The 43169-nt window shown below is 72.0% G+C and carries 41 protein-coding genes and 4 pseudogenes (1 of these 45 only partly in view); 27 read left to right on the forward strand and 18 right to left on the reverse strand.

What is annotated here, in order from left to right; genetic code table 11:
• Positions 1 to 121, reverse strand: the 5' end (the start) of a protein-coding gene (locus ACZ6C1_RS32715) for an MFS transporter (protein ID WP_469245995.1). The gene continues 1358 nt to the left of window position 1, outside the view; only the first 121 of its 1479 coding nucleotides appear in the window; its start codon is at positions 119 to 121; the stop codon falls past the left edge of the window.
• A 27-nt stretch (positions 122 to 148) separates the two neighbouring features.
• On the opposite strand from ACZ6C1_RS32715, the gene ACZ6C1_RS32720 reads away from it, so the two are divergent.
• The 3 genes from ACZ6C1_RS32720 (at position 149) to ACZ6C1_RS32730 (ending at position 2027) form a co-directional block, all read left to right on the forward strand.
• Positions 149 to 742: a helix-turn-helix domain-containing protein gene (locus ACZ6C1_RS32720; RefSeq protein ID WP_469245997.1), complete on the forward strand. Its 594-nt coding sequence runs from the start codon at positions 149 to 151 to the stop codon at positions 740 to 742.
• Between the two features lie 71 nt (positions 743 to 813).
• Positions 814 to 1287, forward strand: coding sequence for a hypothetical protein (locus ACZ6C1_RS32725; protein ID WP_469245999.1), 474 nt, complete (start codon positions 814 to 816; stop codon positions 1285 to 1287).
• A gap of 338 nt (positions 1288 to 1625) precedes the next feature.
• Positions 1626 to 2027 (forward strand): DUF4234 domain-containing protein, encoded by a 402-nt coding sequence (locus ACZ6C1_RS32730; RefSeq protein ID WP_469246001.1) that lies wholly within the window; start codon positions 1626 to 1628, stop codon positions 2025 to 2027.
• A gap of 171 nt (positions 2028 to 2198) precedes the next feature.
• Here the strand turns inward: ACZ6C1_RS32730 and ACZ6C1_RS32735 are convergent.
• Positions 2199 to 2284, reverse strand: a pseudogene (locus ACZ6C1_RS32735) (glutamine synthetase); the annotation flags it as partial.
• Between the two features lie 1329 nt (positions 2285 to 3613).
• On the opposite strand from ACZ6C1_RS32735, the gene ACZ6C1_RS32740 reads away from it, so the two are divergent.
• The 3 genes and pseudogenes from ACZ6C1_RS32740 to ACZ6C1_RS32750 all read left to right on the forward strand — a co-directional run bounded on the left by ACZ6C1_RS32740 (position 3614) and on the right by ACZ6C1_RS32750 (position 6316).
• Positions 3614 to 4438 (forward strand): hypothetical protein, encoded by an 825-nt coding sequence (locus tag ACZ6C1_RS32740; RefSeq protein ID WP_469246003.1) that lies wholly within the window; start codon positions 3614 to 3616, stop codon positions 4436 to 4438.
• Positions 4439 to 5327: 889 nt separating this feature from the next.
• Positions 5328 to 5886: pseudogene (locus ACZ6C1_RS32745) on the forward strand (transposase).
• Between the two features lie 34 nt (positions 5887 to 5920).
• Positions 5921 to 6316 (forward strand): hypothetical protein, encoded by a 396-nt coding sequence (locus tag ACZ6C1_RS32750; RefSeq protein ID WP_469246005.1) that lies wholly within the window; start codon positions 5921 to 5923, stop codon positions 6314 to 6316.
• Positions 6317 to 6951: 635 nt separating this feature from the next.
• Here the strand turns inward: ACZ6C1_RS32750 and ACZ6C1_RS32755 are convergent.
• Entirely contained in the window at positions 6952 to 8313 is a 1362-nt protein-coding gene (locus ACZ6C1_RS32755) for a glutamine synthetase family protein (RefSeq protein WP_469246007.1), read from the reverse strand.
• A gap of 119 nt (positions 8314 to 8432) precedes the next feature.
• On the opposite strand from ACZ6C1_RS32755, the gene ACZ6C1_RS32760 reads away from it, so the two are divergent.
• From ACZ6C1_RS32760 to ACZ6C1_RS32780, 5 genes are all read left to right on the forward strand, one after another.
• Positions 8433 to 9554, forward strand: coding sequence for a PP2C family protein-serine/threonine phosphatase (locus tag ACZ6C1_RS32760; RefSeq protein WP_469246009.1), 1122 nt, complete (start codon positions 8433 to 8435; stop codon positions 9552 to 9554).
• An 81-nt stretch (positions 9555 to 9635) separates the two neighbouring features.
• Positions 9636 to 9998, forward strand: coding sequence for a hypothetical protein (locus tag ACZ6C1_RS32765; protein WP_469246010.1), 363 nt, complete (start codon positions 9636 to 9638; stop codon positions 9996 to 9998).
• 63 nt (positions 9999 to 10061) lie between these two features.
• Positions 10062 to 10712, forward strand: a complete 651-nt coding sequence (locus ACZ6C1_RS32770; RefSeq protein WP_469246012.1) for a DUF3105 domain-containing protein — start codon at positions 10062 to 10064, stop codon at positions 10710 to 10712.
• An 11-nt stretch (positions 10713 to 10723) separates the two neighbouring features.
• Positions 10724 to 11353, forward strand: coding sequence for a DUF305 domain-containing protein (locus ACZ6C1_RS32775; protein ID WP_469246014.1), 630 nt, complete (start codon positions 10724 to 10726; stop codon positions 11351 to 11353).
• A 154-nt stretch (positions 11354 to 11507) separates the two neighbouring features.
• The gene (locus ACZ6C1_RS32780; protein ID WP_469246016.1) at positions 11508 to 11927 is read left to right on the forward strand and encodes a CBS domain-containing protein; all 420 of its coding nucleotides are present in this window, start codon (positions 11508 to 11510) and stop codon (positions 11925 to 11927) included.
• A gap of 62 nt (positions 11928 to 11989) precedes the next feature.
• Here ACZ6C1_RS32780 and ACZ6C1_RS32785 read toward each other — a convergent pair whose 3' ends face one another.
• Positions 11990 to 12883 carry an alpha/beta fold hydrolase gene (locus ACZ6C1_RS32785; RefSeq protein WP_469246018.1) on the reverse strand — a complete coding sequence of 298 codons (894 nt, stop codon included), beginning with the start codon at positions 12881 to 12883 and terminating at the stop codon, positions 11990 to 11992.
• 322 nt (positions 12884 to 13205) lie between these two features.
• Between ACZ6C1_RS32785 and ACZ6C1_RS32790 the strand changes: the two genes are divergently transcribed.
• On the forward strand, positions 13206 to 14966 hold the full coding sequence (locus tag ACZ6C1_RS32790) for an NAD+ synthase (protein WP_469246020.1): 1761 nt from the start codon (positions 13206 to 13208) through the stop codon (positions 14964 to 14966).
• 59 nt (positions 14967 to 15025) lie between these two features.
• Here the strand turns inward: ACZ6C1_RS32790 and ACZ6C1_RS32795 are convergent, their stop codons facing one another.
• Positions 15026 to 16051: an endonuclease/exonuclease/phosphatase family protein gene (locus ACZ6C1_RS32795; RefSeq protein ID WP_469246022.1), complete on the reverse strand. Its 1026-nt coding sequence runs from the start codon at positions 16049 to 16051 to the stop codon at positions 15026 to 15028.
• A 294-nt stretch (positions 16052 to 16345) separates the two neighbouring features.
• Between ACZ6C1_RS32795 and panB the strand changes: the two genes are divergently transcribed.
• The 4 genes from panB (at position 16346) to ACZ6C1_RS32815 (ending at position 19604) form a co-directional block, all read left to right on the forward strand.
• Positions 16346 to 17209 (forward strand): 3-methyl-2-oxobutanoate hydroxymethyltransferase, encoded by an 864-nt coding sequence (panB, locus tag ACZ6C1_RS32800; protein ID WP_469246024.1) that lies wholly within the window; start codon positions 16346 to 16348, stop codon positions 17207 to 17209.
• A gap of 143 nt (positions 17210 to 17352) precedes the next feature.
• On the forward strand, positions 17353 to 17730 hold the full coding sequence (locus tag ACZ6C1_RS32805) for a cupin domain-containing protein (protein WP_469246026.1): 378 nt from the start codon (positions 17353 to 17355) through the stop codon (positions 17728 to 17730).
• Between the two features lie 72 nt (positions 17731 to 17802).
• Complete coding sequence (locus ACZ6C1_RS32810; RefSeq protein ID WP_469246028.1) at positions 17803 to 18801, forward strand: ATP-binding cassette domain-containing protein; 999 nt, start codon at positions 17803 to 17805, stop codon at positions 18799 to 18801.
• Positions 18798 to 19604, forward strand: a complete 807-nt coding sequence (locus ACZ6C1_RS32815) for an ABC transporter permease (protein WP_469246030.1) — start codon at positions 18798 to 18800, stop codon at positions 19602 to 19604. Before ACZ6C1_RS32810 ends, ACZ6C1_RS32815 begins: the two co-directional genes overlap by 4 nt.
• 3 nt (positions 19605 to 19607) lie before the next feature.
• Here ACZ6C1_RS32815 and ACZ6C1_RS32820 read toward each other — a convergent pair whose 3' ends face one another.
• Positions 19608 to 23096, reverse strand: a complete 3489-nt coding sequence (locus tag ACZ6C1_RS32820) for an AfsR/SARP family transcriptional regulator (protein ID WP_469246032.1) — start codon at positions 23094 to 23096, stop codon at positions 19608 to 19610.
• An 88-nt stretch (positions 23097 to 23184) separates the two neighbouring features.
• On the opposite strand from ACZ6C1_RS32820, the gene ACZ6C1_RS32825 reads away from it, so the two are divergent.
• On the forward strand, positions 23185 to 23991 hold the full coding sequence (locus ACZ6C1_RS32825; RefSeq protein WP_469246034.1) for a site-2 protease family protein: 807 nt from the start codon (positions 23185 to 23187) through the stop codon (positions 23989 to 23991).
• On the opposite strand, the gene ACZ6C1_RS32830 is transcribed toward ACZ6C1_RS32825, so the two are convergent.
• The gene (locus tag ACZ6C1_RS32830) at positions 23981 to 24151 is read right to left on the reverse strand and encodes a hypothetical protein (RefSeq protein WP_469246036.1); all 171 of its coding nucleotides are present in this window, start codon (positions 24149 to 24151) and stop codon (positions 23981 to 23983) included. The genes ACZ6C1_RS32825 and ACZ6C1_RS32830 overlap by 11 nt on opposite strands.
• Before the next feature lie 80 nt (positions 24152 to 24231).
• Complete coding sequence (gene npdG / locus ACZ6C1_RS32835) at positions 24232 to 24906, reverse strand: NADPH-dependent F420 reductase (protein WP_469246038.1); 675 nt, start codon at positions 24904 to 24906, stop codon at positions 24232 to 24234.
• 90 nt (positions 24907 to 24996) lie between these two features.
• Here npdG and ACZ6C1_RS32840 point away from each other — a divergent pair, with 90 nt between their 5' ends.
• A complete protein-coding gene (locus ACZ6C1_RS32840; protein ID WP_469246039.1) occupies positions 24997 to 25602 on the forward strand; it encodes a hypothetical protein in 606 nt (201 codons plus the stop codon).
• A 252-nt stretch (positions 25603 to 25854) separates the two neighbouring features.
• Here the strand turns inward: ACZ6C1_RS32840 and ACZ6C1_RS32845 are convergent, their stop codons facing one another.
• On the reverse strand, positions 25855 to 26079 hold the full coding sequence (locus ACZ6C1_RS32845) for a hypothetical protein (RefSeq protein ID WP_469246041.1): 225 nt from the start codon (positions 26077 to 26079) through the stop codon (positions 25855 to 25857).
• Positions 26080 to 26136: 57 nt separating this feature from the next.
• On the opposite strand from ACZ6C1_RS32845, the gene map reads away from it, so the two are divergent.
• Together map and ACZ6C1_RS32855 are read left to right on the forward strand one after the other, a co-directional pair.
• Positions 26137 to 26994 carry a type I methionyl aminopeptidase gene (gene map / locus ACZ6C1_RS32850; protein ID WP_469246042.1) on the forward strand — a complete coding sequence of 286 codons (858 nt, stop codon included), beginning with the start codon at positions 26137 to 26139 and terminating at the stop codon, positions 26992 to 26994.
• 135 nt (positions 26995 to 27129) lie between these two features.
• On the forward strand, positions 27130 to 27795 hold the full coding sequence (locus tag ACZ6C1_RS32855) for a biliverdin-producing heme oxygenase (RefSeq protein ID WP_469246043.1): 666 nt from the start codon (positions 27130 to 27132) through the stop codon (positions 27793 to 27795).
• Here ACZ6C1_RS32855 and ACZ6C1_RS32860 read toward each other — a convergent pair.
• Genes ACZ6C1_RS32860 through ACZ6C1_RS32870 form a run of 3 tightly spaced genes read right to left on the reverse strand, consistent with a single transcriptional unit; the run spans position 27785 to position 31409 of the window.
• Positions 27785 to 28435 (reverse strand): PhzF family phenazine biosynthesis protein, encoded by a 651-nt coding sequence (locus tag ACZ6C1_RS32860; protein WP_469246044.1) that lies wholly within the window; start codon positions 28433 to 28435, stop codon positions 27785 to 27787. The genes ACZ6C1_RS32855 and ACZ6C1_RS32860 overlap by 11 nt on opposite strands.
• A 20-nt stretch (positions 28436 to 28455) precedes the next feature.
• Positions 28456 to 29997, reverse strand: coding sequence for an HtaA domain-containing protein (locus tag ACZ6C1_RS32865; protein ID WP_469246046.1), 1542 nt, complete (start codon positions 29995 to 29997; stop codon positions 28456 to 28458).
• Between the two features lie 35 nt (positions 29998 to 30032).
• On the reverse strand, positions 30033 to 31409 hold the full coding sequence (locus ACZ6C1_RS32870; protein ID WP_469246048.1) for an HtaA domain-containing protein: 1377 nt from the start codon (positions 31407 to 31409) through the stop codon (positions 30033 to 30035).
• Between the two features lie 95 nt (positions 31410 to 31504).
• Here ACZ6C1_RS32870 and ACZ6C1_RS32875 point away from each other — a divergent pair, with 95 nt between their 5' ends.
• The 4 genes from ACZ6C1_RS32875 to ACZ6C1_RS32890 all read left to right on the forward strand — a co-directional run bounded on the left by ACZ6C1_RS32875 (position 31505) and on the right by ACZ6C1_RS32890 (position 35456).
• The gene (locus tag ACZ6C1_RS32875) at positions 31505 to 32524 is read left to right on the forward strand and encodes a heme/hemin ABC transporter substrate-binding protein (RefSeq protein ID WP_469246050.1); all 1020 of its coding nucleotides are present in this window, start codon (positions 31505 to 31507) and stop codon (positions 32522 to 32524) included.
• Complete coding sequence (locus ACZ6C1_RS32880) at positions 32521 to 33552, forward strand: FecCD family ABC transporter permease (protein WP_469246052.1); 1032 nt, start codon at positions 32521 to 32523, stop codon at positions 33550 to 33552. The genes ACZ6C1_RS32875 and ACZ6C1_RS32880 overlap by 4 nt, the downstream gene beginning before the upstream one ends.
• Entirely contained in the window at positions 33549 to 34385 is an 837-nt protein-coding gene (locus ACZ6C1_RS32885) for a heme ABC transporter ATP-binding protein (RefSeq protein WP_469246054.1), read from the forward strand. Before ACZ6C1_RS32880 ends, ACZ6C1_RS32885 begins: the two co-directional genes overlap by 4 nt.
• 75 nt (positions 34386 to 34460) lie before the next feature.
• Complete coding sequence (locus tag ACZ6C1_RS32890; RefSeq protein ID WP_469246056.1) at positions 34461 to 35456, forward strand: SCO2278 family lipoprotein; 996 nt, start codon at positions 34461 to 34463, stop codon at positions 35454 to 35456.
• A 6-nt stretch (positions 35457 to 35462) separates the two neighbouring features.
• Here ACZ6C1_RS32890 and ACZ6C1_RS32895 read toward each other — a convergent pair whose 3' ends face one another.
• Together ACZ6C1_RS32895 and ACZ6C1_RS32900 are read right to left on the reverse strand one after the other, a co-directional pair.
• Positions 35463 to 36200, reverse strand: a complete 738-nt coding sequence (locus ACZ6C1_RS32895) for a bifunctional DNA primase/polymerase (protein ID WP_469246058.1) — start codon at positions 36198 to 36200, stop codon at positions 35463 to 35465.
• A gap of 219 nt (positions 36201 to 36419) precedes the next feature.
• Positions 36420 to 37037: a TetR/AcrR family transcriptional regulator gene (locus tag ACZ6C1_RS32900; RefSeq protein WP_469246060.1), complete on the reverse strand. Its 618-nt coding sequence runs from the start codon at positions 37035 to 37037 to the stop codon at positions 36420 to 36422.
• Positions 37038 to 37159: 122 nt separating this feature from the next.
• Between ACZ6C1_RS32900 and ACZ6C1_RS32905 the strand changes: the two genes are divergently transcribed.
• The gene (locus ACZ6C1_RS32905; RefSeq protein ID WP_469246062.1) at positions 37160 to 37339 is read left to right on the forward strand and encodes a DUF6243 family protein; all 180 of its coding nucleotides are present in this window, start codon (positions 37160 to 37162) and stop codon (positions 37337 to 37339) included.
• Positions 37340 to 37421: 82 nt separating this feature from the next.
• Positions 37422 to 38261, forward strand: a pseudogene (gene ddaH / locus ACZ6C1_RS32910) (dimethylargininase); the annotation flags it as partial.
• A 61-nt stretch (positions 38262 to 38322) separates the two neighbouring features.
• On the opposite strand, the gene ACZ6C1_RS32915 reads toward ddaH, so the two are convergent.
• Positions 38323 to 38844 carry a hypothetical protein gene (locus tag ACZ6C1_RS32915; protein WP_469246064.1) on the reverse strand — a complete coding sequence of 174 codons (522 nt, stop codon included), beginning with the start codon at positions 38842 to 38844 and terminating at the stop codon, positions 38323 to 38325.
• 112 nt (positions 38845 to 38956) lie between these two features.
• Complete coding sequence (locus ACZ6C1_RS32920) at positions 38957 to 39946, reverse strand: small ribosomal subunit Rsm22 family protein (protein WP_469246066.1); 990 nt, start codon at positions 39944 to 39946, stop codon at positions 38957 to 38959.
• A 130-nt stretch (positions 39947 to 40076) separates the two neighbouring features.
• Between ACZ6C1_RS32920 and ACZ6C1_RS32925 the strand changes: the two genes are divergently transcribed.
• Positions 40077 to 41396 (forward strand): hypothetical protein, encoded by a 1320-nt coding sequence (locus ACZ6C1_RS32925; protein ID WP_469246068.1) that lies wholly within the window; start codon positions 40077 to 40079, stop codon positions 41394 to 41396.
• Here ACZ6C1_RS32925 and ACZ6C1_RS32930 read toward each other — a convergent pair.
• Both ACZ6C1_RS32930 and ACZ6C1_RS32935 read right to left on the reverse strand, forming a co-directional pair.
• Positions 41378 to 42952 carry a multidrug effflux MFS transporter gene (locus ACZ6C1_RS32930; protein ID WP_469246070.1) on the reverse strand — a complete coding sequence of 525 codons (1575 nt, stop codon included), beginning with the start codon at positions 42950 to 42952 and terminating at the stop codon, positions 41378 to 41380. The two genes, ACZ6C1_RS32925 and ACZ6C1_RS32930, sit on opposite strands and share 19 nt — an antisense overlap.
• A 97-nt stretch (positions 42953 to 43049) precedes the next feature.
• A pseudogene (locus ACZ6C1_RS32935) lies at positions 43050 to 43169 on the reverse strand (alkaline phosphatase D family protein); the annotation flags it as partial.

Raw genomic sequence — 43169 nt, forward strand, 5'->3', positions numbered from 1 at the left:
GCGCACTGAACCCTGGCAGCGGCTGAAGGGGATGAGTCGTCGCGGTCACGGCCTGCCTCTCACGTCCACAAAGCGTCCGGCCCGGCCATGCTCGGGCCGGAGTCCACCCGGCACCCAGCACCTTTGCGAAGACTGCAAAACTGGGTGCATGGACGAGGAACTACGACGGACGCTCGACGGCATCGGCCCCCGGCTGCGCACCCTGCGCCGGGACCGCGCCCTCACCCTGGAAGCGCTGGCGGCGGCGACCGGGATCTCGGTGAGCACCTTGTCCCGCCTGGAGTCCGGCAAACGACGCCCGACCCTGGACCTGCTGATCCCCCTCGCAACGGCCCACCGCGTCCCCCTCGACCAGCTGGTGGCCGCCCCCGTCACCGGCGACCCCCGCGTCCACCTGAAGCCCCTGCCCAAAGGCCCCGGCAGCGTCCTCGTACCGCTGACCCAGTACCCGGGCCGGGTGCAGGTGTTCAAGCAGGTGCTGGCCCCCCGCGAGCCCAAGCTGGTGACCCACGACGGCTACGAGTGGCTCTACGTCCTCGCCGGCGACCTGCGTCTCCTCCTCGGGGACCAGGAGTGCGTCCTCCGCCCCGGCGAAGTGGCCGAGTTCGACACCAGGCAACCCCACTGGTTCGGCCCGGCGGGCACCACCGCCGTCGAAATCCTCCACCTCTTCGGCCCCCGGGGCGACCAGGCGGTCACCCGTACGCCTCCGTCCGGCCCGGACGGGCACGACCACCGCTGACGTGGTTCGAGCCGCCGAGACGATTCCCGCGACGGGGCATACCCGTGTTCGACCGTGGATACGGTCCGGCCATGTTGCAGTGGATCACCTTGATCAGCACAGTGGTGGGCGCCGCGATCGCCACAGGATCAGCCATGTTGCTCGACCGGCGCCAATGGCGGCGGGAGCGCCTGGATCGTGACACGCAGATGCGACGCACCCTGTACGGGGACTACCTGGCGTGCCTCTCCGAGGCGCGCCACACGTGCGGGAACGTGGCCCGGGACCCGGATCTGCGGCTTTCCGCGCGGCGTACGACTGCCCGTGAGGCGTTCGGGCCGTGCATCGGGATGCGGTACCAGATCACCATCACCGCACCTGCGCCTGTGGTGGCCGCCTCGGAGGATGCCTTCCGGCGGCTGCGTGACCTCCGCGACCGCGTGATGGAGGGGACTTTGGTCAGTGCCCCGGCGTACGTGGAAGGGCGCCGCAGCTACGACGACGCACTCACGCTCCTGCGGCTTCGCATGCGAGAAGACCTGCGCAGCGGTAGCACTCACGCCTGAACGGGGCGGGACCCCGCCCCCGCTCGAGCCGCGGAGCGGAAGAGCGAGTACGGCTTCCGCGACCTGTGGCAGGAGGTCGAAGGGGTGCACCAGGAGTACGACGCCCTGGGGTCGCCCGAACCGTGGGACTTCAGGCCGACCGTGACCGCAAACGGTCAGCGGGTGTGGCTGCGTGATCCGGAGCAGGTCATCGAGCACCCGCCCCGACCGGCCCGGGACGGGTGAGGCACCGCCGGGGCCGACGGTCCGCGGTGCTCGGTCCGCCCCCGCTGTCCTGACGCGCGCCATGGAGCCCGTCGTGCTGCACTGGACGAGTAGGGACCACAGCGGAGGTGCTCATGAGCGGCCGCGTCGGCAAGACCCGCAACATCTTCCTCGTGTGGCTCATCTGGCCACTGATCACCCTCGGGATCTATCACCTGGTCTGGTACTACAAGGTGAACCGCGAGGCACGTGAGTTCGACCACCGTATCGAGGTGCAGCCGGGCATGGCGGTGGTGGCCATCGCCCTGGGCTGGATCCTGATCGTGCCGCCGTTCATCTCCGTGTTCAACACGGGTGATCGCATCGCCCGCATGCAGCGGGCGGCCGGGATGCAGCCGACCTGCAACCCCTGGATCGGCCTCATCCTGGTGTTCGTCTTCAGCCTGCACTCGCTGTACTACCAGCACGAGATGAACCAAATCTGGGCCCACTACAGCTACCGCGAGGAAGGCGAACACGTCCCGTTGGCCGTGTGACGTGTGAAGGACGCCGCCGTCCTACGGCTGTGAGCCTGGGCCGGCGGTGTCAGGAACCGCACACGGACAGTCCTCCCCGCCTCGGACAACCGCTCGCCTACTCCGGGCCGGTGGTCGGTGACCGTCGGCCTGGAGTGCCCGTACAGCGGGGAAGCCCGGTAGGACCTGGGCCTACAGGACCGGCAGGTTCTTGCGGAGCTCGAAGGCGGTGACCCCTGAGCGGTACTACTCCATCTCTGCTTCTTGTTGTGGAGGAAGTTACGAGCCGCCTGGGTGACCTAGGGCCTGCCCAGTTGACCGTCGAATGACCTGCGCTGGTGCGGTGGTTGTTGACGGGCCGGGCTAAGGGCCGTGCTCGCACAGTAGAGGCATCCCGGGGCACCGCTCACCCAGAACAGCTGTCGGGGGAGCCGCCTCAACGCCGTCGACTCCGGAGGTTCGTTGACTCCTGCGTAAGGCAGCAGGTCACGGCGCTGCACTTGGTAGATCCGGTGGACGAGACTGCCGGGCTGCTTGGTGCCGTTGCCGTCCGCCGTCGTTGCCGTCACTGTCCGGTGGCTACGTCGTCTGAGCCCTGGTTTTGGCGTTCGATCCATGGGGCCACCCCGGGTGCCGTCCTGCCCATCGTCTGGCTGGCAACAGGGACATTGAGACGACAAGAGGTGTGTGATGTGCTTTTTCAGGGCGGAAGTGCGCCTTACTTAAGCCCACCTCGCCCCGCCCCTCCCACAGTTTGCATGCCGCCACTCCGACATGCCGGAGTCGCGCAGGCCTCACCCGCACATCAGGTGGTAAATGAAGTCCCCAATTACCCTGCCGACGAACGTGGCAAGCGTCGTTGCGAGTACTGCGAGAGACTGTCGCGCCCCAGCCTGAAGAAGTGATGCCCTTGTTGAGAGTGGGGTTGCGGAGTTGCCTGTCTCGCTCATAAGTTCCTCCCGGCCTCGCTTGGCTGTGCAGCCCAGTCTGGTTGTGCTGCCAATGGCGAAGCGATGCCCTTGCGGGTGAAGCAGAGGTGCTCTCGCCAGCGATGCTGATCTGATGCAGTATCGATGCAGGGTGGACCAGCCACCCCGCACCGGCGTGCCACAGTAAGGGGCCGGCTTATGCCTGAGCGCGTCCCAAACCACCGTCTACGTCAACAGCGTGAGCTGCGGAACGAGAGCAGGGAGGAGTTCGCCGCTGCGATCCGGCGAGTGGCAGAAGAATTAGGAGAGAATGTGGGGTGCACCAAGCGCCATGTAGCAGCATGGGAGGACGGTGAAATCGTATGGCCGCGCCCAGTCTACCGCAGGATCCTCTCGATATTGCTGGGCATGAGCCCGATCGAGTTGGGGTTTGCGCCGAAGAATTCGAGGGCTTTTCAAGCCGAGCCAGTCGGAGGTGGGGATGTGCTGAACAGGCGGGGGTTCACAACAGGCATGGTTAGCGGCGTTGTGCCGCTCATGGGCGGCCCTTCTCAGGAGCCCACGCCAACCCTTTGGGACGCTGGAGCAGACCTGAAGCGTGTACCAGCCCAGTTGAGCGCCTTGGAACAACGTGTAGGTGGAGCAGCAGTTCTAGACCTAGCGACTACGCAGCTGAAGATGTTTCAGCAGTTATCACGCCTTTCTGAACAATCGGGGACTCGCCAGGGTAGGACGCTGCTCTCGACAATTGGATGGATCGGAAGGATCACCGGGTGGAGTGCCTTCGATGCTGGCGACCCGAACTTGGCGCGCGTTTTGTTCGGAGAGGCACGGGCATACGCGTTGATGTCAGGCGATTCACTGCTCGTCGCAGACCTAGCGAACTTATTGTCTCATCAAGAGCTCTACTTGCGGAATCCGCAAGGTGCTCTAGAGGCAGTCGCTTCCGCCCACCGGGAAGCAGCGGACGAACTGTCCCACCCCAAAGTGCGCGCTCTCTTCGCAATCCGTGTGATGCAGGCGCAAGCTCTTCTTGGCGATAGGAGCGCAGTGCTTGCGCACGAGCGGGAGGCCAGAGCCAATTATGAAGCGGCCGGGAAGAACGGGGAGGAGCACTGGTGGTTGGGCTTTCTGTCCGAAGGCGAAATGAACCGGCAACTGGGCAGTGCCTACCTCGACCTTGGCAATTACGCCAAAGCGGAGCGCTTTCTCCGTGAGTCAACAGGTGTAGTGCGCGCTGACTTCCCGCGTAATGACACGTACTGGCGGATCCGGCTGGCGCAAGCCCTTGCACTCAAGGGTGAATACGAGGAGGCAGTTTCCCTGACAGGCGATGCCCTGCGGCACTACTGGCTCGACGGCTCGCGGAGGATCCGCTACCAGGTCGTAAGGTTCGCGAGGATACTGGATCCCCGGCGTGGAGGTGCCGCGGTAAGAAGTTTCCATGAAGAGATCCGCGAGACGCACCGTGAGATCGCTTCAGAGCTGTCCCCCCCTCCATAGACGCGCATGCATGAGACGCCCGCGCCCGGATAGGGTGATGAATCCGAACCAAGGGCAGAGGTATGGCAGTCTGGCCTCATCCTTATCAGGTCAGTCGCGCTACGCCATCGACGTCAGTCGACCCGCTCCATGCCCTCGACTGGCTGGACTCTCACGTTCGATGTAGACCACCGCTGTTCGACCTTGTTGCGGACACTGATGTCAGAGAAATCAGTGTTCATGACACCACTAGATAATGTTGATCGACGCAGGCTGCTGGAGCCTCTCAGGCGCCCCTGCTCTTCGCGATCACACTGCTCAAGACATCGACGAGCACGTTTCGTGCCGTCCCACCTGCCGCGCTGGCTACTTCGCAGAGTCGCGACCGTCGCTCTGGGTCAGTCTCTTCATCGTGCGGCTTCTCCAAGGCGCTGAAGCAATACATCGAGCAAGTGCTCCGCCGTCGGCCACCGCCCGACAGCCTGCCGTGCTTCCTTGGACACCGCCTTCACGCACCACAACCCTGCGGAACCCGCAGTCCGCGAAAGAGTGATAAACCCGGCGCTTTCCAGGGCAAGTGCTGACTCAGCAATCTCGGCGACGTCGAAACCGGTTTCGTCTGTGGTGTCTTACAGCTCGGGGAAGGACGCGCCAGCGGCGTCGTCGAGCTGGCGAACGAGCGCGCCAAGGACTGGCAGGTCCCGTTTGACCCATGCGCTCTCTATGCCGCGACCATGCGGAGCAATCCGGACTTCTGCACCGCGGAGGCGGGAAGAGAAAAACGAACCTCCCGCGGCTTGGGAACCGCCATACTCGGGTCACGGTGTACCGCAAGGTGGAGGGGTCCCTGTGTCACTTCTAAGAAGTGATCTCAATTGGTGTGATCGCTAGCCTGTCCGCCGTGATGACCATGGTGGAGCGTCTGGTGCCCGACGGGTTATGGGAGTTTTTCCAGCGGGTGGTTCCTGCGGCGCCGGTACGGCCGCAGGGCGGTGGCCGTCGGCGGCACGGGGATCGGGAGGTGCTGGCCGCGATCGTTTTCGTGGCCACAACGGGCTGCACCTGGCAGCAACTTCCGCCGGTCTTTGGCCTGTCCGGGCCGACCGCGCACCGCCGGTTCACGGAGTGGAGCCGGGCACGGGTCTGGGGCAAGCTCCACCGGCTGCTCCTGGACGAGCTCGGCGCGCGCGGCGAACTGGACTGGTCGCGGTGCGCGATCGACTCGGTGAACATGCGGGCGATGAAAGGGGGGAGCTGACGGGCCCGAATCCTGTGGACCGGTGCAAGAAAGGATCAAAGGTCCACTTGATCACTGGCTGGGTCGTCACCGTTGGACCGTGGAGCGGACGGTGGCGTGGCTGGCTGGGTGCCGCCGTCTGCACCGCCGCTACGAGCGCAAAGCCGAACACTTCCTGGCCTTCGCCGGCATCGCCGCCGCCCTGATCTGCTATCGACGGCTAGCACCCTGACACGGCCCCATCTAGGACTGAGATGATCCATGCCGTGATCGGATGGATGCACTGCACCCCGCGCACCGTCGTCATACTGGCCTGCGTCATCGCAGGTGTCCTGTTCTTCGTCGGGGCCGTCGCGCACATCACCGACCTGCTCCATCACGGCCTGCACCCGTACGGCTGGGCACCGGACTGGCTCAACCTCTACTGGTCCTCGCTGGCCATCCTCGACCCACTCGCCGCCGCACTCCTACTCAACGGGAAACGCCACGGAATCGACCTGACCTGCGCCATCATGACGACCGACACCGCCGCCAACTGGTACGCGGTCTACGACATCCAGCACAGCAACCTCCTCGCCCTACCCGGCCTCCAACGGCTGACCGCCTTCGCACTGCTGGTACTCGGAGCAACACCGTTCCTCCGCAAGCGCCTCACCAATTAAGATCACTTCTAAGTCTCGGTGGCTTCATCATCCTGGCTGCGGCCATAGCAATCGGCATAGGGACGGCTCGCCGCAGCGGAGGGCACGTTCCGTACCAACCGACGGTGTACCGGACCATCACCTGGGATGGCCCAGCAGAACACTTCGACCCGACTACGCGTCCCTCCCCCGACCGGATCTCCGCTCGCGGGGAAGCACTCGTAACCATGGTCGTACGGAAGCACGTGGCCGGCCCCGGGACCGCATGGTTCGAGCCTGCCAGCCCTCTCGTTTCAAGCTGGACTCTGGCGACGTACACGTCATCCCACGTCGTCTCATCACAGCCGTGGAGCCATACGAAGGCGATGAGCCCCACACGTCTGATGAACGGATTCTGAAAATCGACCTGCGCCCTGGGGCAGGGCTTTCCTCTGTCATTGTCTTCGCGAAGCTGCACGCCTTGGACAAGTGGGCTGGGCTAGCCGCCGGCTGAAGCGTGAGGTGGGCGGAAAGCCGTGGACACCAGGTACGAGGCCGCCTCCCCCACGCCCGACGGCCCACAGACGGCCCAGGGAGGCTGAGACGGCTCCGGGCCGGCGGTTGGTGACCGTCGGCCCGGAGTGCCGTGCAGCGGTGGGACCAGGGCTGACCTGGGGTTACAGCACCGGCAGGTTCTTCCGCAGCTCGAAGGCGGTGACCTCGGAGCGGTACTCCTCCCACTCCTGCTTCTTGTTGCGGAGGAAGAAGTCGAAGACGTGCTCGCCGAGCGTCTCGGCGACCAGTTCGCTGCGCTCCATCAGGGAGATGGCTTCGCCCAGGTTCTGGGGCAGGGGTTCGATGCCCATGGCGCGGCGTTCGGCGTCGGAGAGGGCCCAGACGTCGTCGTCGGCGCCGGCGGGGAGTTCGTAGCCCTCCTCGATGCCCTTCAGGCCGGCGGCCAGCAGGACGGCGTACGTGAGGTAGGGGTTGGCGCCCGAGTCGATGGAGCGGACCTCGACGCGGGCCGAGCCGGTCTTGCCGGGCTTGTACATGGGGACGCGGATCAGGGCGGAGCGGTTGTTGTGGCCCCAGCAGATGTAGGAGGGGGCCTCACCGCCCGAGCCGGCGGTGCGGGTGGAGCCGCCCCAGATGCGCTTGTAGGAGTTGACCCACTGGTTGGTGACGGCCGAGATCTCCGCCGCGTGCTTCAGGAGGCCCGCGATGAAGGAGCGGCCCACCTTGGAGAGCTGGTACTCGGCGCCCGACTCGTAGAAGGCGTTGCGGTCGCCCTCGAAGAGGGAGAGGTGGGTGTGCATGCCCGAGCCGGGGTATTCGGAGAAGGGCTTCGGCATGAAGGTGGCCTGCACGCCCTGCTCCAGCGCGACCTGCTTCATGACCAGCCGGAACGTCATGATGTTGTCGGCGGTCGACAGGGCGTCGGCGTAGCGGAGGTCGATCTCCTGCTGGCCCGGCGCGCCCTCGTGGTGGCTGAACTCGACGGAGATGCCCATCGATTCGAGCATGGTGATCGCCTGGCGGCGGAAGTCCATGCCCACGTTCTGCGGGGTGTGGTCGAAGTAGCCGGAGTTGTCCGCCGGGGTGGGGCGGGAGCCGTCCAGCGGCTTGTCCTTCAGCAGGAAGAACTCGATCTCGGGGTGGGTGTAGAAGGTGAACCCCAGATCGGAGGTCTTGGCCAGGATGCGCTTGAGGACGTAGCGGGGGTCGGCGAAGGACGGCGAGCCGTCGGGCATCAGGATGTCGCAGAACATCCGGGCCGTCCCCGGGGCCTCCGCACGCCACGGCAGGATCTGGAAGGTGCCCGGATCGGGCTTGGCGATCATGTCCGACTCGTACACCCGGGCGAAGCCTTCGATCGCCGAGCCGTCGAAGCCGATGCCCTCGTCGAAGGCCTGCTCGAGCTCGGCGGGGGCCACGGCGACGGACTTCAGGAAGCCGAGCACGTCCGTGAACCACAGGCGCACGAAGCGGATGTCGCGCTCCTCGAGCGTACGGAGTACGAATTCCTGCTGCTTGTCCATTTCCACACCCATCCTCGCTGATCAGGCCAGCATGCCACCACACGGTTTCGTGCACGTTGCGAACCCATAGTGCATGGAGCTCTGTGGCGTAGGTAACGGAGGCCTCGCAGACTGGTCCCATGGACCGTGGCACTGAGCGGCTGCCCGGCGCCGGCAAGCCGGCGATCCGGCTGCGCCTGCTGCCGTGGCTGACCATGGTGCTGCTGGTCGTCGTCCAGCTCACCACGCCCCGGAGCGTGCAGCTCGGTTTCGCCTTCGCCGTGGTCCCGCCCCTGACGACGCTCCTGTACGGGATGCTGGGCACCGCCCTGGTGGCGGGCACCATGTTCGGGCTGCTGCTGATGCCCTCCATCCGTGCCGACGACGTCACCTACGGCGACCTGCTGGCGTTCGGGCTGATCGGGGTGGTCAGCGTCGTGCTGGCGGGGGTACGGGTCCGGCGGGACGCGCAGCTGGTGTCGGTGCGGACGGTCGCGGAGGCGGCCCAGCTCGCCGTGCTGCCGCCGATGCCGGAGCGGGTGGGGCCGGTGCGGTGCGGGGCGCTGTACCGGGCGGCGGAGCGGGGGACGCTGGTGGGCGGCGATCTGTACGACGTACAGGACGGGCCGTTCGGGGTGCGGGCGATCGTCGCCGATGTGAAGGGGCACGGTCTGGCGGCGGTGGGGACGGTGTCGGCGTTGCTGGGCACGTTCCGGGAGGCGGTGCTCGACGAGCCCGGGCTGGCGGGGATCGCGGGGCGGCTGGACCGGCGGCTGGTGGTGGATTCGGCGGGGCGGGGGGAGACGGAGGTGTTCGCGACCGCCGTGCTGATGGAGTTCCCGCCGGGCGGCACGGTGGTGCGGGTCCTCAGCTGCGGTCATCCGGCGCCGCTGCTGGTGGACGGGGACGGGGCGCGGGAGGTGGAGCTGACACCGGGCGCGCCGCTGGGGCTGGGGCTGCTGGAGTTCAAGGCGCCGGAGGCGGTGACGGTGCCGATGGGGCCGGCGGACATGCTCCTCGCGCACACCGACGGGGTGACCGAGGCGCGGGACGCGACGGGCGCGTTCTACCCGCTCGCGGCGCGGCTCAGGACGTGGACGCGGCCCGCCTCGCCGGTGGAGCTGGTGCGGGCGGTGTGGCGCGATCTGTCGGCGTACGCGGGCGAGGTCGCCGACGACGTGGCACTGCTGGCGATCAGCACACCGGACGGGGAACGGGGCCGACCGGGCCCCCTCACCACCCCGGACGGCGGGCACGGCTGACCGGGCGATCCGCCCGCCCGGCGCCCTGCGCACCGGACGGCCATGGCTGAGCGGGTGGTCCGCCCATTAACATCAGCGCCCATGGGGGGCCACGGGCTCATACGCATCGCGCGTCCCATGGCGCTGGTCGGCGCCGTGGCGACGCTCGTCGCCGTGCTCTTCGTCTGCCTGGCCCCGCACGGTGGTGCCGAGGGCCGGGACGGGCACGAGCGGGTGCTCGCCACGCACACGGTCACCGAGTACTCGTGTCCGTACGACCGGGGCGACTGCGGGCTCTTCCCGTACCTCACCCCCGCCGTCCTCACCGCCCCGCCCCTCGACCCGCCGCCCCGGGCGGACGACCTGGTGCGTGCCGGGCTGCACGCGCCGGCCGGCCGGCCCACCGCCTCCGAGGCGCGGCCGCGCGCTCCGGATCTCCACGTCCTCCAGGTTCTGCGGACCTAGGCGGCCCGCCGCAGTCCCGGACGCAGTGACCACCTCTTAACTCCCCAGAAGGAAACCCCCACCATGGCTGCCAACCGATCCTCGACCGCCGACCGCCGCGCCCGAATAGAGCAGATGCGCCGGGCGGAGCAGGCCCGCGAACGCCGCAACCGCATCATCACCATCTCCGTCAGCGCGCTCGTGGTCGCCGGTCTCGTGGGCTTCGGCGGATACGTGCTGAACAAGGAGAACAAGGAGCAGGAGCAGCGCGAGGCGGCGGCGAAGGCGCCCATCGAGGACGAGAAGTCCTGGGACGCCAAGAAGCTGGGCCGCAACCACGTCACCAAGCCCGTGACGTACCCGATGAAGCCCCCGGTCGGCGGCGACCACGACCAGGTGTGGCTGAACTGCGACCGGGACGTCTACAAGAAGCCGGTCCCCGAGAGGAACGCGGTGCACTCGCTGGAGCACGGCGCGGTGTGGGTGACGTACAACGACAAGGCGCCCGCGGCGGAGGTGAAGAAGCTGGAGGAGAAGGTCGGCAAGACCTCGTACTCCTTCATGAGCCCGGTCAAGGACCAGGCCGGCCCGATCATGCTGAGCGCGTGGGGCAAGCAGGTCACGGTCGACGGCGCCGACGACCCGCGGGTGGACGCCTTCTTCACCAAGTACGTGCAGGGCCCGCAGACGCCCGAGCCGGGCGCGGCGTGCACCAACGGGCTGGACCCGCAGTGACCCGGAGGCGGGTGACGCGCACGCAGTGGGCGGCGGTCACGGCGGTCGTCCTCGCGCTGCTCTTCGCCGGGGCGGCGACGGTCGCGTCGGCGGGGCCGGAGGCGGAGCCCCGTGCCACCGCCGCGCCGGCGGCGGATTCGGCGGACGCCGGGTTCGCGCGGGACATGTCGGTGCACCACCAGCAGGCGGTGGAGATGTCGTTCATCGTGCGGGACCGCACGAAGGACGAGGAGGTGCGCCGCCTGGCGTACGACATCGCCAACACGCAGGCCAACCAGCGCGGCATGATGCTGGGCTGGCTGGACATGTGGGGCCTGCCGAAGGTCGCGCCGGGCAGTGAACCGATGTCCTGGATGGGCATGCCGTCGCACGGCTCCTCGCACTCCGGCGAGCTGATGCCGGGTATGGCCACGGCGGCCCGGCTGGACCAGTTGCGGGCGGCGAGCGGCAGGCAGGCGGAGATCCTGTACCTGCGGCTGATGACCGATCACCACAAGGGCGGGGTGCACATGGCGCAGGGGTGCGTCGACGCGTGCCGGCCCGGTGTGGAGCGGGATCTGGCGCAGGGGATGGTCGACGCCCAGGAGTCGGAGATCCTGCTGATGGAGGACCTGCTGAAGGAGCGCGGCGCGAAGCCGTAGCGTTCGCGGTCCGGACCACGTGCGGCCGTCCCGGGTGTACCGGGGCGGCCGTACGGCGGTGCAGCGGTCGCGAGGTGGTGGGGGCGCGGCGAGAATGGAGGCGCTCGGGGACCGACGTACGGCGCCGTTCGGCGTTTCGGAGGAAACGAACCCCATGACCACCGCCAAGGACATCATGCACCCCGGAGCCGAGTGGCTCCCCGCACACGAGACCCTCGACCGTGCCGCGCAGCTGATGCGCGAGCTCGACGTGGGCGCCCTGCCCATCGCCGACGAGAACGAGCGGCTCTGCGGCATCCTCACCGACCGCGACATCGTCGTCGGCTGTGTGGCCCAGGGCCACGACCCGGCGCGGGTCACGGCGGGCGACATGGCGAAGGGCACGCCGCGCTGGATCGACGCGAACGCGGACGTGGAGGAGGTCCTCCGGGAGATGAAGGGCCACCGGATCCGCCGGCTCCCGGTGATCGAGAACAAGCGCCTGGTCGGCATGATCAGCGAGGCCGACCTCGCCCGTCACCTGTCGGACGCGCAGGTCGCCGGGTGGGCGGAGAAGGTCTACGAGCAGCGCTGACCGCCCGCCCCCGTCCGCTGCGCGGGGGCGCGGTCACCGGCAGGCGTGACGCGACCCGTGCGTCACGCCTGCTGTGCGTGCGGCCCCGGCCGCGTCGGGGCCGGGGCGGTCGCCGGTGTCGCTGTCGGCGCCGGGGCTTGGGCCAGTACGGCGTCGGCCACGGCCTGGGGTTCGTCCAGCATCATCAGGTGGCCGGATCCCGGCACGGTCGCGAAGCGGGCGCCGAGCAGGTCCGCGAGGGCGTGCTGGCGGCTGGTCCAGCGCCGTGAGGCGGGCGCCGCCAGCACGGTGACGGGCACACCCGGCGGAAGGGGCCGGCGCTCGCGCAGGGTGAGGACCTCGGCGGCGACGGCCCGGTAGTGGGTGTTCTCCAGGAGGGCACCCCTCAGGACGCGGGAGGTCGTGTAGCAGCGGCGTACCAGCGCGGCGGGGGCCGGGTCCGGGGCGAGGCCCGAGCGGGAGAGGCGGACCACGGCACGGCGGGTGAGCGGGCCGAGGGCGGCGGGCGCCCCGGTGGCGGAGAGCGCGGCGGCGACGGCGCGCGCGAGGGCGGTGCGGACGGCGGGGGCGGCAGGCACGCGCGGGTGCTCCTCGACGGACGCGTCGACGAGGACGACGCCCGAGGCGCGGTCGGGGTGCAGCCGGGCGAACGCCTCCGCGTGGAACCCGGCGATGGAGTGCCCGACGACCGTCACGGGGCCGGGCAGGGCCAGCGCGTCGAGGACGCCCGCGATGCGGTGCGCCTCGCCCGCCGCGGAAGGCGCCGCGGCGGCCGGGCCGCTCAGCCCGTGGCCGGGGCGGTCGAAGCGGACGACGGTGCGGTGCGGGGCCAGCAGCGGGACGACCGGGTCCCAGTCGAACCAGCTCATGGCGAGCCCGGCGCTCAGCACGCAGACCGGGCCGCTGCCCTCGACGACCACATGGTGGGGTACTCCCCCGACCCGTACGAAGCTCACCGTCTCGTCCCCCTCGCCACTGGTGCCACCGGCATCGCGCCTGCGCCCCACCCTGCCACGTGCACCCTAGCCACGGCCGCCACCCTGCCACGTGAACCCCGGCCATGGCCGCCACCCTGCCACGTGCACCCTGGCCACGGCCGAGCCGCTCCCGCCCCGGCCGTCCGCGGCCGGGGTGGTCCCGCCGGAGGGGCCCTGGACCGGTGGGGAGCCGGGCGACCCGCTCGGCGGCTGGTCCCGCCGGGAGCGTCCGTCGCCGCGTGGGAGGGGCCACACCCCTGCCTCCAGGACATCGCGTCGCTCTGACGATTACACTGGCCGCGTGCCTCAACTACGCCTCGCCCTGAATCAGATCGACTCGACCGTCGGTGATCTCGCCGCGAACGCCGAGGCGATCGTGCACTGGACCCGGCACTCCGCCGAGCAGGGAGCGCACCTGGTCGCGTTCCCCGAGATGGTGCTCACCGGCTACCCCGTCGAGGACCTGGCCCTCCGGTCGTCCTTCGTCGAGGCGTCCCGCAGCGCGCTGCGGGCGCTCGCCGCGCGCCTCGCGGACGAGGGCTTCGGAGAGCTCCCGGTCGTCGTGGGCTACCTGGACCGCTCCGAGAGGGCGCAGCCCCGGTACGGCCAGCCCGCCGGTGCGCCGCGGAACGCCGCCGCCGTGCTGTACGGCGGTGACGTGGTGCTGTCGTTCGCCAAGCACCACCTGCCGAACTACGGGGTGTTCGACGAGTTCCGGTATTTCGTGCCGGGCGACACCATGCCCGTCGTCCGGGTCCGGGGTGTCGACGTGGCGCTCGCCATCTGCGAGGACCTGTGGCAGGACGGAGGCCGGGTCCCGGCCGCCCGCAGCGCGCAGGCGGGGCTGCTGGTGTCCATCAACGCCTCGCCGTACGAGCGGAACAAGGACGACGTACGTCTGGAGCTGGTGCGCAAGCGGGCCCAGGAGGCCGGCTGCACCCTGGCGTACCTGGCGATGATCGGCGGCCAGGACGAGCTGGTCTTCGACGGTGACTCGATCGTCGTGGACAAGGACGGCGAGGTCGTGGCCCGGGCCCCGCAGTTCGCCGAGGGCAGCGTGATCCTGGACCTCGACCTGCCGGCCACGTCCGCCGACGCGCCCACCGGCGTCGTCGACGACGGCCTGACCATCGAGCGGGTGGTCCTGTCGGAGGAGCCGCTGCCCGCGTACGAGCCGGAGCTGACCGGTGGGTACGCGGAGCGGCTGGAGGACGACGAGGAGGTCTACACCGCGCTGGTGGTGGGCCTCCGGGCGTACGCCGCGAAGAACGGCTTCCGGTCCGTGCTGGTCGGCCTGTCCGGCGGCATCGACTCGGCGCTGGTCGCCGCCATCGCCTGCGACGCGCTGGGCGCGCGGAACGTGTACGGCGTGTCGATGCCGTCCAAGTACAGCTCCGACCACTCCAAGGGAGACGCGGCGGAGCTGGCCCGCCGCACGGGGCTGAACTTCCGCACGGTGCCCATCGAGCCGATGTTCGACGCCTACATGGGCTCGCTGGGCCTGACGGGTCTGGCGGAGGAGAACCTCCAGTCGCGGCTGCGCGGCACGATGCTGATGGCGATCTCCAACCAGGAGGGACACATCGTTCTGGCGCCGGGCAACAAGTCCGAGCTGGCGGTCGGTTATTCGACGCTGTACGGCGACTCGGTCGGCGCGTACGGGCCGATCAAGGACGTGTACAAGACGTGGGTGTTCCGGCTCGCGCGGTGGCGCAACCGGGCGGCGGAGGAGCGCGGCCAGACGCCGCCGATCCCGGAGAACTCCATCTCCAAGCCGCCGAGCGCCGAACTGCGCCCCGGTCAGGTCGACACCGACTCGCTGCCGGACTACGACGTCCTGGACAGGATCCTGGAGCTGTACGTCGACCGGGACCAGGGCAAGGATGCGATCGTCGCCGCCGGGTACGACGACGAGCTGGTGACCAGGACGCTGCGGCTGGTGGACACGGCGGAGTACAAGCGGCGCCAGTACCCGCCGGGCACCAAGATCTCGGCCAAGGGTTTCGGCAAGGACCGACGGCTGCCGATCACGAACCGCTGGCGCGAGTCGACGACGGGCTGACCGGCCGGGCCGCCCCGGCCCCGGCCGTCACGGCGACGGCCGGGGCCGGGGCTGCCGGGTCAGAGGGTGACGCGCGCCGCGATCGGCAGGTGGTCGCTGTCCGTCTCCGGCAGCGTCCACGAGGCGACCGGCTCGACGCCCTTCACCATGATCTGGTCGATCCGCGCCATCGGGAACGCGGCCGGCCAGCTGAAGCCCATGCCGTCGCCGGCCGCGCCCTGGGTGGAGCGCATCTGGGACGTGACGGCGTTGAGCGACCGGTCGTTCATCGTGCCGTTCAGGTCGCCGAGCAGGATCACCTTGTCCAGGTCCTCGCGGACGATGGCCTCGCCCAGCGCGTCGGCGCTGTCGTCGCGCTGGTTGGCGGTGAACCCGGCGTTCAGCTTGACCCGCACGGACGGCAGGTGGGCGACGTAGACGGCGACCTGCCCCTGGGGCGTGGCCACGGTGGCGCGCATCGCCCGCGTCCAGCCCAGGCGGATGTCCACGGGGCGGCTGTCGCTCATCGGGTGCTTGCTCCACAGGCCGACCGTGCCCTGGACGGAGTGGTACGGGTAGGTGTCGGCGAGCGCCCGCTCGTACACCGGGACCATGCCGGGCTTGAGCTCCTCCAGGGCCACCACGTCCGCCCCGGAGCCGGCGATCTGGCGGGCGGTGCCCTCGGCGTCGGGGTTGTCGGCGTTGACGTTGTGCGTGACGACCATCAGGTCGCCGCCGGTGCCGGACTTGTCGGTGACGAGCCCGCCGAAGAAGTTGAGCCAGATCACACCCGGGAGCAGGGCGGCGATCAGCGCCGTGGCCGACCGGCGCAGCAGGGCGGCCACCAGCAGGACCGGGACGAAGACGCCGAGCCACGGCAGGAACGTCTCTGTCAGGCTGCCCAGGTTGCCGATCTTGTTGGGGATCTGGGCGTGGAAGATCATCAGCAGTGCGAGCAGCACGGCACAGCCGGCGAGCAGGGTGCCCCGGCGCCAGATGCCGGGATCGTCGCGCCAGCGGTCGAGCACAGACCGGAAGCGGGATCCGGTGCGCCGCTGCTCCTGCGCGCTGCCGTTCCCCGTGTCCGTCACGTCCACCCGCGCCATGCCGTCGTCCTCACTGCCTTGCTTGTCGTGCGCTGTCGTACACCCGCCCCGGACCCGACCCTAGGGGATCGGGGGACGGCCGTACTGCCACGAGGACGAAGAGGCGGCGCGGCGGGTTCCGGGGGGCCGGGACAGAAACGGAGGCTGTGACAGAACGCGCACAAAACGGGGCCGGTGCGGGTGTCCGGAGAGTTGGCCGCGGACCCACTTCCCCCCACGCGGCACGAAGTGCCACCATGGACGTGGTCCGGGGACGCCGTAAGGGCGCCTCGAGATGACGAAGGAGCCGTTCACATGACGCTTCAGGCTGCCTCGAAGCAGCCCGCCGACAGCAGCAAGGCGCTGTACGGCGGCAAGGGCACTCGCCGCATCACCGTGCACGACATCGCCGCCGCCAAGGAGCGTGGCGAGAAGTGGCCCATGCTGACCGCCTACGACGCGATGACCGCGTCGGTGTTCGACGAGGCCGGTATCCCGGTGATGCTCGTCGGCGACTCGATGGGCAACTGCCACCTCGGTTACGAGTCCACCGTTCCCGTCACGCTCGACGAGGTCGCCATCCTGTCCGCCGCCGTGGTGCGGGGCACCAGGCGCGCCCTCGTCGTGGGCGACCTGCCCTTCGGCTCGTACCAGGAGGGCCCCGTGCAGGCCCTCCGGTCCGCCACCCGGCTGGTGAAGGAGGCCGGGGTCGGGGCGATCAAGCTGGAGGGCGGTGAGAGGTCGCTGCCGCAGACCGAGATGCTGGTCCAGGCCGGTATCCCCGTGATGTCGCACCTCGGCCTGACCCCGCAGTCCGTGAACACCATGGGCTACCGGGTGCAGGGCCGCGGCGACGAGGCAGCCCACCGGCTGCTGCGCGACGCCAAGGCCGCGCAGGACGCGGGCGCCTTCGCGGTGGTCCTGGAGCTCGTCCCGGCGGAGCTGGCCGCCGAGGTCACCCGGTCCCTGCACATCCCGACCATCGGCATCGGCGCGGGGCCCGACACGGACGCGCAGGTCCTGGTGTGGACCGACATGGCGGGCCTGACCGGCGGCAAGGTGCCGCGCTTCACCAAGCAGTACGCCAACCTCCGGCAGACGCTCGGTGACGCGGCACGGGCGTTCGCCGACGACGTGGTCGGCGGAACGTTCCCGCAGGAGGAGCACACCTTCCACTAGCCACTCCCGGTACAGACGACGGCCCGCCGACTTCCCCCATCGGCGGGCCGTCGGCGTCCGGGGCGGCGCGGGCCGGGCTTAGCCTGGATACTGGAAGTGGACTCGGGGGTCTCACGCTCGCACCCGCCCGGGAGGCGGTAGACATGCCCGGAATCGTGCGCAAGAACTTCGACTCCGCTGACGAGACCCGGCCGTTCGAGGACGGCAAGGGCAAGCTCGACCTGGTGAACACGGACAAGGGCCCGGTGGGCCGGGCCGTCTTCGAGCCGGGATGGCAGTGGACGAAGCACGTCAAGCCCATCGCCGGTACCGACAGTTGCGAGGCGTCGCACGCCTGCTACGTCGTCAGCGGCCGGCTGAAGGTCGTCATGAACGACGGCACGGAGGACGAGGTCGGCCCCGGTGACTTCTTCGCCGTCGAGCCCGGCCACGACGCCTGGGTCGTCGGGGACGAGCCGTGCGTCCTGGTCGACTGGGTGGGCTTCGGCAACTACGCCGTGCCCGCGGGGTCCACCTCCTGAGCTGTAGGCGATCTGTCGGTGGTTCGTCACCGGTGTCGGTGACGTGTCGGTGGCCCCTGGTGCCATGGGGGCATGAAACGTTCCGACACCAACGCCGTCGAGGTACGAGGCCTCGTCAAGCACTACGGCGCCACCAAGGCGCTGGACGGGGTGGACCTCGACGTACGGGAGGGCACCGTCCTCGGTGTGCTCGGCCCGAACGGCGCCGGCAAGACCACGCTCGTCCGCTGCCTGTCCACCCTGATCGTCCCGGACTCCGGGACCGCCACCGTCGCCGGGTACGACGTCGTCCGGCGGTCGCGACAAGTGCGCCGCGTCATCGGCCTCACCGGGCAGTACGCGTCGGTCGACGAGAAGCTGTCCGGCTGGGAGAACCTGTACATGATCGGGCGGCTGCTCGACCTGTCCCGCAAGGACGCCCGCCGCCGCGCCGACGAGATGCTGGAGCGGTTCTCGCTGACGGACGCCGCGGCGCGTCCCGTGCTGTCGTACTCCGGGGGCATGCGGCGCCGGATCGACCTGGCCGCCTCCATGATCGGCCATCCGTCCGTCCTCTACCTGGACGAGCCCACGACGGGCCTGGACCCCCGCACCCGCAACGAGGTGTGGGACGAGGTGCAGCGGATGGTCGCCGAGGGCGTGACCGTCCTGCTCACCACGCAGTACATGGAGGAGGCCGAACAACTGGCCCACGAGCTCACCGTCATCGACCGGGGGCGGGTCATCGCCGGCGGCGCGGTCGACGAGCTCAAGGCGAAGGTCGGCGGCCGCACCCTCCAGGTCCGGCCCGTGGATCCCGCCCAACTGCCCGCGATGGCACGGGCCCTGGAGGACAGCGGGCTGGCCGGCGTCGCGGGGGCGACGGTCGTCCCGGACGAAGGCGGGCTGTACGTTCCGATCCTCAGCGACGAGCAACTGACCGCGGTGGTGGGCCTACTGGGGGCGCGCGGCTTCGGCATCGCGCACATCGGTACGCAACTGCCCAGCCTGGACGAGGTGTTCCTGGCCATCACCGGCGTAAGGACGTCGTCCGCGGTGTCCGACACGATCCCCGAGGAGGTCGCCGCGTGAGCACGGTGACGACGGCGCCCGCCGACGGGCGCATCGGACTGCGGGCCAACGCCCGGCACATCGGCGCCCTGGTGCGCCGCAACGCCCTCCAGATCAAGCAGGACCCCGAGTCGATGTTCGACGCCGTCCTGATGCCGATCGTCTTCATCCTGCTGTTCGTGTACGTCTTCGGCGGCGCGATCGCGGGCAAGGGCAACCAGCAGGAGTACGTCAACCATGTCACGCCCGGCCTGATGGCGATGATGGGCCTCAACATCGCCATGGCCGTCGGGACCGGTGTCAACGACGACTCCAAGAAGGGTGTGATGGACCGGTTCCGGACGATGCCCATCGCCCGGTCGTCCGTCCTCGTCGCGAAGATCGTCGTCGAGATCGGCCGGATGCTGGTCGCCACGACGATCCTGCTCGGCATGGGTTTCCTGCTGGGCCTGGAGATCAAGACGTCGGTGCTGGAACTGCTCGCGGCCGTCGGTCTGTCGGTGGTCTTCGGCGCCTCGCTGATGTGGGTCTTCATCCTGCTCGGTCTCGCCATGAAGACGGCCCAGGCCGTGCAGGGAGTGGCCATGCTGGTACTGCTGCCGCTGCAGTTCGGCTCCTCGATCTTCGTCCCGCCGGCCACGATGCCCGACTGGCTGAGGACGTTCACCGACTACAACCCGCTCTCCAACCTGGCCGACGCCGCCCGGAACCTGATCAACGGCGGGCCGGTCGCCCACTCGGTGTGGATGACGCTCGCCTGGGCGGCGGGCATCACGCTCGTCACGGCGCCGCTCGCGGTGACCAGGTTCCGCAAGAGGACCTGAACGTCACACGTCGGCCAGCAGGGCGGCGGCCTCCTCGACGGTGAGGCCGCCGCCCTCGGCGTACCCGGCGTCGAAGGCGGCGTCCCCGATGACGGCGCGGGTCGCCGCCACGGCGTCCGCGAGGTTCTCCCGCTCCATCGGGGACCGTACGTACCCGGCGGGCAGGAGAGCGGCATGGGCGCCCAGCAGCACGGCGGCGGTGTGCGCCCTCGGGCCGCCGAGACCGGCCAGTGCCCGGGCGGCGGTGACCAGGTGGACGGAGGGCATGTGCGGGGCGACCATCGTCGACAGCGGCTCCTGGGCGTGCACCAGGGCCCGGGACACCCGGTCGAGGGCCTCGGCGTAGCGCCCGTCCAAGGTGTCGAGCCAGGCGCGGACACCGAACGTGAACCCCTGGAAGAGGGACAGGGCACCGGGCCGGAACTCCTGCGCCAGCGCGTCCAGTTGCCTCCTGGCCTCGTCGGTGCGGCCGGTGCGGCCGAGCCACAGCGACAGGAACAGCCGTGCCGCGGGAACCGCCTCGTGCCCGGAGGCACGGCCCTTGGCCAGGACCTCGCGCAGGATCCGTTCGCCCTCCTCGCCGTGTCCCGTCTCGTTCAGGGTCTCGGCGTACCGGACGCGCAGCAGCGACATCTGGGCCTGGGCACCGAGCCGTTCGGCGTGCTCGATGGCCGCCGCGAAGTCCTCGGCGGCGCCCGCGTACTCGCCCCGCCGTTCGCGGGCCTCACCGCGCGCCGACAGTGCCTCGGCCGCGCCCCACGAATCGCCGAGCCGGGTGAAGATCTTCAGGCTCTCGTCGGCGTCGCCGCTCGCCTCACCGGCCCAGTCGCTCCGGTTGGCCAGCACATTGGCCCTCATCTGGAGGACGCAGGCCAGCTCCCACTCGTAGCCGTACACCCGGCACGCCTCGACGGTGTCGTCGAGGAGGCTGCGAAGCTGGTGGGCCTCACCGGTGAGCAGCACCGCGTACCACCACAGGGTGCCGGGCATGCGGCACGTCTGCGGCAGCCCGGGGCGGTAGGCGCTCCTGATCCGGCGGGCCCGTTCCAGGCCCTCCGGGGTGGTCCAGGTCTCCGTGTGGTGGTCCATGCTGGCGAGCTGCACCAGGCGCACCCCGCGGCGGGCCTCCATCAGCTGCTCGTCGCTCATCGGCGGCGGGGAGTCGGTGCCGCGTTCGGTGAGGGGAGGGGCGACGGCGACGGGCGGGGCGAACGGGTCCGGGCCGAGCGCGGCGGCGGCGTCGGCCCAGTGGAGGGCGTCGGTGCGCAGGTCACGCATGCTCCAGTACCAGACCAGGGACAGGACGAGGCACAGGGCCTCGTGCTCGTCCCGGGCGGCGACGGCGCGGCGCAGCGCGGTGCGGAGGTTCTCGTACTCCAGCTGGAAACGGGCGAGGGCGGCGCGCTGGCGCGGGCCGCGGAGCTCGGGGTCGGTGGTGCGGGCGAGTTCCCGGTAGTGGACGAGGTGGCGGCGCTCGGTGCCGGCGCGGTCGCCGGCCTCGTCGAGGCGTTCGGCGGCGTACTCGGCGACGGTCTCCAGGAGCCGGTAGCGCATGTCGCCGCTCTCCGTGGGAGTGGCGACGACGAGCGACTTGTCGACGAGGGAACCGAGCACGTGCAGGGTGTCGGGCGCGTCCGGCCCCCCGCAGACGGCCTCGGCGGCGTCCAGGTCGCAGCCGCCGGAGAACACCGACAGCCGTCGCAGTACGGCTCGTTCCGGCGCGTCGAGCAGGTCCCAGGACCAGTCGACGACCGCGCGCAGCGTCTGCCGGCGCGGCGGGACGGTACGGCTGCCGCTGGTGAGCAGACGGAAGCGGTCGTCGAGCCGGTCGGCGATCCGGCGCGGGGTGAGCATCCGCAGGCGGGCGGCGGCGAGTTCGATGGCGAGCGGCAGTCCGTCGAGGCGCCGGCAGATCTCGGCGCACGCCTCGGGGTCGTCGGCCACGTCGAACCCCGGCCGGGCGGCGGCCCCGCGCTCGGCGAGCAGCCGCAGCGCCATCGGGTCGGGCAGCGGGTCGACGGGCCGCACGGTCTCCCCCGGGACACCGAGGGGTTCGCGGCTGGTGGCGAGCACGGTGAGCCCGGGGCACTCCTCCAGCAGCCGCTCGGCGAGCGTCGCGGCGGCGGACACGACGTGCTCGCAGTTGTCGAGCAGGATCAGCATGCGGCGCCGGGAGCAGTGCTCGGCGAGCCGTACGAGGGCGTCGTCGGCGTCGCCCTGCCGCTCGGCCACCCGCAGCCCCTCCGCCCCGGCGCCGCGCAGCACGGTCTGGCGCGCCCCGAGGGCGGTGAGCACGGCGTCCGGCACGGCGTCGGGGTCGTCGACCGGCGCGAGTTCGGCCAGCCACACGCCGTCGGGCCACGCACCCGCGCCCCGCTCGGCCGCCTCCTGGGACAGCCGTGTCTTCCCGGCCCCGCCGGGCCCGAGCAGCGTCACGAGCCGCGCCCGCGCGAGGTCGTCGAGGACGGCGCCGATGTCCTCCTGTCGGCCCACGAAGCTGGTGAGCCTCGCCCGCAGGTTCCCGGGCCGTGGCGCCCCGCCGTGCGCGTCGCCCTGGCCGTCCGCCCCGTCCCCGGCCGAACGGCGCCGGCCGGACTCCTCGCCCTGGGCGGGGGTCGGTGCGGAGTCGGCCGGACGACCGCCGTCGGGCGCCTCGCCCCGGCGGCCGGGGGCGCCGACGGGCGGGGCCACCGGGGCGCCGTCGGCCGGCCGGCCGTCATGGGGCACGTCGGCCCCGGCGCCGGAACCCGCGGCGGGGCGCGGCAGGGGTGAGGCCGGGGCGAGGAGTTCGGCGTGCAGGGCGCGGAGTTCGGGGCCCGGGTCGGTGCCCAGGCGGGTGGCGAGGTCCTGGCGTACCGCCTCGTACTCCGCCAGCGCCTCCGCCGCGCGGCCCGCCGCTCGCAGTGCGCGGATGCGCAGCGCCCGCAGCGGCTCGTCGAGCGGGAACTCACCGCACAGGGAGGCCAGTTCGGGCAGCGCCTCGTGGGGGCGGCCCAGGGCGAGCAGGGCGGCGAGCCGGGCCCGGCGGGCCTCGCGGCGCCGGGCCTCCCAGCCGGCCGCCTCGGCCGTCCGGTCGGGCAGGTCCGCGAGCGCCGCGCCCCGCCACAGCGCGAGCGCCTCGTCCAGGGCGGTCACCGACCCGGCCGGGTCGCCCGCCTCCAGCGCCCGAACGCCCCGCGACGCCAGCCGCTCGAACCGGTGCAGGTCCACGTCGTCGGCGTCGGTACCGAGCCGGTACCCGCCCGCCGCCGAGACCACCGCGTCCGGCCCGAGCAGCCGCCGCAGCCGCCCCACCAGGGCCTGCAGCGCGCCCGGCGCGTCGGCGGGCGGGGCGCCGTCCCACACCGCGTCGATCAGGAGCCCGGCCGGGACGGTGCGCCCGGCGCGGAGCGCCAGTACCGTCAGCAGCGCGCGCAGCCGCGCTCCGCCTACCGGTACGGCGGAGCCGTCCGCGCGGTGGACCTGCGTGGGACCGAGAACGGAGATGCGCACCCGCCCATTGTCCTTCCCGCCGCCTCCTCCGCCGCGTCCGGTACGGTCGACCCGGTCCGCACCCGCCCGACTCCCAGGAGCACCGCCCATGGCCACCGCCACCTCCCGCACCGGCGACCGGAGGATCAGCCCCGTCTTCCTCGGGATCGCCGCCATCATGGCGGTCACCGGATGGGCGGTGTGGACGGGCTTCTCGGCCAACCTGGGCCTCGCCGTCTTCCTCTTCGTGACGTCCGGGTGGATCGTCTCGCTGTGCCTGCACGAGTACGCGCACGCCCGCACGGCCCTGCACGGCGGCGACATCACCATCGGCGCGAAGGGCTATCTGACCCTCAACCCGCTGAAGTACACGCACGCGCTGCTGAGCATCGTGCTGCCGGTGCTCTTCGTCATCATGGGCGGCATCGGCCTGCCCGGTGGCGCCGTCTTCATCGAGCGCGACCGCATCCGGGGCCGGTGGAAGCACAGCCTCGTCTCCGCGGCGGGTCCGCTGACCAACGTCCTGTTCGCCGTCGTGTGCACCGCGCCGTTCTGGCTGGGGGCGCTGGACGGCGTCCCGTTCGGCTTCCGTTTCGCGCTCGCGTTCCTGGCGCTGCTGCAGGTGACGGCCGCGATCCTGAACTTCCTGCCGGTGCCGGGCCTGGACGGGTACGGCGTGATCGAGCCGTGGCTGTCGTACAAGGTGCGCCGCCAGGTGGAGCCGTTCGCCCCCTTCGGGCTGCTCGCGGTGTTCGCGCTGCTCTTCGTCCCGGAGATCAACCACGCCTTCTTCGGGCTGGTCGACACGGTGCTGCACGCGCTGGGCGTGCAGGACGCCGAGACGTACTGCGGGCAGCAGCTGTACCGCTTCTGGCAGGGGGAGAACGTCCTGTGCGGGGACCTCGTCAGCCAGTGACGTGCTTCGCACGGCGGTGGTAGTACCACGCCATGTTGGAGGAGACGCCCGCCAGCAGCACCCACACGATGCCGAGCCATGTGCCCTGGACGAAGGAGACCACCGCCGCGGCGACGGCGAGGACGCAGACGGCGAGGGCGTACAGAGCGAGGCGGGGCATGGGGGTCGGCTCCTGTCCGGATACGGCGTGAAACGTGCCCGTCCAGTGTCCCCCATGCCCGGCCGGCCACCGGACGCCGGTCAGATGTCGGTGACGCGCAGACCCGCGTGGGCCTTGTAGCGGCGGTTCACCGAGATGAGGTTGGCGACCAGCGCCTCCACCTGGTGGGCGCCGCGCAGCCGGCCCGCGAAGACGCCCCGCATCCCGGGAATGCGCGCGGCGAGGGCCTGGACGATGTCGGTGTCGGCGCGCTTCTCGCCCAGCACCATCACGTCCGTGTCGATCTCCTCGACCGACTCGTCCTGGAGGAGGACGGCGGACAGGTGGTGGAAGGCGGCCGTCACCCGGGACTCCGGCAGCAGGGCGGCGGCCTGCTCGGCGGCGCTGCCCTCCTCCGGCTTGAGGGCGTAGGCGCCCCTCTTGTCGAACCCGAGGGGGTTCACGCAGTCGACGACGAGCTTGCCGCGCAGCTCCTCTCGCAGCGCGGAGAGCGTCGCGGCGTGTCCGTCCCACGGGACGGCGACGATCACGATGTCGCTGCGCCGGGCGCAGTCGGCGTTGTCGGCGCCCTCGACGCCCAGGCCCAGCTCGGCGGCCGCGGCCTCGGCGCGCTCGGCGGCCCGCGAACCGATGATCACCTTCTGGCCGGCGCGCGCGAGGCGGTAGGCGAGGCCGCGGCCCTGGTCGCCGGTGCCGCCGAGGACACCGACGACGAGCCCGGAGACGTCGGGGAGGTCGTACGGATCAGTAGTCATGGTCCCGACATTACGTGGCGCGTCCCCGTCCGGGTGACGCGGCGCCGAACGCCCGCGGGACGGGCGGGCGCGGGGGCACGATACGGCGCCATGGATGCCGTACGTGTCGCACTGCTGCGTGAGGTTCTGGACGGTACGGAATGGCCGGCGGCGGTCCGCCGGTTCGCCGGGGCCCTGCGGTCCTCGGTGGTGCCGCGGGGCGGCGGGCTGCTGCTGGTGGGCACGGAGCGGTACGAGCCGTGGCACCTGGCCGCGCACCTGGTGGACGAGGCCGCGTGGTCGGGCCGCCCGGAGCTCGCGCCCACCCTCGTACGGCACCGGGTGGGGCCGGCCGAGCCCGCGCACCTGTCGGTGGGCCTGGGCCGGCTGGAGGCGGCCGGGCGGGGCGCGACGCTGCTGGTGGTGGCGCCCGAGCGGCCGGGCTGCGGCCTGCTGGAGCGGGTGCACGACGCACGGCGGGCGGGCGCGACGGTGCTGTCGCTGGACGGCGGGGACCGGGAGGTGCACGGCCTGGCACACGAGGCGCTGACGGTGACGGACGAGGACGACGTGGACCTCGACGTGGTCCAGCACCTGGTGAGCGCCGCGGCCGGCGAGAACACCCTGCCCGCCACCGGGCCCGGCCGCCGCCGCTTCCGGGACCGCCTGGCACGCCTGGCGGACCAGCTCACATCGCCGCCGCCACCGCGCTGGTAGGGCGTTCGGGGGCCGGGCACCGGCGAAGCGGGACGGGGCGCCCCCTCCTCCGTGCCCCAAGCCGTGCGGCGTGGCCCCTGCGGCTCGTCCTGGAGCCGGCGGCCTCGGGTCCCGGCACGGGACCCGTCACGGCGCCGCCGGCCTCTGCGGGGGCGCCCCTGCCCGGAACCCGCCGCCCCGGCGGTACGCCGTCCGCGGCCGGGCCCGTGCTCCTTTCAGGGAGCAGTCGTCGCGCACAGCGGGCGGTGGCCGTCAGGCGGTGTCGTCCTTCGGGGCGTCGTGCCATTTGGGGTCGGTCTCCCACTGGAGGTTGCGCTCCCGGGCGGTCTCCATGGCGTGGGAGGCCTCCTCACGGGTCGCGTACGGGCCGAAGCGGTCGGCCGCGCGGCACTCCGGCCCCTCCTCCACCCTCCCGTGCTTCAGGCAGTAGTACCACTCGCCCGGCTTTCCTTCGGTGCGCCTCTTGAACAGGGCCATCTCGGCTCCTTCCTCTGTCGCAATGGTGCCCCGTGAGGCCTGGTTAGACTCGCTGGCATGTCTGGCCAGTCGCTGCTCGTACCAGGGGAACTCTCCCCCACCCGTTCCGTCCCCGGATCCATCCGCCGCCCCGAGTACGTGGGCAAGCCCGCCCCGACGCCGTACACCGGCCCGGAAGTGCAGGATTCCGACACCATCGAGCGGATGCGGATCGCGGGCCGCATCGCCGCGCGGGCGATGGAGGAGGCCGCCAAGCACATCGCGCCGGGCGTGACCACGGACGAGCTGGACCGGGTCGCGCACGAGTACATGTGCGACCACGGCGCCTACCCGTCGACGCTCGGCTACCGGGGCTTCCCGAAGTCCCTGTGCTCCTCGGTCAACGAGGTCATCTGCCACGGCATCCCGGACTCCACCGTCCTGCGTGACGGCGACATCGTGAACCTCGACGTGACGGCGTACATCAACGGCGTCCACGGCGACAACAACGCCACCTACCTGTGCGGGGACGTGGACGAGGAGTCGCGGCTGCTCGTCGAGCGGACCCGCGAGTCCCTCAACCGCGCCATCAAGGCGGTCAGGCCGGGCCGCCAGATCAACGTCATCGGCCGGGTCATCGAGTCGTACGCCAAGCGCTTCGGCTACGGGGTGGTGCGGGACTTCACCGGGCACGGGATCAACTCCTCGTTCCACTCCGGACTGATCATCCCGCACTACGACTCCCCGCACGCCACCACGGTCATCCAGCCCGGCATGACGTTCACCATCGAGCCGATGCTCACGCTCGGCACCCATGAGTACGACATGTGGGACGACGGCTGGACGGTGGTCACGAAGGACCGCAAGCGGACCGCGCAGTTCGAGCACACACTGGTGGTCACGGACACGGGAGCCGAAATCCTCACGTTGCCCTGACGCTCCGAGTGGGTACGGTTCTTACCGACAGACCGTCGGGAACCAGTTGACTTAGGTAATCCTAAGTAGGAGGATCGGCGGTAGTGGCGGCCCCCGGCTGCCACGTCCCGTCCCCTCGGTCCCCGGAGGCCCGCCTTGGACGCAAGCGGCACCGTCACCCCGTTCTCGACGCTCATCCGCACCGCCTCGCACCAGCAGCACACCGAGGCGGAGAGCTCGACCTTCATGAGCGACCTGCTCGGCGGGCGGCTCGGCGTGGAGGCGTACGCCCGCTACACCGAGCAGCTCTGGTTCGTGTACCGGGCCCTGGAAGGTGCCGCCGACACGCTGCGGGACGACCCGGTCGCCGGGCCGTTCATCCAGCCGGAGCTGTACCGCACCGCCGAACTGGAGCGGGACCTGGCCCACCTGCGCGGGCCGGGCTGGCGTGCGACGGTCACCCCGCTGCCCGCCACCACCGCGTACGCCGCCCGGGTCGAGGAGTGCGCCCGCACCTGGCCCGCCGGGTACGTGGCGCACCACTACACGCGCTACCTGGGCGACCTGTCCGGCGGCCAGATCATCCGCGACAAGGCCGAGCGGACGTGGGGCTTCGCGCGCAAGGGCGACGGCGTCCGGTTCTACGTCTTCGACCGGATCCCCAACCCGGCGGCCTTCAAGCGGGGTTACCGCGAGCTGCTGGACCGGGTGAACGCGGACGACCTGGAGAAGCAGCGGATCATCGACGAGTGCAAGCGCGCCTTCGACTTCAACGGCGCCGTGTTCCGCCAGCTCGGGGACGAGTTCCCGCTCAGCGCCTGATCTCCCGCACACGGCCGCCGAGTTCGATCGCGCCGTCCGGGCCGGGGGCCGTCAGCAGTTGCGACCCCCGGCCCTGCGTGATGTTCAGGGCCCGGCCGAGCCGCGCCGTGAGCAGCAGGGCGGCCGCACCGGTGGCCTCGTCCTCGTCGATGCCGTCGCCCCGGCCCGGGAACGCCCGCGCCCGCACGCGGCCGGCCGCCTCGTCCTCCCACGCCCACGCGTAGATCCACTCGCCGGGCGGCGGCACGTCCAGCGCGTCCACCTCGGCGGGCGAGGCGTACTGACGGACCGTCCGCGCGGGCGCCCACTCGGCGCGGGCGGTGATCCAGGTGAACTCACCGTCCCAGCGCGCCCACACCTCGCCCGCCGGCGGGTTCAGCACTTCCAGGTCCAGCAGCCAGGCGGTTCCCACGAGCGGGTGCCCGGCGAACGGCAGGCGAACGCCGGGCGTGTAGATGTCGACGACCCCGCGCTCGGGGTCGTCGACGAACACGGTCTCGCTGAAGCCCAGGTGCTTGGCGAACGCCTGCCGGGACGCCTCGTCGGGATGGATCCGGCCGTCGCGCACGACACCGAGGAGGTTGCCGTGGCGGCCGTCACCTCCGCAGAAGACGGCAAGCACGTCGTATGCAGTGTTCACCCGGGCATTGAAGCACGCGGTCAGACGGTACGGCGGCGTACCGCGAACACCACGGCGGCACCCGCGGCGGCCGTGGCTCCGGCGGCGGCGAGCACGGACCCGGCGGGCAGGTCCGCGCCGGTCGCGGCGAGCGAGCCGGTGGAGCCGCCGACCGTGCCGCCGCCGACCGTGCCGCCGCCACCCGCGGTGCCCCCGCCCGCCGTGCCGCCGCCGGTGGTCGTCCCGCCGCCGCTGGTCCCGCCGGACGTGCCTCCGGTACCGGTCGCGGGCGGCAGTGTGGCCGACGTGTCGAGCGAGAGCACCACCGTCACCGGGTCGATCGCGGTGCCCGGCTTGTAGAACGCCTCACCGCCCGGTCCGGCGAACTGCGCCGCCCCTTCGGCGGTGAGGGTGGCCGGGATCCTCGTGAGGGACACGACCCCGTTCCTGGCGGTGTAGTCGGCCTTGCGGAGATCGAGGTCGGCGAACTTCACGTCGTTCTTGGTGCCCTTGGCGGTGGTGACGTCCGCGAGCAGCGTGCCGCGGTCGCCGGAGGCCCGGACCTTCACGTCGGCGACGGTCCAGTCGATGCTGTGCGCGGCGCACGCGAAGCGCAGGGCGCCGTCGAACGCGGCGTCGGCGCTGCGGGCCTTCGCGTCCACAGCTGCCCTGCCGAGGCGGAAGTCCCAGGCGGTGCCGTTCCCGCCGGCGCCCCCGCTGGGCGTGACCGTGCCGCCGCACGTCTCGGTGACGTAGGTGCGCCAGGACTGCTTGACGCCCCAGGTCAGCCTGCCGTCGACGACCCCGGGGGCGGACTTCGTGGGCACCGGGGCCGGCTTGGGCGACGCGGTGGTCGGGGCCGGGGCCGGGGCGGAGGTGCGGGTCGGGCTCGGCGTGGGGGTGGGCGTGGGGGTGGGCGTGGGGGTGGTGGGCTTGGTGGCGGGGCGTACCGAGAGGGTCGCCGGGTCCAGCGGGTCGCCCTCCTTGTAGTACCCGGCGAACGCCTCGGCGCCACCCTTGGTCAGTTTCGCCGGGATGTCCTTGAAGACCATGGCGCCGCCCTGGCCCTGGCCCGGACGTATGCCCGTCATGTCGAGCGCCGCGATCGCCACGTCCTGCTTCGACTCGACGACACCGTCCTTGTTCTTGGACACCACGTCGGCGGTGATCTCGCCGGCCGGAACGGCCGAGCCCTTGGTGGAGAGCTTCAGGTCGGAGAGTTTGATGTCGAGCACGCCCTGGTGCGCCTCGAAGCGGACGGCGCCCTGGAAGGTGTTGCTGGTGGCGTGCGTGCCCGGGTCGTACGTACCGGTCCCGCGGACGAATCTGAACGGACCGTTGTCCGGGGCCTGTTCGGCGCCGCCCTCGACGGTGATCCTGCCGTGGGCGAAGGGGGAGGCGAGGTACGCGCGGAAGGACTTCTTGAAGCCCCAGTCCAGTGTGGAGTCCTTCAGGTCGACGGCGGGTACGGCCGCAGCGGTGTCGGCCGCAGCGGTGTCGGCCGCAGCGACGGGGGCGGCGAGGGTGATCGGGCCGAGCGCGGCCGCCGTGGCGACCGCGGCGGCAAAGGCTGTGGAACGCATGGTCGTTGCTCTCCTCGGGGGGTGGGTGGAGGGGGTCAGTGGGTCCGCTTGCGGCGGCGGACGATTGCGTACGCGGCCGACGCGGCGACGAGCAGCACGGCGGCGCCCGCCGCGACGTACGGGGTGGTGGGGGTGGTCGTCGTCGCCGTGGTGGTACGGGGGGAGGCGCCGGCCGTCACGGGGGTGGGCGACGCGGTGTCGCTGCCCAGGTCCGGCAGGGCGGGCAGTTGCGCCCGGGTGCCGACGACCACGGCGAGCGAGACGGGGTCCATCACCGTGCCCGCCCGGTACATCCCGCCGAACGCGCGGGCCCCGCCTGTGGTGAGGGTCGCGGGCGCCTCGGTGACCGCCGCGAGGCCGTTCCGCGCGGTGAGCCGTCCGGCCGCGAAGGTGACGAGGGGGACCGCCGCCCGGGTACGGCCCGCGCTCGTGACGTCGGCGTTCAGGGTGCCCCGGCCGTCCTTCACGTGGACGGTGACGGCGGTCAGGGTCAGATCCAGGTGGCTGCCGGTGAAGCGGACGCCGCCCGTGAACTCCGCGTCCAGGGTGCCGGTCCGCGGGTCGTACGTGCCGGTGCCGCGCGGAAAGCGGAACAGGGCGCCGCCGTCCTGGGCTCCTCCGCTCAGCGTCCAGCGGCCGTTGGCGACGGGGCCGGTGACGTATTCGCGGAAGGTGCGGCGTACGCCCCAGTCGACGGCCGCGTCCCGGAAGGCGCCGGCGGGGAGCCTCGTCGACGCGGACGGCGACGCCGACGCCGACGAGGACGGGGACGGGGACGGGGACGGGGTGGAGGTCCGACCGGGGCCCTGGACGTCCACCGAGAGGCTCACGGGGTCGAGGGGCGTGCCCGCCGTGTAGTAGCCGGCGAAGGCGCGGGCGCCCTCGGCGGTGAGCGTGGCCGGTACGGAGTCGAGGGCGAGGGGTGATCCGCCGCCCCGCATGTCGATGCCGGTCAGGTCGAGGGAGGCGAACGGGACGGACGAGCTGCCGCCCACGTCGGCGTACAGGGTGCCCCTGCCGTGCTCGACGCGGACGCGGGGGCGGCTGATGGTGAGGTCCAGTTGGTGCGACCCGTCCGCCTTGCGGTGGCCGAGGAAGTGGACGCCGCCGGAGAAGGCGGCCTCGAAGGTTCCGTCGTCCGGGTCGTACGAGCCCTGGGCGGAGTGGAACCGGAACAGGTTGTCGCCGGTCGTGGCGGCGCCTTGCGTCAGGCTCCAACTGCCGTGGGCGACGGGCCCGGTGACGTAGTTCTGGAAGGAGGACTTGACGCCCCAGTCGAGTCGGCCGCCCTGCACCGCGCGGTCCGCCGCCCGTGCCGTGGTGGCCGGGAGGAGCACGGTGGCCAGCAGCGCCACGACGACGACGGCGAGGAGCTGGACGTGAGCGCGGGCCGGTCCGGACGACGGCGGCATGGATCCCCCTCCAAGGGCTGGCCAGTGAGGTAAGGCTAACCTAAGCTACTTCCGCGCGACGGGAAACGACAAGACGACGACAGGACGGTGCTTCGGTGCGCAGATCCCGCCTGGCCGGTGCCCTCACAGCGGCCGTATCGGCGCTCGCCCTCACCCTCACCGGCTGCGGTGACGGCGGGGGCGCGGACGGCACGGGCCGGCAGGCCGCGCCCGCCACCGCACCCGACCGGGTCGAACCGCTCGCCGGCCCTCCCCCGCCACCACGACTGCCCGTCACCGTCCCCTCGGCGGACGGGCGGCGGGTCACCGTCACCTCGGCGGACCGCGTCGTGCCGCTCACCGGCTCACTGAACGAGATCGTCTTCACGCTGGGGCTCGGCGAGCACGTCATGGCCCGTGACATCACCGCCACCTTCGAACAGGCGGCGGGCCTGCCAGTGGTGACGCGCGGTCATGACGTCTCGGCCGAAAGCGTCCTGTCCCTCGAGCCCACCGTCGTCCTCGCCGACACGACCACCGGTCCCGCCGAGGCACTCGCCCAGATCCGTGACGCGGGCGTCCCGCTCGTCGTCGTCCCGCCGGCCAAGGCGCTCACCGACGTCGGCGCGCGCATCGAGGCGGTCGCGGCGGCGCTCGGCGTGCCGGCCGCCGGCACCGCGCTGAAGACCCGTACGCAGCAGCGCATCGGCGCCGTGCAGAAGCGGATCCCGGCCGAAAAGCACGACAAACCGCGCGTGGCCTTCCTCTACCTGCGCGGATCGGCGTCCGTGTACCTGCTCGGCGGGCGCGAGTCGGGGGCGAGTTCGCTGCTGGAGGCCGCCGGGGCGGTCGACGCCGGCAAGGAATCCGGCCTGACCAAGGACTTCACCGCCCTCACCAGCGAGGCGCTCGCCCAGGCCGCGCCCGACGCGCTGCTCGTGATGCGCAAGGGCCTGGAGTCGGTCGGCGGCGTCGACGGGCTGATCGGGGTGCCGGGCGTCGCCGAGACCCCGGCCGGGGCGGACCGCCGCATCGTCTCCATCGACGACGGCGTACTGCTCAACTACGGGCCGAGGACCGACCAGGTGCTGGATTCGCTGGTGGCGCAGCTGTACGGCGGGGACGGCGTGCGGTGACCTCCCGCACCACGTGGCCGCTGACCGGTGCCCTGCTCACCGCCCTGCTGCTGCTCGCCCTGCTGTCGGCGGGACTCGGGGCGTACGACATCCCGATCGGCGACGTCCTCTCCTCCGTGGGTCACCGCGTCGGTCTCGGCGGTCACGCGCTGGACCGGTCCGCCGAGAGCGTCCTGTGGAACATCCGCCTCCCGCGCGTGGTGCTCGCGCTGCTCGTCGGTGCGTCGCTGGGGTGTGCGGGCGCGCTGGCGCAGGGCGTGTTCGGCAACCCGCTCGCCGAGCCGGGCGTCATCGGCATCTCCGCGGGCGCCGCGGTGGGCGCGGTGGGCTCGATCGCGCTGGGCTGGAGCTTCCTCGGCACGTGGACGGTGTCGGTGTGCGCCTTCGTGGCCGGGCTCGCCACCGTGCTGCTGGTGTACGCGATGTCCCGCGAGGGCGGCCGTACGGAGGTGGTGACGCTGATCCTCACGGGCATCGCGGTCAACGCCTTCGCGGGCGCGCTCATCGGGCTGTTCGTCTTCTTCGCCGACAACGCGCAGCTCACCCAGATCACCTTCTGGCAGCTCGGCTCGCTGGCCCAGGCGACCTGGCCCAAGGTGCTCGCCGTCCTGCCGTGCGCGTTCGTGGGCCTCGCCCTCGCGCCGCTGTACGCCCGCGAACTGGACCTGCTGGCGCTCGGTGAACGCCCGGCCCGGCACCTGGGCGTGGACGTGGAGCGGCTGCGTGTGGTGCTGATCCTGGTGGTGGCGCTGCTGACGGCGGCGGCGGTGGCCGTGGCGGGCGTCATCACCTTCGTGGGCCTGGTGGTGCCGCACCTGCTGCGGATGGCGACGGGCCCGGGGCACCGGTTCCTGGTGCCGGGCAGCGCGCTGGGCGGGGCGGTGGTGCTGGTGGCGGCGGACCTGGCGGCACGTACGGTCGCGGCTCCGGCGGAGCTGCCGCTGGGCGTGCTGACCGCGCTGCTCGGCAGCCCGTTCTTCTTCTGGCTGCTGCGCAGGACGCGGCGGAGGCAGGGTGGTTGGGCGTGAGGTTCGGCAGGCGGGTGCGTGAGCTGCCGGAGCGCGTCGCCGTCGGCACGGTCGTGGCCGAGGCGCGTTCGGTACGGGTCCGGCTCGGGGGCCGGGACGTCCTGGCCGGGGTGGACGCCGAGGTACGGGCGGGCGAGGTACTGGCGCTGGTGGGGCCCAACGGGGCGGGGAAGTCGTCCCTGTTGGGCGCGCTGGCCGGGGACCTGGTGTGCACGGCGGGCGAGGTGCGGATCGGGGGGCGGGCCGCGGGCGAGTGGACCGCGCCGGAACTGGCGCTCCGGCGGGCCGTGTTGCCGCAGTCGGCCGCGCTGGCGTTCCCGTTCCCCGTCGCGGAGGTGGTGCGCATGGGCCGGGCGCCCTGGGCGGGCACCGGGTGCGAGGACCAGGACGAGGAGGCCGTCGCCGGGGCGATGGCCGCCACCGAGGTCGACGCCCTGGCCGGGCGGCCGTTCCCGGCGCTGTCCGGGGGTGAGCGGGCGCGGGCCCTGCTGGCCCGGGTGCTGGCCCAGCGGGCGCCGCTGCTGCTGCTGGACGAGCCGACGGCGGCGCTGGACCTGCGTCACCAGGAGCTGGTGCTGCGGCTGTGCCGGCGGCGGGCCGCCGCCGGGGACGCGGTGGTGGTCGTCCTGCACGACCTCGGCCTGGCCGCCGCGTACGCGGACCGGGTCGCCGTGCTGCGGGACGGCCGGGTGGCGGCGGACGGCCCCCCGGGCGAGGTGTTGCGCGGTGGGCTGCTGAGCGAGGTCTACCGGCAGCCGGTCGAGGTGCTGCCGCACCCGCGCGGTGGGGCACCGCTCGTGGTTCCGGTGCGGGAGCGGCGGGAGGGAACCTGAACCCGGCGCTCCGTCGGCTCCGGGTCCCGGTAGGGTTCGGACGGTCATGTGGGGGTCGAGGAGCAGAGGCAACCGATGAGAAGGCGGGCCCTAGGGCGGGCGGCGACGGCGCTCGCGGCGACGACGGTGCTGGCGCTGACGGCGAGCGGGTGCGTGACGGTGCACGGCGAGCTGGAGGTCGTGCCGACGGCGACGAAGGACGAGGCCGCGCGGGCGCTGAAGGATTTCACCGAGGCGTACAACAAGGCCGACAAGGCCTACGATCCGGCTCTGGACGCGGGCCGGGTGACCGGCGCGCTGGGGGCGATCAACCAGGCCGGGCTGAAGGCCCGTAGCGTCACCAGCCCGGGCGGCAACCCCGGCCACCGGCCGCTGGAGCTCACCGACGCCCAGTACGTCATACCGAAGAAGGCCGGCTGGCCGCGCTGGTTCGTCGCGGACACGGACTCCAACCGGGACGCCGACCAGGGCGTGGACGACAATCGCTGGGTGCTGGTCTTCGTGCGCAACGGACCCGAGCAGTTGTGGGAGGTCGCCTACCTGCAGATCCTGCCCGCCGGCGGGGTCCCGAAGTTCAAGACGGACCAGGACGGGTGGGCGGAGCCGGCCGCACCGGACTCCACCACGCTGGCGGTGGCGCCGAAGAACCTGAGCGAGGAGTACTCCTCGTACCTCCAGACGGGCAAGCCGGCCCACTTCACGGCCGGGGCGCACACCTCGGTGTGGCGCGAGGAGCGTGCCAAGGTCGCCAAGCGGCCCGGGATGGCCACCCAGTTCGTGGACCAGCCGCTGGACACCGGGGACTACGCCCCGCTCGGTCTGACGACCCAGGACGGCGGCGCGCTGGTCTTCTTCGCGACGCGGTTCTACGACCGGCAGGTGGCGGCCAAGGGGTACCGGCCGAAGGTGGGCCCCGACGTGCGGGCGCTGATGACCGGGGAGGTCAAAAGCACCCTCACCAAGGAGTGGGTGTCCAGCCAGGCGGTACTGGTGAAGCCGGCCGGCGCGCAGTCGGACCAGGTGACGTTCGTGGGCCGGCTTCAGGGTGTGACGGCGGCGACGGGTTCGTGACCCGGTTCAGCGGCTGAGCGGCCAGGCCACCGAGTGGTGGTCGTCGTGCCCGTCGTACTGGTCGGCGTGGCGCGCGCACGCGTCGGTCAGCGCCTCCAGCAGGGTCAGCGGGTCCGGCAGCGGGTGCTCCGGGCCGCGTACCCACCCCACGCCCAGGTCACCGGGAAGGCGGGCGGGCGGTACGAGGACGTAGGAGCCCCGGCAGTGCCAGCGCAGCCCCGGGTGCTCGTCCATCGTCTCGGGGTGGCAGTCCAGCTCGCACGGCCACCACTCGTCCTCGTCCTCGGGCGTGCCGCGGGTGGCGGTGAAGAACAGCATCCGGCCGTCCCCGGACTCGGCGACCGGGCCGACGTCGATGCCCTCTCCGAGCAGCCGCTCCAACGCGGCGCGACCGGCCTCCAACGGAACGTCCAGGACGTCGTGGACCATGCCGGTCGCGGTGATGAAGTTGGCCTGCGGCTGGCCCTCGGCCCACCGCTCGATCTGGGCTCGGTCGGTGGTGGACTGCGTCTGCCAGGCGAAGGAGACGGGATGGCGGGCCGGCGTGGGGCAGCCGATGCGCTCGCAGGAACATCGGTAGCCGACGGGGTACGCGGCGGGGGCGAGCGGCAGGCCTGCGGCGGCGGTGGCCCGGAGCAGATCTTCGCGGCTCGGGGTCTCGACGGCGGTCTTCTTCGGGCGCCGTCGCAGCCACTGCGCGAGTTTGTTCTCCGTGCCGCGGTAGCGGCCGATCCCGTCGCCCATCTATCCCCTCACACCTCTGCCAGGCCCTGCGGTCCCTGCCATGGTCCCACCATCCCGCGTCTTCGGTGACCGGAGTCCCCAACCTGACGGCGACGACCGGTCCCGCGGCACCACCAGACCGGTCACATTGCGGGGTTATGTGGCGATTCGCACCCTGCTGCGGGCGGCCGGGCGTGAGGAGCTCCACGGAGCGAGCGCGGGGACGCGGGCGGTGGGCGCTCAGCGCGGGGCGAGGCCGTAAAGGGCGTACTCGACGAGTTCGTCCGCATACGCGTGACTGAGCGGCCGGGTGCGCAGCAGCCAGCGGTGGGTGAGCGGGCCGACGAAGAGCTCCAGGGCGACGCGCGGGTCGATCTCCGGGCGGACCTGACCCTCCTCCCGGGCGGCGGCCAGCCGCCTGACGTACAGCTGGAGCTGGGGCTCCAGGAGCTGCTCGACGAACTGGGCGCCGAGCTCGGGGTTCACCACGCCCTCGGCGGCGAGGGCGCGGGAGGGGGCGTCGTACCTGGGGTCGTTCATTTCGTCGACCGTGGCACGCAGCACGAGCTTGAGGTCGGCCTCGAGGTCACCGGTGTCCGGGATCTCACTGTCGGCGTCGCCGCCGAGGGCCTCGTTGGCCTGGACGCCGAGGTCGACGAAGGCCTCCAGGAGGACGGCCGCCTTGGAGGGCCACCAGCGGTAGATGGTCTGCTTGCCGACCCCGGCGCGGGCAGCGATGCCCTCGACGGTCGTCCTGGCGTAGCCGATCTCGCCCACGAGGGCGAGGGCGGCGTCGTAGATGGCGCGGCGGGAGCGTTCGCTGCGGCGCGTGGAGTCGGGTGCCTTGGTCTCAGCCATGTCCCTCAATCTAGCAGTGGTGCGAGGCGAGACGTATCGTCTTGACAAGACGATACGTCTCGTTCACCCTGGAGCATGTCAGCACGACAGTGACGAGCGAAGAACACGAAGGGAGCCCACCCATGACCCGTGGTGGAGCAGGGAACATGCTCGGCGTCGGCGGCACCCGCCGGAACCTCTCCCGCGCGGCGCTGCGCGGCAGCGGCGGCGGGACGGCCGGCCGGGGTGTCGACCCGGCCGCGCAGAAGCGGGAGTTGCTGCGGAAACTGAAGGAGGGACGTACGGCGCACGGCGCCTCATGAGCGTCGGCGTGAACTCACCCGTACGGTCCACTGCGCGAAGGCTCCTCACGGCGCACCATGGCATCCACGCACAGATCGTGCGCCTGCCGTCCGTGAGGAGCCTTCCTTGCCTCGTGACGCAACACCCCGCCGCTACCTGATGTGCCCACCCGCGCACTTCAAGGTGACGTACTCCATCAACCCCTGGATGGACCCCGCGAAACCGGTCGACCTGCCCCTCGCCCTCACCCAGTGGGAAGACCTGCGCGACCGGTACACGGCGCTCGGCCACACCGTCGATCTGCTGGAGCCCCGGGCCGACCTGCCCGACATGGTGTTCGCCGCCAATGGCGCCACCGTCATCGAGGGCCGGGTGCTCGGCGCCCGGTTCGCCTTCGCCGAACGCGCCGCCGAGGCCGCGGTGCACCGGGAGTGGTTCCGCGCCCACGGCTTCACCGACGTGCGCGAACCCGACCACGTCAACGAGGGCGAGGGCGACTTCGCGGTCACCTCGACCTACATCCTGGCCGGGCGCGGCTTCCGCTCCAGCCCGCTGTCCCACGACGAGGCCCAGGAGTTCTTCGGGCGGCCGGTGATCGGCCTGGACCTGGTGGACCCCCGCTACTACCACCTGGACACGGCCCTGTGCGTCCTGGACGACGCGGCGGACGAGATCATGTACTACCCGGGCGCGTTCTCCCCCGGCAGCCGCTCGGTGCTGCGCCGGCTCTTCCCCGACGCGCTGATCGCCGAGGAGGACGACGCGGCGGCGCTCGGGCTCAACGCGGTGAGCGACGGCAGACACGTGCTGCTGCCCCAGGCCGCGGTGGGTCTGTTCCGGCCACTGCGCGAGCGCGGGTTCGACCCGATCGGTATGGATCTGGGCGAACTGCTCAAGGGTGGTGGCAGCGTGAAGTGCTGTACGCAGGAGCTGCGCGCCTGAGGGCCGGCCCGACGGACAGGGGGCCGGCCCGTACGGGCCGGCCCCCGTGCGCGGGGCGCGGTCAGTCGTCCAGCTTGATGAGGAACCTGGCGACGGGGCCGTAGAGGGTGATCTCGGCCTCGCCCTCGGCATCCGCGTACTTCCCGGTGCCGCCGGTGACCGCCGAGCGGCCCCCGTGCGGCAGGGGGCCGAAGCGGTCGAGGCTGTCGCCCAGGCTGATGCTGCCGTCGTCGGTGCGCAGCACGCGGTGGCACAGGGCGACGTACCCGTGGCGGTTCTTGTCGGCGACGGTGCAGTGCGACGACACGTCACCGATCTTCTTGCCGAGCCTGCCCTTCTTGTTCGTGTACAGGTGGGCGTGGGTGGTCCAGTCGGTGCCGACGCGCAGGCGCTCCGGCTTGCTGTCGGTCCGCTTGTCCGCGAGCCAGTCGAGGACCTTCACCGAGTCCTTCGGTGTGTCCTTGGGCGTGGGCCTGGGCGCGGCCCCGGCGGTGGCGGTCAGGGCGGTGGTGGCGAGCATCGCGGTGGCGGCGGCCAGGACGCCGCCGGTGAGGAGCCGGGTGCGGGAACGGGTGTGCGGCATGGAGCCTCCAGGGGTGAGGGAGCGCGAACGAGCCCACTCCAACTCCGCCGAAGCGTTCCGGGCAATTGCCAAAGGCATGGGATCACCCGCGTGGTCGCGCACTGTCACCCCGTCAGCGGGGCGGCCACTCGTCCCCCCAGGCGGCGTCACGGGCGGCCTTGTAGAGGGTGCCGTGCCGTTTGGTCACCGTTTCGCGGCGCAGCCCGTCGTCCTCGGTGCACAGGTCCAGCAGGACCTGACCCTTGCGGATCTGGGGCTTGCGGGTCACCCGGGCCGGGGCGGGGACCACGGGGAACCGGGTCGCCACGACGTAGGCGAACTTCTCGTCCTCGTACGCGAGCGAGCCGCCCTTCACCTGGCGGTGGAGGGAGGACCGGCTGACCCGGGCGGCGAAGTGGCACCAGTCGGTGCCCGGCTCGATGGGGCACGCACCGCTGTGCGGGCACGGCGCGGCGATGGTCAGCCCGGCCGCGATCAGCCGGTCGCGGGCGGCGATGACACGGGCGTAGCCGTCGGGGGTGCCGGGCTCGACGATCACGACGGCCTGCGCGGCGCGGGCGGCTTCGGTGACGAGGGCGGTGCGGTCCTGCTCGGTGAGCTCGTTGAGGACGTACGACACGGTGACGAGATCGGTGCTCTCGATGCGGAGCGCCGCACTGATACGAGAGCGCTGCCACGTGGCGCTCTCCAGGGACGGGATGCCCGACGCGGCCGCCAGCTCGCGGCCCAGCTCCAGCGCCGGCTCGGCCCAGTCCAGCACCGTGGTGCGCGCCGAGGAGTCCCACGCCTCGGCGACCGCCCAGCTCGCCGCGCCCGTGCCGCCCCCGACGTCGGTGTGCGTGCCCGGCGCCCACCGCGGGGCGGCGTCCCTCAGCGCGTCCAGCGCCGCCCGTACCGCTTCGAACGTCGCGGGCATCCGGTACGCGGCGTAGGCGGCCACGTCGGACCGGTCCCGCAGCACGGGCGCGCCGGTCGGGACGGTCCCCCGGTAGTGGGTGATGAGCCGGTCGACGGCCTGCGCCGCCTGCGTCGGCGGGAGCCCGTCGAGCAGCCCGGCGAGGGCGCCGCGCAGGGCGTCCGCGGTGGAGAGGGAGGCGTTCACCGATCCATGGTAGGCGGCCGCGCGGCCCTCTCCGGGCGGCCGGAAACGGCCCCTCCCCCTCGTCGCGCGAACTGCTCGGCGAGGTACGGCAGTTGCTACGCTGGCCGCCCGTCGGCCGGGTGGGAGGACCATGAGACAGCGGATCGTACGCATGGCCCTGGTGGCCGGTGTGACCGTCCTGGCCCTGCTGATCCTGCTCGCGACCTGCGGAACCGACGACGAACGCGGCGGCGCGCCGCCGGCCGGGGCGACCCGCGCCAAGGCCAGGAGCGCCGCGCCCGTGACCCGGCTGACCGTCCCGGCCGCGTACGACACCGCGCGGGGCTGGGAGATCACCGGCCTGTCCTCCGAGTACGTCGTCGACCGCGAGGGCGGGGTGATCGCCTACCTGGAGCGCGTCGACGACACCCGCTACCGCCTCCGCACCCTCGACGCGCGGACCGGGCGGCACGGCTGGGCGGGGCGGCCGTGGCGGCCGCTCGGCGATCCCGGGGCCTTCCCCGGCCTGCTGGCCGTGGCGAAGGAGGGCCGGTGGTACTTCGTGACGTGGTCGTACGGCAGGACCGGCGACGACCCGCTGACGACGACCGGCGCTTTCGTGTCCCTCGACGTGTACGACGCGGCCGACGGCACCCGGCGGCGCGTCGAGGTGCCCTGGGCGGACGTGCCGATAGTGACCGGCACCGGGCCGGGTGTGCTGATCAGTGACGGGCGGGCGAGGAGCGCGGTCGTCGCCCCGGACACCGGCGAGGTGAGCGCCGTTCCACCGCCGCGCCTCGGCTACCCCAAGGGCTGCGCGGAGTGCCGGCGGCTCACCGCCGTACGCGGGGTGACGTCGAAGGGCCTGCTGGTGAGCGGCGCGCGGGGCTTCTGGGTGCCGGGCGGCTGGTTCAGCCGCGACCGGGCACCGGCGGGCGCCGACCCGGCGAGCGGGATGCCCGCCTCGCTGACCTCCGGGCACGTCCTCGCGCGGTGGCGGCCGGCGAAGGGCGCGGCACGGGCGGCCACGCACGACGTCTGGGCGGTCCACGAGGCGGGGACGGGCAGGCCGCTGGTGAGGGCGGAGTGCCGCAGGCCGGCGATCGAACCGGGCGAGTACCCGCAGGCGGTGGTGTCGCCGGGAGGCCGGTACGTGATCGCCGGGAGCCTCGCCTTCGACCTGGACGCGCGGACCGGCCGCTGTCTCGAGGAGGCGGACGGTTCCAGGCCGCTCACGCTGACCACCGTCACGGACGGGGGCGTGGCGTACGGGGCGAGCGGTGCCCGGGGCGTGGCGGACGCCCTGGCCGGCGGGGGCAGCCCGGTCGCGGTGGACCTGGCGACCGGGGTGCCCGAGGCGCTCGCGGCGAACGTCCGGCTGCCCGTGGCGGAAGTGGCCGGCGTGGGCGTCTTCCGCTGGACGGACGCGCGCGACCGCGTCCACCTGGTCGGTTACGCGGGACGCGGCTGACGCTGCTGCCAGGGGCGGCACAGGCCCAGGAAACAGGCGACGGCGCCCAGCGCGCACACCAGCTGGACCATCGCCATCGGGACCGCGGTGGTCTCGCCCGCGATGCCGACGAGCGGTGAGGCCACCGCGCCGACCAGGAACGAGGAGGTGCCCAGCAGCGCGGAGGCGGAGCCGGCCGCGTGCGGGGTGCGCATCAGGGCCTGGGCGTTGGTGTTGGGCATCGCCAGGCCCATGGCCGACATCAGGACGAACAGCCCGGCCGACACCGGCACGAGCCCCACCTCGCCGAGGACGCCGCTCGTCATCAGCAGCAGCGCGCCCGCCGCCAGGGCGATGACCACGAGGCCGAAGCCCAGGACCTTGTCCAGGCTGACCCGGCCCACCAGCAGCTTGCCGTTGATCTGGCCGACCGCGACCAGCCCCACCGAGTTGAGGCCGAACAGCAGACTGAAGGTCTGGGGCGATGCCCCGTAGATTTCCTGGACCACGAACGGACTGGCGGATATGTAGGCGAACAGGGCGGCGAAGGCGAGCCCGCCCGCCAGCATGTAGCCGGAGAACACCCGGTCGGCGAGCAGTCCGCGCATCGTCCGCAGTGCCTCGCCGACCCCGCCGCCGTGCCGCCTCTCGGGCGGGAGCGTCTCACCGAGCCATTTCCAGACGACGACGGTGAGCAGGACGCCGACCAGGGTGAGGGCGTGGAAGACACCGCGCCAGTCGGTGATCCGGAGGATCTGGCCGCCGATGAGCGGGGCGACGATGGGTGCGGCTCCGGAGATCAGCATCAGGGTGGAGAAGAACCGGGCCATCTCGACGCCGTCGTACAGGTCCCGCACCACGGCCCGGGCGATCACGATGCCGGCGGCGCCCGCGAGTCCCTGGAGCAGCCGGAACGCGATGAGCAGTTCGGGGCTCGGTGCCAGGGCGCAGACGGCGGTGGCGGCGATGTAGACGAGCATGCCGATGAGCAGCGGGCGGCGGCGCCCCCACTTGTCGCTCATCGGGCCGACGACGAGCTGGCCGAGCGCCATTCCGGCGAGGCAGGCGGTGAGGGTGAGCTGGATGGTCGCGGCGGGCGCGTGCAGGGCCTGGGTCACCTCCGGCAGGGCCGGGAGGTACATGTCCATGGACAGCGGCGGCAGCGCGGTCAGCCCGCCGAGGACGAGCGTGACGAGCAGACCCGCCCGCCGCGCGGCGACCGGCGCCGGACCCGCGCCCGGCTGCGCGGTGCCGGGGGCCGTCGGGGCGGTGCCGCGGGGAGCGGTGCCGGGACCGGTCGGGGCGGTGCCGCCGGGAGCCGTGCCGGGAGCCGGGACCGCGGCCGGGCTTCCGGTGCCGGGGGCCGTCGGGGCGGTGCCGCGGGGAGCGGTGCCGGGACCGGTCGGGGCGGTGCCGCCGGGAGCCGGGACCGCGACCGGGCTTCCGGTGCCGGGGGTGGTCGGGGCGTCGGCCCCGGGGCCGGGGCCAGGCTCGTCGGGCGCGGCGGAGGCCGGTGTGGCGGCCTCCGGGCGCTCGGTCGGTATGTGTCCTGGCGTGCTCGGGCCGCTCTCCGGCATCTCATCTCCTGGTGTCGGGTCCGGCCCTATGCTCTCAGCTCCCCGACAGTGGTTGAAAGCTCAAGGTTCAGCGGCGGCAGCCACGCCGACGAGCACCTCACACCGGTTCCAGCCCCGGGTCCCCGGCCTCGGTCACGAACGAGGCCGCCGTGGTGACCGGCGCGCCGGGGGTCGTCACGGCGGACACCGTCCGGTAGTCGGCGCGCGCCCGCTCGCC

This window comes from Streptomyces sp. NPDC041796, assembly GCF_055590785.1.

Coding starts and splice junctions, on each gene's coding strand:
- ACZ6C1_RS32755 (WP_469246007.1), bottom strand. CDS start 8,313: ATGGACAAGCAGCAGGAATTCGTACTCCGTACGCTCGAGGAGCGCGAC.
- ACZ6C1_RS32905 (WP_469246062.1), top strand. CDS start 37,160: ATGACCCGTGGTGGAGCAGGGAACATGCTCGGCGTCGGCGGCACCCGC.
- npdG (WP_469246038.1), bottom strand. CDS start 24,906: ATGACTACTGATCCGTACGACCTCCCCGACGTCTCCGGGCTCGTCGTC.
- ACZ6C1_RS32720 (WP_469245997.1), top strand. CDS start 149: ATGGACGAGGAACTACGACGGACGCTCGACGGCATCGGCCCCCGGCTG.
- ACZ6C1_RS32840 (WP_469246039.1), top strand. CDS start 24,997: ATGGATGCCGTACGTGTCGCACTGCTGCGTGAGGTTCTGGACGGTACG.
- ACZ6C1_RS32845 (WP_469246041.1), bottom strand. CDS start 26,079: ATGGCCCTGTTCAAGAGGCGCACCGAAGGAAAGCCGGGCGAGTGGTAC.
- map (WP_469246042.1), top strand. CDS start 26,137: ATGTCTGGCCAGTCGCTGCTCGTACCAGGGGAACTCTCCCCCACCCGT.
- ACZ6C1_RS32830 (WP_469246036.1), bottom strand. CDS start 24,151: ATGCCCCGCCTCGCTCTGTACGCCCTCGCCGTCTGCGTCCTCGCCGTC.
- ACZ6C1_RS32810 (WP_469246028.1), top strand. CDS start 17,803: ATGAAACGTTCCGACACCAACGCCGTCGAGGTACGAGGCCTCGTCAAG.
- ACZ6C1_RS32780 (WP_469246016.1), top strand. CDS start 11,508: ATGACCACCGCCAAGGACATCATGCACCCCGGAGCCGAGTGGCTCCCC.
- ACZ6C1_RS32895 (WP_469246058.1), bottom strand. CDS start 36,200: ATGGGCGACGGGATCGGCCGCTACCGCGGCACGGAGAACAAACTCGCG.
- ACZ6C1_RS32865 (WP_469246046.1), bottom strand. CDS start 29,997: ATGCGTTCCACAGCCTTTGCCGCCGCGGTCGCCACGGCGGCCGCGCTC.
- ACZ6C1_RS32740 (WP_469246003.1), top strand. CDS start 3,614: ATGTTTCAGCAGTTATCACGCCTTTCTGAACAATCGGGGACTCGCCAG.
- ACZ6C1_RS32925 (WP_469246068.1), top strand. CDS start 40,077: ATGAGACAGCGGATCGTACGCATGGCCCTGGTGGCCGGTGTGACCGTC.
- ACZ6C1_RS32725 (WP_469245999.1), top strand. CDS start 814: ATGTTGCAGTGGATCACCTTGATCAGCACAGTGGTGGGCGCCGCGATC.
- ACZ6C1_RS32795 (WP_469246022.1), bottom strand. CDS start 16,051: ATGGCGCGGGTGGACGTGACGGACACGGGGAACGGCAGCGCGCAGGAG.
- ACZ6C1_RS32805 (WP_469246026.1), top strand. CDS start 17,353: ATGCCCGGAATCGTGCGCAAGAACTTCGACTCCGCTGACGAGACCCGG.
- ACZ6C1_RS32770 (WP_469246012.1), top strand. CDS start 10,062: ATGGCTGCCAACCGATCCTCGACCGCCGACCGCCGCGCCCGAATAGAG.
- ACZ6C1_RS32870 (WP_469246048.1), bottom strand. CDS start 31,409: ATGCCGCCGTCGTCCGGACCGGCCCGCGCTCACGTCCAGCTCCTCGCC.
- ACZ6C1_RS32900 (WP_469246060.1), bottom strand. CDS start 37,037: ATGGCTGAGACCAAGGCACCCGACTCCACGCGCCGCAGCGAACGCTCC.
- ACZ6C1_RS32760 (WP_469246009.1), top strand. CDS start 8,433: ATGGACCGTGGCACTGAGCGGCTGCCCGGCGCCGGCAAGCCGGCGATC.
- ACZ6C1_RS32915 (WP_469246064.1), bottom strand. CDS start 38,844: ATGCCGCACACCCGTTCCCGCACCCGGCTCCTCACCGGCGGCGTCCTG.
- panB (WP_469246024.1), top strand. CDS start 16,346: ATGACGCTTCAGGCTGCCTCGAAGCAGCCCGCCGACAGCAGCAAGGCG.
- ACZ6C1_RS32765 (WP_469246010.1), top strand. CDS start 9,636: ATGGGGGGCCACGGGCTCATACGCATCGCGCGTCCCATGGCGCTGGTC.
- ACZ6C1_RS32890 (WP_469246056.1), top strand. CDS start 34,461: ATGAGAAGGCGGGCCCTAGGGCGGGCGGCGACGGCGCTCGCGGCGACG.
- ACZ6C1_RS32730 (WP_469246001.1), top strand. CDS start 1,626: ATGAGCGGCCGCGTCGGCAAGACCCGCAACATCTTCCTCGTGTGGCTC.
- ACZ6C1_RS32930 (WP_469246070.1), bottom strand. CDS start 42,952: ATGCCGGAGAGCGGCCCGAGCACGCCAGGACACATACCGACCGAGCGC.
- ACZ6C1_RS32825 (WP_469246034.1), top strand. CDS start 23,185: ATGGCCACCGCCACCTCCCGCACCGGCGACCGGAGGATCAGCCCCGTC.